Source organism: Bacillus sp. CH_70, assembly GCF_038007045.1.
GTDB lineage: Bacteria > Bacillota > Bacilli > Bacillales > Bacillaceae_G > Bacillus_A > Bacillus_A cereus.
In genome coordinates this window covers 1,439,558-1,497,228 of the sequence record NZ_JBBOWL010000001.1, presented here as the reverse complement: position 1 = coordinate 1,497,228, position 57,671 = coordinate 1,439,558, and the positions used below count along the sequence as shown (strand labels likewise).

Here is a 57,671-nt window from a genome sequence, read left to right as displayed (position 1 = left end):
TAACCAGTCATCGCAAATACAAAATCATTTTGGATTGTAAAATCTTCACCATCAACTGTAAACGTTAATGTATGCTCAGTAATTTCTTTCACATGAGCCCCGAAATGCATTTGAATTGTGTCATTTCGTACTAACGCCTCAAATTCCGGCAAAATCCAAGGCTTTATGCTTGGTGAATACTCACTTCCACGATACAGTACCGTTACACGCGCACCAGCTTTAACAAGTTCTAACGCGGCATCTACACTCGAGTTTTTCCCACCTATAACTACTACATCTCGATCAAAATAAGGATGCCCCTCTTTAAAATAGTGAGCTACTTTCTTCAATTCCTCACCTGGAACATTCATATAATTTGGATTATCATAATATCCAGTTGCTACAACAATATATTTCGCTATATATATTTCTTTACTTCCGTCACGCTTTGTCGTCTCAACCTGAAAAACTTCTCCATCGTTTTGAACTTTCTCCACTCGCTCAAAAGCATTTACACGTACAGATTTACGTTTTACTACTTCACGATAATACGCAAGCGCTTGATTTCGAACTGGCTTACGATTTTCTGTAATAAAAGCTACATCACCAATTTCTAATTTTTCACTAGAAGAGAAAAATGTTTGATGAGTTGGATAATTATAAATGGCATTTACAATGTTTCCTTTTTCAATTACTAACGGATTTATCCCTACCTTTTGCAACGAAATCGCTGCCGCTAATCCGCACGGACCGCCTCCGATTATAATAACTGTTTCTTTCTGCATACTCGTCCACTCCTAGTCTTCTACCAATACACTATTTATAAAAACAAGAAAAAACCTACTTACAGCAGTAGGCACCTATCTTTATTGTATTCATTTTTCATATATTTGTCATCTAAACGAAACGTACATCCGATAGACATCTGCTAAAAACTGCTGAAATTTAATACCTTGTTTCCCTAATACATTCTCAGGATCAATCTTTCTAGCTGGATCAAGCGTTTTATGTGACACGATATCTTTTTTCGGATTTAAGCCAAAATTTTGGCATAAATACGCATGATACCATGTAAAACGATTATATGCTTCCCAAAAGTTAACATCACCGCCATAACAAAGTTCCACTCCAATGGCCGCCTTATTCGCGTCATAGCCGTATAAGTCATTATCCGTCGGCACACCATATCGAACATGATATGCAACTTCATTTATAGGAATAATCTCCAATATTGTTTTATCATCTATAAATGTATGCGCCGAAGCTTTCGGTTGTAATTCATTAAAGTAATCTCGATTTCCTATCGCATTGCTTCCAGGATTCCCCGTATCATGACTTACAATAAATCTCACTTTAGTTAGAGGAATCCCCGGTCGTGAACTTCCATATCCTATATAGTTGCGCTCTATAGGAAACATCGCCATTGCTACCAACTCCCGCTCTAGAAGATTACCTTACTTCCTTATATATGTATTCGGTAGCAATGTCCTTATCGCATATTTCTTACGCGAAGAGAAAATCGAAAATATTTGAAGTGAACACCATAAACAACAAGATACTTACAGCCACTCCATAAAAACCGTAAAACCAAACACAATCTTCTTTCGTATCTAAACCGAAAAATTTGTTTACCGATTGTAATAATGTGCCACGCTTGCTTTGTTTGTTTCGTAATACTTCCACTCGCTCTACAACATCTGCTGGCATCATAAATCTTTGGTCTACTGTCATTTTCATCATTTATCTCTCCTTAAAATCATTTCCGTTTTGTTTATCTAAGGAGAGTATAGCACGTTTGTTCGTGTAGAACAAGCGTTCTTTTTATTTTTATTTTATTTTTCAGCAAGCCAAGTAAAAATTGAGATTACAACGGCAATAATCGGCCCTACTACAACCATACCAAATATCAAAAACAGTAGCCCTTCCCCGAATATCCGAACAGTACTTATTTTTCGAGCTTTCACCGTTCTTGCAAGTTCTCCCTCTAACCTCTTAACCTTTTCTTCTAATTGTTCTACTCGTTCCAGCATTTCATTCTCCATATACAACACCTCATTTAATACTTCAACAAAAAAACGTGATTCCCTCGAAAGGAAATCACGTTTTCTCAAGATATAATATTTTATACCCAACCTCTGAAGCGGCTTGCTTCAGCCATTTTACGAACACCAATCATGTACGCCGCTAAGCGCATGTTCACTTTACGAACTTGTGCTGTTTCATAAATAGAATCAAATGATTTTACCATTACTTTTTCTAAACGTTGTTCTACTTCTTCTTCAGTCCAGTAGTAACCTTGGTTATTTTGTACCCACTCAAAGTAAGATACCGTTACACCACCAGCACTTGCTAATACGTCTGGAACAAGTAAAATTCCGCGATCTGTTAAAATTTTAGTCGCTTCTAATGTTGTTGGACCATTTGCAGCTTCAACAACGATTTTCGCTTTAATATCATTAGCATTTTCTTCTGTAATTTGGTTCTCAATTGCAGCTGGAACTAAAATATCGCAATCAAGCTCTAACAATTCTTTGTTTGAAATTGTATTGTTAAATAGCTTTGTTACTGTACCGAAGCTATCACGACGGTCTAATAAATAATCAATATCTAATCCGTTTGGATCATGTAAAGCGCCGTAAGCATCTGAGATTGCAATAACTTTCGCACCTGCATCATGCATAAATTTAGCTAAGAAGCTACCAGCATTACCGAACCCTTGAACAACAACGCGTGCACCCTTAATATCAATGCCACGTTTTTTCGCAGCTTCGCGAATACAAATTGTTACACCTTTCGCAGTTGCTGTTTCACGTCCATGTGATCCACCTAATACAAGCGGTTTACCTGTAATAAATCCTGGTGAATTAAATTCATCAATACGGCTATACTCATCCATCATCCATGCCATAATTTGAGAGTTTGTGAATACATCTGGAGCCGGAATATCTTTCGTCGGACCTACGATTTGGCTAATTGCTCGTACATAACCGCGGCTTAATCTTTCTAACTCACGGAATGACATTTCACGTGGATCACAGATAATTCCACCCTTACCTCCACCATATGGTAAATCAACAATACCACATTTTAAACTCATCCAGATTGAAAGTGCTTTCACTTCATTTTCTGTTACATTCGGATGGAAGCGAATTCCACCTTTCGTTGGACCAACAGCATCATTATGTTGTGCACGATATCCTGTAAATATTTTAACAGTCCCGTCATCCATACGAACTGGTATTTTCACTGTCATCATACGAATTGGTTCTTTTAATAATTCATATACTTCGTTTGGATAACCCAATTTTTCTAACGCTTCACTAATAACAATTTGTGTTGAATTCAATAGTTCAAAATGTTGTTCCCTTTGTTGTTGTGTTTTTGTTTGAGTTCCCTTTTCGGCTACCATAGTAAGTAAACCCCCTGTAATTTCACTTGTTTAGTAAACCTTCATTGCCTAGTATACACCCTTAAATTTGGAATGCAATAGAAAACGCTAACAAATATATACAAACTATTTTCTGTTGCAAGCGTTTTCACTATTATTATAGTCCTTTTATTACTTTTAGAAAAGTAAAATACTTAAATATTTAAATATTTTTTATTTTCCTCAGCGACGCTCCCATAAAACTGCATATTTTATTTTCAAAAAGTATGTTCGCGTATTTACTATCATCCCTTCCCTTATCCAAATAAAAACAAAACCTCAGCTATGTTGTATTAGCTGAGGTTTTGTTTTTTCACAAAGTAATTGTGTATTTGTTCTATCGCGTTAAAATCCATTAACTCTTTACCGTACTCCATGATGCGATAAATAGTTGCTGTAGACGGATTGCCGTATTCCGCTAAAATAGCTATAAAATCCGCTTTTAACAATTGAATTTGTTCCTCTTCTTCCACCCAAAGATAGAAGCGCTCATCCCACGTATATAGCTTTCCGCCAGTTACACCAAGGTTATATAAGCGATTCGACAGGTTAATTATGTCATCTAGCGTAGCAAACTCATATAATATATGTTCACTTTCATCTAGAGTCACTTGCATTTCAATAAACTCGTCACGGAACTCATCATCCGTATCCATTTCTTGATTTTCTTTCGTTACAATTACAACCATCCCTTGTGCTTGTAGAGAAAACACTTCAACTGCAATCGGACCATCTGCTTCAAATCCTAATTCCTTATTTGCTTCTTGCATCATATCACGAAATAATTGCTGTACTTTCGGCGCATTTCTCCATAAATCTTCTTTCGTTAATCCTCTTTCAGATAAATCATCAAATGTTAGAAAAATTTTTATCTTATTGTAATTTAATCGTTCCAGCCTCATCTCATACCCTCCCTACGTAACCAATGCATCTAATTTTTATTATATGAAATAGAAAATAGATGGTTCTTTTCGAACAACTATTCCGACATTTTTAACCATTCATCCCATTCTTCTTTCGTATCACCAATTAAGATTGTTTCAATGTCCAACTGGTTTAGAACGCCTAGCTTTCCGATAAATCCAACAGAAAGAGATTCCCTTTTTTCTTGTAATACATTTATAAAGTTCATCGTCTTTTTCATTTCTAGTTCGTCAGCAAAAGATACAAATACATATTTCGGCTGTATTTCCTCTACCGCTGACAACATACCATCTTCAGCTAAGCTTGTCCTAATATATATCGCCTCATATCCTTTTAAGCGTAAATAAGTTGAAAAAATAAATCCTTTCAATGCATTCTTTTCTAACACAATAACTTTGTGTAAAGAAGAAAACATTGAGGCATTGTGATACACCATCCCTAGACGCGTTTGTAAAAATGATAGTGCATATTGAAATTGCACCATTGAAATCTCATTATTATTTTTTGACGTTAATAATTTGTCTGTCACTCGAAGAACGATACTGGCAACAACCTTTTCTGTTGAATATATACTAAAAGCTTCGTTTAATAATGCAGCAATTGTAATTTCATCAAATTTTAACAAAGCTTGTAGCAAATCGTCCACTAAAACAACTTCTTTATCGAAATGTATCTCTTTTTGAACTGTACTCTGCAAACGATTCTCTTCTAATAACTGAACTGCTTGTCCAATCATCATACCGGAAGAAACTTTTTCCATTAACCATTTTAAAATTTGAATATGCTCTTCTGTATATAAGCGATGCCCAGCTTGATTCCGCTTTGGGGCAATAATTTGATATCGTCTTTCCCATGCGCGAAGCGTACTCGGCTGAACTCCAATTATATTTGAAACAGCTTTTATATTATATTTCCCACTAAGAGTTGGCATCATTTCCCTCCGCACAATGTAATAATATGTGTTTGAGCAGGCGCTCGGAAACGAAGTGGTATCAATGTTGTTCCGTACCCATTACTAACAAAGAGAATCGTATTCAAATGGTTATATACGCCACCTTTTAAATATTTTTTAGATGGGAATAATCGGATTTGTCCTCCATGCGTATGTCCACTTAATACAAGTGAGATCTGTTCATTTCCAGACATCTTTTTTATTATATCAGGGTTGTGACTAACTAAGATACGAAAACCATCTTCTTTACAATCCGCCAATGCCAAATCTAAACGATCACGGTGCAATCCAACATCATCTATACCGAGCAAACAAATTTTCTCGCCTAATTCAGACTCAAATACCACTCTTGTATTATCTAAAACTTTTACGTTATTTTCTAATAATAAAGCATCTAATTCATGATATTCTATCTCATAATCATTGTTTCCCCACACAAAATATACAGGAGCTATCTCTCTTAACTTTTGAATATTGGCAGAGATTTTTGATAAAGAGACTCCTTTCTCGGCTAAATCTCCTCCGATAATTACGAGATCTACTTTTCCTTTTACTTGTTCAATTAACAAATTCGAAATGACTCTTCTATGAATATCAGAAATAAAAAACACATTTACTTTTTGAAAACTTTTCGGAAATTCTTTAAATACTAAAGTATGTTCCAACACTGTATTACGCATCGCTTCTTTATACATCACAAGAAGTAATAAAATCCCCATTCCTATGAGAGTACTGAATAATATAATCCATATCATATTTTTTACTCCCCTCATCATAAAGATAACCCTAGGCTTTTATAACAAACTGCGTTCGCCTAATTCACTAGCTCTCTTGCTTTGTGGACTTATCTTTTATCGGAATTTTTAATTCTTGACCTGCACTCACTTCATCTTCTTGCAAGTTATTATACTTTTTAATTACTTCAACCCCATTTTCATCTGAAAAATATTGCTTCGCTATACTTTCTAAAGTTTCTCCCTCTTTCACAGTATGCGTTATCGCTTTTTCAGACTGTTTCTGCGACTCAGATTTAGCTGAATCAAAGAAGATTACTTCAAACGCACTTTTCCCGGCATTATTACTATCGCCCTTCACCTGAATATATTTATCCGTATACCACAAAATACTAATCGGCAGCAGAATGAATAGAAATGTTAAAACCCGGACGAAAATATGATTTATTTTAAACTTTTGTTTTTTCTCTTTATTTCTATGAATTTCACTACGCGGCGGTAAACTTTCTTTTTCTTCTACTCGCTCAACTTCTAATTCCTCTTCAAAATCAGGAATTCGTTTCCTCATGTTGTTCACCACCACCTTCCATTTATTTTCTTAATTGAAGTCCCATTATAAAATCAACAAGAAAGTGTGCAAAGATTGTTATAAACAAATTCCCTGTCCATTCAAATACATAACCAAAGACAAAACTAATGAAACAGACGAAACAAAACAAAAATGGCTTTGTTATATAACGAATATGTAACACTGCAAATACGAAACTCGCAATTACAATTCCAAAATGAGTCTGCACTACACCTCTAAATAAAAATTCTTCTGCAAAACCGATTACGAACGTAATAATGAGTAAATGCAGAACCGACATTCCTCGAAACATCTTATCGTTAATACCACCATCATCAAACCAAGACTCTGAAAACACTCGCATTGCAACATAATCTAATAACACAATACCAATCGCTAACAAACCACCTATAATAAGTATAGATACTGGTTCCCATCTCCATAAATTAAACACTTCTTTTACATCTTGAAATAATATATATGCTAGTAAACAGCCAATACCGATAATAATTAACTGTGTTATATATAGATTCAGCCTTATTTCCTGCGGACTCATATCTTCAACATTATGCCTTTGAATGTTCATCATTCCCCCATCTTTTCTAGGCCGAAAAGCTTTTGTAACTCTGTTTCCCAATTATAGTCGAAATCCGATTGTTGCGCTCGTCTTTTTTTATAATCTTCTTTTGTAATACCACAATAATCACAGCAATTATTTAACTCTTTCTCTTTCCTATAACCGAACTGTTGCAGCACATATTCACGTCTACATCCTTTAACTCGTATCCATGACTTCATATTTTCTAGCTCACTATATTTATTACGCAACCTTATTTCTACTTCAGCTATTAATCGGTTCATAATTTCATCTGACAAACTCTCTAATAATAATCTTCGTTGTTGTATAATTCCAACCTGTTCGAGATGATAACGAACGAAACGCCAATATTGCTCATTAAATCTTGCTGCATTATAACAAATTTCTTCTACATCTTCTATTGGTAATTCTTTCGTTTGAAACATTCTTTCTTGTAGTAAAGAAAATAAAAATTGTATTTGCGACTTACTTGGCAATTCATCCTCAATGATTGAAATTGGTAAATCATGATCCAACGGACTACACAATAAAATAGCTATACTCGGTTCGCCATCTCTTCCAGCTCTTCCGATTTCTTGTAAGTAAGAAGCTATATTAGTTGGATAATGAAAATGAATAATATATTGCGTATTCGCCTTATTTACCCCCATACCAAATGCACTTGTACATATTACAAGCTGCAATTGATCGTTCATAAACTGTTGTTGAATTAACATACGCTCTTCATGTTCCATACCACCATGATAAAAAGCTACACCAGTAACACCTTTTCCTCTCAAGTATTCCGTTAACCTTTCTGTCCACGCTCTACTTGAACAATATACAATTCCCGGCCCTTGTAAATACATCACCTGCTCCAAAAGCGCCTCTTTCTTTTCTTCTATCGTCTCTACAAATTGCACCTCCATTGCAATATTAGGACGGTCAATAGAGTATACATGTTCCGCGGCACCCTTTAAATTTAAACTGTCTGCGATATCTTGTAGTACCCCTTTTGTCGCTGTGGCTGTCAATGCTAATACTGTAGGAGAACCAATATTTTCAATAACTACATTTAGTTTCTTATAGTCCGGTCTAAAATCATAACCCCATTGAGAAATACAATGAGCCTCATCAACAACAAATAATGAAATATGAATTTTCTTCAATTCCCTAATTAATAACTCCGACTGTAACATCTCTGGTGAAACAAAAATAAATTTATATGAAGATAATTTTTTCATCGCTTCTCTTTTTTCATTTAATGTCCGAAAACTATTAAATGCTATCACTCGGTTTTTCACAACATACTTTAATTGTGTCACTTGATCTTCCATTAAAGATAATAACGGTGATACAACAAGCACTGTTCCTTCTCGCATAAGCCCCGGAAACTGATAGCACATAGATTTCCCTCTTCCAGTCGGAAGCATTGCTATCACATCTTTTCCTTCTAATAAATCTGTAATAACTCCTTTTTGACCTGGACGAAATTCAGAATATCCAAACCACTTATATAAATATTCTTCAAGTTTCATTTACACCCTCCATCCGCGCTAATACAAGACGAACTTCAAAATAAGAGATATCTTCTCCAACAGCTTGTTTCAAAACACGTAACTTCCGCGTTTGTAATGCTTCAATTACTTTTATTACTTTGTCTATCTTTTCTTTTTCCATAAACATTTCAATAGAAAAATCTTTTTCTCGCAAAGCAATTTCAACAAAATGATCTTCTATCGTTGCAACCTTTAAATTCCGAATCGTCGCTATTTCTTCTAAAGAACGCCCTTGTCTCCAAAAATTATATGTTTTTTTCGTGGATAAACTAAATAATTCAGCTCTCTCATTTGGATAAGATATAATTTCAGCTAATAGTGGAAATTCATTTTCTTTATCACGAACTTCTTGTATAAAGAAATGCATTGTACCCCAAAATAAAAAATACACCCTGAATATATCTTGTTTCGTAATTTCTGCTAATTGTTGCAATGTACAACCAATACGTTCATAGCCCGTTAGTCGATATGTTACAATCGTCGCTTCTATCGCATTACTCTTTTCCAAAAGATTATGTACTTCCGTCCATAGTTTCCTCGCCAACTCACTTCTTTTATATGGCCTTCCTGTTAGAAAACGTTTTACCCACATCATTATTTCTGTATCTTGTTGAATTGGGATAAACTTCGTATTATTCTGTTGTAAATTTGATATGGTTTGAATAATCAATGATAATCTTTTCCAAAATGTTTCACCTAATTCACCATAATGTAAACCATGCAAATGTGCTGGAAAAGCATAAACTTCCTCCCATTTATGTAACTGCATTTTACCCGTAGGTGTTAACACATATGTATTTTCATGTATTTCTTGAATAAAATCCGCTTGCAACAACTTTACAACTTCACCATCATAGTCATTTCTATTTAATGATTTATATATCCCAAATAAAAAAGAAATCCGGAACATATTTCCATCTTGTAAAGTTTGCGAAGAACGTTTGCCCTTTAGTAAATAATAAATAGAAGAAACGGTTCTTTCACCATTCAATTGTTTTAAACAATGCAACAAAGTATATTGTATTTGCATGACCGCTTCCACCTTCCAATCTTAACTTCATTCTTTTCAGTACAATTACACTATCTACTGTCGCTCATTAAACTTATCATATAAGAACTATATACTTGTATATATTCTATTGTATCAAACGAAATCACATTTACGTATTTTGAAAATCTTATGAAATAATTCAAAAATAAGTTGACACTCTAATTGATAAGCATTATCATTATAATTTTATGTTGAAAAGTTTCACAAACCGTTTTACAATAAGGTTATAATTTTTATGGCGAGCTTTTCACATACATATTATCAGGAGGGAAAAAAGATGGCAAAATATACAATCGTTGATAAAGATACTTGTATTGCATGTGGTGCTTGTGGCGCTGCTGCACCAGACATTTATGACTATGATGATGAAGGTATTGCATTTGTAACATTAGACGATAACCAAGGTATCGTTGAAATTCCAGATGTATTAATTGAAGATATGATGGATGCATTCGAAGGCTGTCCAACTGACTCAATTAAAGTTGCTGACGAATCATTCGACGGAGACGCTTTAAAATTCGAATAGTCTTTTATTAACTTCAAAAAACGCCCCTCATATTGATGAGGGGCGTTTTTTGTATCTAAATTTTATTTTCCTTAATAAAAAACCATTAGTAGTTCCACACTACTAATGGTTTTAATATATATTATGCATTTTTCATTTTTGCAAACACCCATACTTTCAGGCGTGAGAATAATGCTACAAATACAATTGTTACAACAATTCCTTTAATTAAATTAAATGGTAAGATTGCCGTTACAACCGTTGTTCTGATAGCTTCGCTAGACATAGCCGGTGAATTTAAAAACCAAGTGTAAGCCGGGAATATGATGATGTAGTTTAATACACTCATAATAAGTGCCATTGTAATTGTCCCTAGCATTAATCCTGTCGTTAAACTCTTCACAGTACGATACTTTCTAAATAAGAAAGCTGCTGGTCCAATAAATAAACATCCTGCAATAAAGTTTGCAATTTCTCCAACTGGTACTCCTGTTAAACTTCCTTGAATCCCGTAATGTAAAATGTTCTTTATCGCCTCTACAATCACTCCTGCTACTGGTCCAAAGATAATTGCTGCAATTAGAGCTGGTACATCACTAAAATCAATTTTCAAAAATGGCGGAAGCCCTGGGAACGGGAAATCCAACATCATTAGTAAATATGCAATACTACTTAGCATCGCTACACTCACCATCTGCACTACACTGTTTTTTTGTTTCATCTTTCTCTCTCCTTTTCCATCGATCATCTCATGGAAAGTGGAAAGGTTCTGCTATGCCTATTTTTTCATAGAACGAAAAAACCCTTTGCGTTTTACACAAAGGGAGAATTTAAGGCACATCAAACAGACGTTCAAATCCATATCTTTTTTGAACGCTTGAACCTCCATCTTCTCCCATCCAGACTATACTGTCGGCTTTGGAATCACACCAAATCCTGCCTTAACGGCTCGCGGGCTTAGAACAAAATCATAAATAGTTCATCACCGCCGGTCGGGATTTTCACCCTGCCCCGAAGATAGACCGATATTCTATTTTCCCCTTCATTATACAACAACCTCATAACATTGTGAACTAAAAAATTGTAACTTATTTAAAATTAGTTATTTATTTTTAGTAACAACAAATGAATTGCGAAATATTTTACAATACAATCCATATTTTTTATTATTCGGCATTTCTCTTTTGAATTACCTAGTCATATATAATTAAAAGTGATAAGATATTGAATTGTTAAGATAAGAACATTTTCTGAGTTATGGAGGAAATGTCATGAAAAAAGAAAAGAGACATTCTATTCGAGAAGCAATGAAAAAAAACTTAAGAAAAGAATACTTTTACTTAAAAAAAGAATTACTTTTCTACTGCCCAATTGATTTAGGCACATTCTCAAACGAGACATACTATGCTACTTTCGATGAAGATGGCATCAGTATTTATCAGTATGATAAGAAAACAGAAAGTAAATTAAAATTGTGTGAGCGTCATCCGTGGAAGAGTTGGAGTAAAGTGAAGATTGATCACTATTTGACAACTTCTCAATTTATTTTTCAGGGTGAGCGAAATTGGATCTTATCTCTTTTTCAAAAAGGAAAAGAAGCTCAAAAAATTATTGAAGAGCATACATCTTTACAAACAGAAGTTGTTTCCCGCTCTTTCTTAAAAAAACTTCCTGGCTTTCGTTCTAATACACCACTGAATAAATACATCGGTAGCATTTGTTACACTGCACTTATTGCATTTTTATTAAAATGGATGATTCCATTTCAAGCACCACAAATCGCCCTGTATTCTATTTCGATTGGTTGTATGCTTCTTGGCCTACTTTGTTTGACAATCGGTTTAATTGAACCGACTATCGTACTGTTTCGAACAAAAGAGAAAACAAGAACAAAAGTTTTTTACTTATATAGCTATTTAGCTATTTCTGGATTTATATGTGTCTTTATTTTTTGGTAAAAGAAAACCGTCCCAAAATAAATTTTGGGACGGTTTTCTTTTAAATATAGATACTCTAATTCACTCAATACTTCTAGGAAAAGCGCCCATATAATTTCATTTACATTGAACCTTATTTAAGAATATTCAAAGTTTAATTTTTGAGACGTTGCCTTCACTTAACATATAATTGTTGATTAGGATAAATTAGCTCTTGCTGCAATCCATTTTTTTCTTTAATTTCCTTAAGTGTCATACTAAATTTCCGTGCAATACTAACTAAAGTATCCCCTTTTTGTACGACATATAATGATGAAGAAACAACTTCATTTCTTTGTTCACTTAAAACAAGCAATGGGTTCATCGCATTCTTTTTCGCCATCGTCCATCTTCCTTGATGAAGTTCTAGATGTAAGTGTGCACCTCGCGATTCTCCCGTGTTCCCTACTTCTCCAATTTTTTCTCCTTTTGAAATATAATCCCCTTGAACTACATATCTCTTATTTAAATGTGCATACACAGCCTCATATTCTCCATGTTTAATAAATATAACGTTTCCATAACTACTTGAATAATAAGACTTTGTTACCTTCCCTTCTTGAATAGCTGACACAGGCGTGCCGATCGGTGCCGCTATATCTATACCGTAGTGTTTTCCGTGTCTTGTCCCAAAATAATCACTTATCTGTCCTTCAACAGGCCATGCCCATTGATTTCCCTCTGCGTACACATGTAATTGAGATAAAAACAGTACTGTCAATAACATAACGCCGTATTTTAAAACTTTCATATACATCCTCCGTTTTCTAATTACCACCATACCTTCTCTATTTTGGTATATTACAGAAAAAAGTATACAAAAAAGAAAGTGAATCACTCCACTTCCTTCTCTTTCTTATCACGAAAAACGATTGCACTGCGATTATACTCTACATCTTTTACTTGTAATCGAGCGTTTATTACTCTAGCTACTGCAAATAAATAGTCAGATAATCTATTTACATACTTTAGAACAACTTCATTTATTTTTCCTTCTTTTTGTAAGGACACGATACATCGTTCTGCTCGCCTTACAACTGTACGTGCAATATGAATAGCAGCTGCCGACTCGCTTCCACCTGGTAAAATAAAGCGCTCTAGCGGCGGTGCTTCTTCTATATACGAATCAATCCTACTTTCTAAGTTTTCGACCATTTCAATTTTTACTTTATAAGGTATCTTCTCGCCTACTATCGCCAAGTCTCCCCCGCAATCAAATAGTTCATGTTGAATCGTTTCAAGTTCATTGTAAATATCTCCGAAAGGCCCGCCTTGTAGTTTAGTCATTGCATATCCGATATGAGAATTCGCCTCGTCTATTGTTCCATACGCTTCCACACGGATATCATCTTTATCAACCCTACCACCTATTACACTTGTCGTTCCTTTATCTCCTGTTTTTGTATATAATTTCATTTCTTCACAGCACCTCTCTTGTTATTCTTTATTCGAGTAACATAGAAAAAAGTTCTACCATTTTTTATTTAATTGAGTTTACAAAAAAATAAAAAACAGCAGAACTTTATTCATTATCAACTTTAAAAACGTATATCTAAATTATACGATTCGGTAAATAGACAGAGAATGTAGTTCCTTCTCCAACAACACTTGATACAGAAATTTTACCATCATGGCCTTGAACAATATTTTTCGCAATCGCAAGCCCGAGTCCTGTTCCACCTTTTTTCCCACGTGTTCTTGCTTTATCAGCTTTATAGAAACGATCAAATAAAAATGGAATATCTTCTTCTGGAATACCAACGCCCGAATCTTGTACTTCAAAAATGAGACCATTATTTTTCGTATCAATTACAAGTGTTACATGTCCGCCTGCGTTCGTATGACGTATTGCGTTATCAATTAAATTCGTCAATACTTGTTCCATACGATCTGCATCAAACGGGTATTGTTCAATTAGATTTTTGAAATCAACTGTTAGTTCAACTTCTTTATCCTTTGCGATCCCTTGGAATTTACGACCAATTTTTTCAACAAACGGATGTATGTCCACTTCACCTATATGTAACTCTACATTACCACTTTCCATGCGTGCTAAATCTAATAATTCATTTACAAGTTTACCTAAACGAACGGATTCATCATAAATGATTTGAACAAACTCATTAATTTCTTCTTTCGTTTGCACAATATCATCTAAAATTGCTTCACTATACCCTTGCAGCATGACCATCGGTGTACGAAGTTCATGCGATACATTCGCAATAAAGTCTTGACGCATCTTTTCAAGACGACGTTCTTCCGTCATATCTCGCAGTACTGCTACAGCCCCGCGAATTTTCGTTTGATTGTAGAGCGGCGTCATAAGAACTACATAGTTCCCTTTTTGTAAATTAATTTCAACAACTTGTTGTTGTTCGCTTTCTACAACGAGATGGAATAGTTCAACAAGTTCAGAAGGCAGTTTTTTACTGAGCTCTATCTCTTTTTCTTCTTGCCAAACTTGTAAGAAATGTTCAGCCGGCGGATTGATTACTACAACTTCACCTTCTTGATTTAATGTAATAACCCCATCTGCCATACTACTCAAAATACTTGCTAACTGTTCTTTCTCTTGCTGCAGGGCATTCATATTAAACTTCAACTGTTTCCCCATTTGATTTAAGGCCGTTGCAAGCTCACCAATCTCGTCCTGAGATACCATAGGAGCTTTCGCATCAAACTTCCCACGCGACACTTCAAAAGCAACCTCACGCATTTTACGAAGTGGTGCTGTAATTCGAGTAGATAAGAAGAATGCAAAGAAAGTTGTTAATATAATCGCAATCCCTGCTGATAAGAATATAAAATCAGTCGTTCTTTCCATACCTTGTATCGGCACTTGTAAAGATTCGTACACAAACACTGCACTTTGATTTTTTGATTGCACTGGTTTTCCGACAATCATAATATCATTTTCAGTATTTTTATTCTTTCTACTATTAGAGGCTTTTCTAATGTTATTCTTAATTTCTTTTTTGTCTGTAAACACAGCCGCTAATTCTTTATCTTCTTTTAAGTCATCCATTGTAAGAGTGACTAAGCCTTCTTGTTTCGGTGAAGAAGAGATTTCTTTACCATCTTCTACAATAATAATCCTTGAAAGTGGATCAGAGAATTTGTAAGCGATATTCTCAATCGTTTTTACATCGGCACCTTCTTCAATTAACTCTGAAACACTTGTTGCGACTTTTTGAAGCCTAGCTTCACTCATATCAACATAATACGTTCTAAAAAACTGTGAAAGTAAAATCGCAACAAATCCAAGAACAAACGAAACGAGAAGTAATATGGTCATCCATAACTTCCCTACTACACTTCTCCAAAGCATCAGTCGTTCACAACCTCAAATTTGTAACCTACACCCCAAACAGTAACAATCATTTTCGCTGCATCTGGTGATTTTTTGCTTAACTTCTCACGTAAACGCTTTACATGTGTATCAACTGTACGTAAATCTCCGAAGAATTCATATTGCCATACTTCTTTTAACAGTTGCTCACGATCGAATACTTTATCAGGAGCTTTCGCTAAAAATAATAGTAACTCATATTCTTTCGGCGTTAAGTTTACTTCATTACCATCTGCAGTAACACGGTGTGCATCGTTGTCAATTGTTAAGTGCGGGAATACAGTAACATCTTTTGTCGTTGTATCTTGTGTAAAGAATGTTGTTGGTACAGCACGACGTAATACCGCTTTCACACGTAGCACGACCTCACGTGGACTAAATGGCTTTACAATATAATCATCTGTTCCAACTTCAAATCCTTGTACTCTATTTACTTCTTCACCTTTTGCTGTCAGCATAATAATTGGTGTCGCTTTCTTCTCACGAACCCCTTTACATACTTCAATGCCATCTTTACCAGGCATCATAAGATCTAATAAGATTAAATCGTAATCATTTTGTAACGCCATTTCTAAAGCTGTATCACCATTATCTGCTTCTTCAATTGTGTATTGTTCTCTTTCTAAGTACATTTTCAATAAACGACGAATACGATCCTCATCATCTACAATTAAAATTCTTGATTCATTTTCCATCTCTACCCGCTGCGTACTCTCACTTCAGCGGTTCACACCTACCCTTCTTTACTATTATGTTGCGCTATTCTCGTTTATTTAAGCAATCTTCTAAATGTTTCACTTCCCATATTATGCTTCACAAGAATAATAAATTTTGTTCAATTTTTTTCCAAAACTATGTATTTTTTTTGAACAGTATATAATGTCCTCGACATCATTTTACAAAATCAACCGCTACTTTGTCATGTTTTTCTCAAAAAAGAAGAAAAGTTGACAAAAATAAAATAGGAAAGTGACATGCACTCTCCTATTTTATTTCTCTATGCATATGAATGTAAACCGGCAATAATTAAGTTTACTACAATAAAGTTAAACATAATAATTGCAAAACCAATTACTGCAAGCCAAGCTGATTTCTCTCCATGCCACCCTTTAGATAATCGTAAATGTAGTACTGCAGCATAAAAGAGCCACGTTATAAGTGCCCAAACCTCTTTCGGATCCCAGCCCCAAAAACGCGTCCACGCTATTTGAGCCCAAATCATTGCAAAAATTAACGCTCCTAATGTGAAAACTGGGAATCCAATTGCAATAGATCGATATCCGATTTCATCTAGTAAATCACTATTCGTATTCTTTACTAACGGCTGAAGTGCTGCCGATACTCGCTTCCGTAAAACAAGTCTTAATACAATATAAAGTAACGTTCCAACTAACACTGACCAAATAACAGTATTTAATTTCTTCGCATTTACAATCGCTGGAACTTCAACTGCCGGTTCTAATTTATTTTCTGTCAGTAACTTCCCTTCATGCGGTCCAACTAAAGCCGGAAGATTGTACTTCATTTCCAGTTGCTGTTCATTTTTATCAACCCATTGAAACTTCGCTTCATATTTCATACTAGAAAATACCGTTGTTACTCCAATAAATCCAACTGTACAAACAAGTGTAAATACTACCGTCTCTAGCCAAAATGTCCGTTTACTTCTCGTTGATTGATCTACATTTTTTAATAAATACATAACGCCCGTAATAAAACTAATCGCTAAAATTGCTTGTCCTGCTGCTGCAGTCGTCACGTGAATATGTAACCAATTACTTTTTAAAGATGGAATAAGCGGAGATATTTCCCTCGGAAACATACTTGCATAGGCAATTAATAAAAGCGCAACTGGTAATGCAAATAGTCCAATTATACTTACACGGTACATAAAATACATTACAATAAATGCTCCTACAAGCATCATGCCGAAAAATGTACCGAATTCAAAAAAGTTACTAACTGGTGCATGCCCTGATGCGATCCACCTTGTAACAAAATATACTGTTTGTGCTATAAACCCTAAAATTGTAATTGTTATTCCTACATTTGCCCATTTATGACCCTTTTCTTTAATGGCTCCACCAAAAAATAGAGTCGCAATTAAATATAAAATAAATGCGGTAAAGAGAAAGTTACTACTTATTTGCACCATATCGTTTCCCCACCTTAACTAATTTTTTTATCGATTACTTTATCATTTGGCTGTGGAATTGCTGTACCTTCTATTACTCTTTCAATATCTTTCTTTAAACCGAACCAATTTTTATTCGTATGCCCTGCAATCCACCATTCATCATTAACACGTTGTATCCAAATACGGCGATGATTCCAATACATACCTTGAATGACACCAACCATAAATATAAACCCTCCAATACCGAGAATCCAAAGCGTTAAATCTTTTCTTACAGTAAGTGCTGTTGCATTTTGCATTTCAACACCTGCAAACGACATTTTATATTTGTTGTTTCCATCAGGTTCTATATTTTGCTGAATACCAACAAAACTCACTTCACCATCTGGTGTTTCAGGTGTAAACATTTTAAATACAAATGCAGGATTGTTCGGTAATTTCGTTTTTGTATTTGGTTTTCCATTCTCATCGAAATAAAAATCAGGAAAATAGCTTAATAGTTCTAGAGAATAACCATTTCCTAAATCATATTTTTCCTTAGGATTCGTTAAATCTACTTTAATCGGTCCCCATTTTTGATTATTTTCTTTATTTTGCAAGTTGAAGGACATACTTTTAAATTCACTTTCTTTATAATCCACTTGATACACTGCAAATTGATCAAATTTCAGTGGTTCATTTACTCGAATTTCCGCTTCTTTTACTTTTTCCAACTTTGGTTTTTGCCCTGCTATATTTTCGCCCACAGCTTTATATAATACAGCATTCGTTTGGAAGTTTTTCGCAATCATTTTATCGCCTACACGATCAATCGCTTCCTCAAAAACTTCCTTGTCCTTACTTTTATCATAAACTTCTTTTATAAATTTCTCATTTTTTAAGTAGTATTGTCCATCCGTCCCTGGTATTTCTTTCGTTTCACCATCACGTAACCAAAGTGCTTCGTCTACGTACATACTCGGTAAAAAACGAAGCATCGCACCGAATAAAAAGATAATAAGACCGATATGATTTACATATGGACCCCAACGCGAGAAGCGTCCCTTTTCTGCTAAAACGTTTCCGTCTTCCACTTTCACGTTATAGTTTCTTTTCTTTAAATTCTTTTGCACTCTTTCCAGGTCACCATCTTTCGGTGTACCAGTCCCATATAATCTCTGTCTCTTTAAAAAGCTAGGATGTCTTTTTACGCCTTGCTTTTTTAAAGCTTTATAAAGTGGAATAACGCGGTCTAAACTACATATCACAAGTGAAATACCGATAGAAGCAATCAAAATCATATACCACCATGAACCGTATAAATTATTAAATCCTAATTGATAGTATAATTGCCCTAAAAATCCGTATTCTTGTTTATAATATTCAGCTGGTGCAATCCCTGGAGTTATGTACATTTCTTGCGGAAAAATAGTTCCTATCGCTGATGCAGCTAAAGTTATTACGATTAGCCATACACCCACTTTTACAGAAGAGAAAAAGCTCCAAATTTTATCGACTATCGTTTTTGTTTGCGTGAGAGATCTCCGTGCACTCCCCTCATAACGCATATCCAATAGTTTTGCATTTTCATTGCTTTCAAATGGTTTCCCGCAAGCTTCACAAAAAACGGTTCCTATCGGATTAACATGTCCACATTCACATTTAATTTCTTTCAACACTCTCACCGCCCCTGTCTCTATATGTACTATTGTATATTCTAACCTCGAGTTACCGCAATACTCAGAATTTTTAAACCAGAGGCACTATAGACACGCACCTCTTATGTAAAGGCTTTCTTTATTACGGAGTAATTTTCTTTAAATACCCTTCTAACTGTTCTTTCGTTTGTTCACCTATAATTTGCTCCACTACTTTTCCATCTTTATCAATCAAAAAGCTTGTCGGTAATGGACCTACTCCATATGTTCCTATAATCTTTTGTCCTTTATCAATAGCAACTGGGAATTTCAAACCATATTGGTTCACAAAGTTCTTTACTGCAATATCCGTTTCATCTGCATCTAACGCTATGATTTCAACGCCTTTTTCTTTATACTTTGGATATAATTCATTCATATAAGGCATTTCTTTTTCACAAGGTTTACACCACGTACCCCAAAAGTTTAAAAATACACCTTTTCCCTTTAAATCTTTTAGTTCAATTTTCTTCCCTTCTAAATCCGTCGCAACAAAGTTAGGTGCTTCTTTTCCGATTTGCATTTTCTCTTTATTAGCAAAGAATCCTTGATAAAGGGTAAATCCTACAGCACCACATAAAATGAGTAGAATAATAACGCGAAATAATAAGCGATTTTTCTTCATATTACCTCTCCTCTCCTCGGTAAATGTTATGTATTATCTTCTGTAAATGTTGTATTGAATAAATCACCAGCAGAGCACTCCACTGGTGAATTTTTAACTCTATAGCTTATCTTGGCTTTGTAGAAGCAAGCGCGCGTAATTGTTTCACCTCATGTGGTGTCAATTCTCTCGCATCACCAGGTCGCAGGCTTCCTACTTCTAAGAAAGCATAACGTTCACGTTTTAATTTCACTACTTTACAGTCTAACGCTTCAAACATACGACGTACTTGACGGTTACGTCCTTCATGAATTGTTAATTGTACAATAGCCATTTCTTTACGCTTGTCCCAAGAAATAATTTTCACATGTGCTGGTGCTGTTTTACCGTCTTCTAGTGCAACACCGCGTTCTAACATGCGAATTTTCTCACCTGTTAATGGGCCTTTTATTTTTGCAACATACGTTTTTTCAACTTTATATTTAGGATGCATTAATATATTTGCGAAGTCCCCGTCGTTTGTCATTAATAATACTCCTGACGTATCATAATCTAGACGTCCGATTGGGAATAAACGTTGTGTAATTTCAGGGAAAAAGTCTGTTACAACACTTCTACCTTTATCATCTGATACACTTGAAATTACACCAGTTGGTTTATATAGTAAAAAATAAACAGGTTCTTCTTTTTCAAGAGGGATGTTATTTACTTCTACTTTATCTTGAGGAGTTACTTTTGTTCCTAACTCTTTCACTATTTTTCCGTTAACTTTCACTTTTCCTTGCTGAATTAATTCCTCAGCCTTTCTTCTCGATGCAATACCTGCTTGCGCAATCACTTTTTGTAATCGTTCCATTTCTTTTTTTCACCTCGAATTTATCTTACCTTACATTAGAAAGACTTGGCAACCGCATACGCTTTACGGTTATTCGCTCCGTCTCACTTAAACAACATAGCGATGATATTAAACATATAAAGGTCAAATCATGTTTTTATCCTTTATTATTGTCCATATTTTTCATATTTCTCACAATAAAAGTTCATCATTTTGTCAAAAATACCACATAAAAAAACCACTATTAAGCTACACCTTAATAGTGGTCGTATACGTATTATACGCGAAATAGCATAAAAAATGAATAGCTTTACTGAAACAATAGGGAAACAAAGACAATCGAGCAAATAATTCCGATTAAATCTGCAAAAAGACCTACTTTTAATGCATCTCCCATTTTTCTAATACCAACAGCTCCGAAGTATACTGTTAAAATATAAAAAGTCGTATCTGTACTCCCTTGCATCGTAGAAGCTAATCTCCCAATGAATGAGTCTGGCCCATATGTGGCAATTAAATCAGTCGTAATACTTAGACCAGCAGAACCTGAAATAGGGCGTATTAGTGCTAATGGAACGATTTCTGCTGGAACATGAATTAAATCTAGCATTGGCTTCATTACTGATATCATTGCATCTAGCGCACCTGAAGATCGGAATATAGAAATAGAAACAAGCATTCCAACCATAAACGGTAAAATGGAAATTGCAATTTGAATCCCTTCTTTTCCTCCCTCAACGAACGATTCATACGTCGGCACTTTCTTTATCGTGCCATATAAAAGGATAAAACCAATTACACAAGGGATTACCCATAAGGAAATTGTATTTACAATACTCATTTTTTCCGCCCCTTTCTACTCCTTCTTCGGTAAAAATAGCGGTCAATCCAAATCGCTCCAATCATAGAAAGTACTTGTGCAATAAATGTTACCCCAACAATTTCAGTAGGATTGGCTGATTCATACGTCATTCGAATTGAAATGACTGTCGTAGGAATTAATGTAATAGCTGATGTATTTAATGCTAGAAACGTCACCATAGAACGGCTCGCCGAATCCTTTCCTCCATTTAACTCTTTTAGTTGTTCCATCGCTTTAATACCAAGAGGGGTTGCTGCATTACCTAGACCAAAAAAGTTTGCCATCATATTTGATAGAATAAATCCCATGGACGGATGATCCTTTGGTATTTCTGGAAACAACCTTTTTACTATCGGCATAAAAAGTGAAACTAATTTTTTTAACAATCCGGCTTCCTCTGCAATTTTCATTAAACCAAGCCAAAATACTAAAACACTAATAAGTCCTATACAAATCGTTACTGCATCTTTTGCTCCGTCAAATACAGCCTTATTCACTTCTTCCATCGTTCCATTTATCATGGCGTATACAATCCCAATGACAGCCATCGCTACCCATACGAGATTAACCATCGTTCCCAACACCTATCATGTAAGAAAAAATTTCTTTCACATTATTCCAGTAAAGTCCCGTTGTAGCTACTAACTTCCGTTTACTATAAAATAAATTCCGTTCTCCAACTTTCTCATTGCCAACATAAACGTCTGTCTTTCCAACCTTTACTCCATCCTCAAGCGTTATACTTTTATCCAGTTCAACTTTTAATAACACGTTCTTTCTTTCCTCTTCAGTTAACGGCACGGAAAAACTATTTTTCGTATAAACATGGTTGGCATACTTCTTTTCATTTATTTCAGCAATTGCTCCTTGTCCTAAAACTTTCGTTTGTTTGAAACGTTCAAAACCTTTATCAAACAAATTCATATGATCATCCCAATCACTAGAAGCACTCAAAGTTACGACAATTAAATCTAGTCCATCTTTTGATGCCGTTGTAACAAGCGTTCTTCCTGCTTTCTTCGTAAAGCCAGTTTTTCCTCCTGTTGCAAATTCATAATAAGACGTTACCAACTTATGTTTATTTTTCCACGGGTAATCCCAAGAATCGGATTTATACGTTTTTGTTCCAAAGATTTTTTTAAATGACTCGTTTCCCATTGCATACTTTGTTAATAACGCCATATCGTAAGCCGACGAATAATGTGATCCATCTCCATCTAAACCATGAGGGTTTGAGAAGTGAGTATCTTTCATTCCAATTTCTTTCGCCTTTTCATTCATTAAATATACGAATCCATCTATACTCCCACCCACACTTTCAGCAATTACTTGCGCTGCGTCATTACCAGATCTAAGCATGAGTCCGTATACTAAATCTTCTAACTTCACTTTTTGTCCAGGCTTTAAATAGATTGCTGATCCTTCCACCCTCACCGCTTCATTGCTAACTGACACCATTTCTTTCATCTTCCCTGATTCAGCAGCTAACAAGGCAGTCATAATTTTTGTTATACTAGCAATTTTTTGAGGTTCATGTTCTGCTTTTCCGTATAATACACGACCAGACTGTTGCTCCATTAATACAGCATTTCGAGCACTGACATTGCTGTTCATCTTTGCATATGTAGGAATTGGCATAACGCTTGCGTACATAATAAGAAGCGTAATGATTACACAAATTCGTCTCATATTTCCCCCCACGTCCTTTTGGCACTTTTTGTACAAGTGTATGCTTGGCCTTTTAAAATATGAACGAAATCTTCCTTCTGCTTCCATTAAAAAAGACGCAGAGAATTTGCGTCTAATATGGTGTCCATTCAATTTGTTTCGCAGTTTCAAACCTTTTTTCTACATCAGGCCAATTTACAACATTCCACCAGTTTTTAATATATTCATCTTTTCGATTTTGATATTGTAAATAATACGCATGTTCCCAGACATCTAGTACAAGGAGTGGTATCGTATCCCATTGTGTAAATAATTGATGAAGTGTACTTTGCAAAATTTCTAACCTTCCAGACCGGGGCACCCAAACGAGAATTGCCCAGCCTGAACCTTCTACTTTAGAGGCCGCTTCTGTAAAATGTTTTTGGAAACGTAAAAAGCTTCCAAAATCTTGTTCGATTTGTTGTGAAAAAGCACCTCTTGGACTTCCACCACCGTCTTTTTTCATGTTATTCCAAAATATCGTGTGTAAGTAATGACCTGACCCATGAAAAGCCGCTTCTCTTTCCCAATGCTTAATTAAATCAAATTGATTTGTTTTTCTCGCTTCTTCCATCATCTTCTCTGCTTTATTTAACCCTTCCACGTAACTCCGATGATGTTTATCATGGTGTAACATCATAATTTCTTTAGAAATATACGGTTCTAACGCATTATACGGATAAGGTAATGGCGGTAGTGTATGTCCTCCAATTGGAACAGCTCGTTCGCTATCCCCTCTTTCATATAATTCATATTCCTCTTCTTCTTGCATAAATACTTCCTGCAAGTGATGCTGAATATGTTCTACATCATCACTTATTTCATACATAAACTCTGCATCTGTTTCATACTCATGCTCTTTCATACGCTCTAACAACGTCTGAATTTTATAAGCAAGCATATGGACATCATACACTTCCATTGCGCGGCTATCTAATACGTGAAGAACACTTTCACACCAATTTTCTACTTCATGAAAGTAATCTGTGAATACACCTTGCTGATTCATGTTGCACCTCCCTAATGCTATCCACTTAACTATATTCAATGAAAATCCCTTATATAACTGTACAAAAGGAAAAGAAGCTAAGTCACCTTAGCTTCTTTTCCGCAATCAATATTTGTGTAACATCTTTGTCTGATAATCCGTCTCATAATATTCTAGTTCTTCACGCATCAATTGAAATTTACCTTCTAAACTCTTCATCACTTGCCCCAAAGATGCAGGTGGTGTTTGTTGAAAAACGATAGAATTTTTTCCTGTATATGCAGACCGACTATTTTCATACCAATAATCACTCTTCGGTGAAAAAAACTCTGCAATTACTTGATGGTAAATCTTATATAAAATTTTTTCAGCTGCTGTTTTTCGAAATGGCTGACTATTCAACAAAACAAAACATGCATCATGTCCTTCTTCGCAAAAAACGAGAAGTCGTCTCATTGATGCTAATAACCCTTTATAATATTGCTCGTTCCCTGCCGGTGTCTCCTCTAATAAAGAAGGCAACGTATGATAATTTACATAATTGGTTATTAAATGAATAGCATCTTCTAAAAATATAGAAACTTGTTCTGTTTGATTTTCAACCATCAAATTAGACATTTTTTCTCTCTCCTTTGCCATTTCACGCTATTTCTACTCTTTTATTTTTATGTAATTCAGCCAATATTTCTTGTACTTTCAACACCGTTCCCTCATCAAAATATTGTTGAAATTCTTCCATATTATTTAAATACAAACGTTTTTGCGCACGAAGCTCCCTATCTTTCACTAAACAACATATCGCTACAATATCGCGCAAATATATGTTTTGTTCTTCTACTTTATACACTGGATTTCCTTCAAAAGGAGTAATTTCTTGTAAAACTTCTTCAAAATATCGAACGTATAAAACCGAAAAAGTTTTCTCTTTATCATTTAATATATATGTCACTTCAGATCTGTTAAAAAAATCCTCTGATGTATTAGGTTTCGCTTTTTCTAACTCATATCCTACATAACCTTTTATAATCATATACTCCCCCCTCCTCCTTCTTTTATCTTATTCTAACTTAATTTTCTGATAAACAAAATATTCTTTTAAATATACCTATATAAAAAATAGCTCCCCTATACAGGAATTTACCTTTTTATTTTTCTTGAAGTTTGTCATAATAATATTATTGTCTCAGTTTTCTTACACAAGGAGAGTTGTATTTATGTCGTTTTCATGGAAACGTTTCTTACAAATCGGGAAAATTATCTTCCCATTTGTTGTATTAACAATTGTATTCTTTCAAGCAAAAAAAGAATTAGCGGGCATTTCTTTTTTAGAAGCGATTGATACAATTAAAAACATTCCAACTGGAGGAGTCTTTTTAGCAATTACACTTGGTGCATTCGCTGTATCAACAATGTTCTTTTATGACTATGTTATGCTTCGTTACTTAAAAGCTGATATTCCTGTCCAAAAGATTTTCCGTATCTCGTGGATTGCTAATACTTTAAATGGATTTATCGGGTTTGGTGGTCTCGTTGGAGCCGGCGTACGCACAATGCTTTATCGTCCATACATAAAAGAAAATGGAAAACTTATTAAAAGTATCGCTTGGATGACAACTGCCTTTATTAATGGATTAGCCATTCTTTCATTTCTTGGTCTTATCGGAATATTAGACACGCGATTTATTTTGCATGAAAAACCATGGCTATGGCCTGTTCTTATCTTCTTTGCACTTTTCGTTCCTATATATATCGGGTTTTCTAAATTAAAAAATAGAAAAGCGACGCAAACAGAGGGACAAGAAGAAGAGGAGAAAAACCCAACCGTTTTATACTCATTAGTTTCATTAGTCGAATGGGTATCTGCTGGTATTGTTATGTACGTCATATTATTATTATTTGGCATTGAAATCGAATTCCAAAAGTTTTTAGGCGTATATGTCATTGCTGCTTTAGCTGGTGTCGTTAGTCTTGTTCCTGGTGGCCTTGGATCATTTGATCTTGTCTTCTTAACTGGGCTTGGGCAATACGGCATCGATACAGGTGTTTTACTCCCTGCTATGTTATTATATCGTCTCGTCTATTACATCTTACCATTCTGCCTTGGTCTCATTTTTGCAGCTTTTGAAATGACAGGAGTAGCCATTAAAAAGTTTGAAGATAAACCTTTTATTGCGCCTGCATTAGAGACAACTGGTGTTATATGGACTTTGCAGCGTGACTTTCTAGGAAAGTTAGGTTCTTGGGCATCTGCTGCTTTAACAGTATTTGCTGGCTTAATGGTTATTTTATCAACCATTCTACCGACAAGTATAAATCGGGCACACGCCTTACATATTCTAGCTCCAAAACACCTTATTCAATTTTCTTTTAGCTTATCGCTAACATTCGGTATTCTCCTACTCATTCTTTCACGGGGGATATATTACGGAACAAAACGTTCTTATTATATGACGATTGTTTCTTTAATTGGAGCGGCTATTTTTAATACACTAAAAGGAATTGATGTTGAAGAAACGTTTATTTTATTAATCGTACTCGCTGTATTGTATATGCTTCGTAAAAGGTTTGTACGTGAGAAAATGGAAGTCTCACTTTCCGATATCGTAAAAGTTTTTATATTCCTACTTGTAACGTTATATTTATATAAAAACTTAGGTATTTTATTTGCAGGTGCAAAGGAAGCTTTCAAACCTGATTTTGTCGTTCGTAATATTACACAAGTGAAACGAAGTGCATTAGCAGCTGCCTTTTTTGTTCCTACTTTTTTACTAATTGGTTCACTCATTGCAAATCGTTATCGAAATGAATTTCCCGGGCAACCAGCTAATGATAAAAGATTACAAAACTTCTTAGATGAACATGGTGGAAACGTACTTAGTCATTTAGGTTTTTTAGGAGATAAGCAGTTCTTTTTCAGTAGTGATGGAAAAGCACTCATTCTCTTCTCAATAACTGGAAAACGACTTATTGCACTAGGTGATCCAATTGGGGACCCTTCCTCCTATCGTACTGTACTGCAAGAGTTTTTAGCTGAGGCTGATCGATTTGGATACATTTGTGTATTCTACCAAATTGAAAGTAAATGGATGAGTTTATATCACGATTTTGGTTATAACTTCTTTAAGCTCGGTGAAGAAGCTGTTGTTGATTTAAATACATTTACAATAACAGGAAAGAAACGCGCTGGCATGCGAGCTACTTTCAACCGTTTTGAAAGAGAAGGCTATACATTCTCTATTCACGAGCCACCTTTCTCAGACGAATTATATGAAGAGTTAAGAAAAGTTTCAGATGCATGGCTTGGTGGAAAAAAAGAGAAAGGTTTTTCACTCGGATACTTCGATCGTGAATATATTAGTCGTGCTCCTATTGCAACATTATCTGATGCAGATGGAAAAATTATTGCATTCACAACATTCATGCCCGTATATCAAAACGGATCATTATCTGTCGATTTAATGCGATATTATCCAGATGCGCCTAGCGGCATTATGGACGCAATTTTCATCCACTTATTCCAGTGGGCAAAAGAAAATGAATACCACTCCTTTAATATTGGTATGGCACCACTTTCAAATGTTGGTTTATCCACACAGTCTTTCTGGTCTGAACGAGTGGCTGCTGCAATCTTTAATAACGTTCGTTATACGTATAGTTTCAGCGGATTACGCCATTTTAAAGAAAAATATAAACCAGCATGGAGCGGTAAATATTTAGCATTTAGGAAGAATCATTCTTTACCAATTACAATGCTCTCTGTAACAAAATTAATAGGAAAAAGAAAAAACAGCTAAATTCTTAGCTGTTTTTTCTTTTTTGAACTTGTACAATAAATTCTTTTTCATACTTCTTACCATTTATATAGAAATTCCCCCACATTTTATACGTGCCCTCGGCAGGAAATGTAATCCGGTATTGTAATTGCTCATCCGTATCTACAGGCATAGCGTATAAAAAGTTCTCCTTCGTTTCATCCACGATATAGAGTGACTCTACTTCTCCTCTCTCTGAATGTAATTTCAATTTTTCACCCTTTTTCGCTTGAAACTGAAATGTTAACGTAACTGGTTCATTCGGATGTAATGCGCCAAATAAAAGAGAAACTTCATACTCTCCTATTTTTTTTGTAAGTACACTGTCGATTGGAAATTTCACTTTTTTCTTATTGTTCTCCTCTTTCGTTCTACCAAAATCTTTCCTAGCGAATGACTCTACGGACTTATTTTTATCTTCGTATAAAAATATTGTATATTCTTCGTCTTTCGCTATTTTGGAAGATAACTTATATGACCCGTTCCCTGCAAATGTAGGTTTAATTTGTTGTATGTGTTTTAACTGTCCATCTACAATCACTGCCCGAATTTGATCATTTACACCACGAATTTCATTATTCTTTTTGTTTAACAACTGAAATACAATATCTACTTTCTCATTTTCCTTTCCATTTGACACATCCCACTTTACTTCCTGAACATCTCCTACAGTCTCTTCGTTTTCTTGATATTTTTTTATGTAAAATCCTCCTGCCACAATAAGTACTAACGCAATAAGTCCAATGACAAGATTTTTCAAAACATCACCTACCATTTTTATTGTCTCTGTTCATACAAAACTTCTTAAGGTATATATTCTAGATTATGATTTATGAAATCCTCCTATTTTGCACATATTACAAATAATAAAAAGATTTTAATTGAAAGGATTCGTAGTGTATAATGCAAATGATATTGATTTCTATCAATACATTATAAGGAGGACTTTTCATGAGTGTACATATCGAAGCAAAACAAGGCGAAATCGCTGAATCTATTCTATTACCTGGTGATCCATTACGTGCAAAATATATCGCTGAAACATTTCTAGAGGATGTTACTTGCTATAATAACGTACGTGGTATGTTAGGTTTCACTGGAACTTATAAAGGAAAACGTGTATCTGTTCAAGGTACAGGTATGGGTGTTCCTTCTATTTCTATTTATGTAAACGAATTAATCCAAAGCTACGGAGTTAAAAATTTAATTCGCGTTGGAACTTGCGGTGCAATTCAAAAAGATGTAAAAGTTCGTGATGTTATTATCGCAATGACGGCTTGTACTGATTCTAATATGAACCGTTTAACATTCCCAGGATTTGATTTTGCACCAGCTGCAAACTTTGATCTTTTAAAGAAAGCTTACGATGCTGGAACTGAAAAAGGATTACACGTTCGTGTCGGTAACGTTTTAACAGCAGATGTGTTTTATCGTGAAAGCATGGACATGGTTAAAAAACTTGGAGATTACGGTGTATTAGCAGTAGAAATGGAAACAACTGCTCTTTACACATTAGCAGCGAAATACGGTGTAAATGCATTATCTGTATTAACAGTTAGCGATCACATCTTCACTGGCGAAGAAACAACATCTGAAGAGCGTCAAACTACATTTAACGAAATGATTGAAATCGCTTTAGATGCAGCAATTCAACAATAATACACTAAAGAACTTGTCATACGTCTGGCGAGTTCTTTTTATGTGACTTTTTATAAATAACTATTTTATAAAGAGACAGATTTCTCCCCTCTACTTTCTTGTAACGTTTGTTATAATAAAGTGAAACTTTAATCAGTGGGGATTTTTCCCATTCTCCATTGATTATTAGTTGAACCAATCAGGATTTTACGGGCAGTTGATCTCCCGCCTAACTCCCTTGTATTTGCCGAATTTTGAAGTAGGAGTCTTATTACCTGTTAAGGCGGGATAAAGAAATCATTTACAGTATTTCTCATAAGAGGTGACGCAGTGAAAAACAGAAGTATCGTCTTTAAACTATTTTTATTAACATCAACTTTATTTACAATAATATTCCTACTTTTTTTCCTAGGACAATCTCTATTTTTAGAGAAATTTTATATTAATAAAAAAGTAAAAACAGTTCAAACTGCTTTTGAAAAATTCGTAGATAATTATGACAAAAGTGATAAAAGTTATGAGAAAGTTAGAAAACTAAAACAAGAATTTCATGATAAAACAAATGCCGATATGCAGTTTTTGGATTCTAACGGTATTATTAAAAGTGATAACAATTACTATATCGATGTATTTAATCCCAACAATAATAAACAGTATTCCATTCCACTCAATAATCTTTTAACACCAGAAGAATATAATAAATTCGAAAATTTAGGTTTAAAAAAAGATGTAATAATTAATGTTGATGGAGTCGTACAAGAGAATAATATAATCACACCACAAAAATTAGGAACGAATTATAATCAATGGCAAAACGAACATTTCTATTCGGATTTTCAGTCAATTAATGGTAATCCTTCCAAAAATAGACTTACAAGCCGATACAAATCTACAACTCGCATCGTCTTTACAGGTGTTATAACTAAGTTACAGCTCCCATCAAAAGCTGAGGTTCGTCTTGCAAATGATATTGAAACATTACAAGCCGTTCAATATTTTGCAGATATTATTAGAGATGGCACTTCTAACTCGAACCAATTAAACACGTTCATATTAGATGGTGGAGAAAATATAAAAAATAGTATCTTTGTAAAACCGATTATAGAAAACGGAAAGATTACAGAATATGCTTTTGCGATAGCATCTTTGCAGCCCGTTAATGAAGCGATGCTCGTTTTAAAAGACTATTATGTTTATGCCTTAATCATCGTGTTTCTCGTTATTATTTTGTTATCCTTCTACTACTCAAAAATCATTGTTAAGCCATTAATTAAAATAAATCGTGTTACAAAAAAAATGGCTAATTTTGATTTCAGCGAGAAATTACCTGTTACAGCTGACGATGAAATTGGTGGGCTTTCTGGCAGTATCAATACATTATCTGTAAATTTAAAAGATCGAATCGATCGATTAAATGTCGCTAATACAAAGTTACAACAAGATATTGAACGTGAACGTCAATTAGAAAAAACAAGAAAAGAATTCATTTCTGGCGTGTCACACGAATTAAAAACACCACTGAGTGTAATTAGAAGTTTTGCAGAAGGAATTAAAGATGGTGTTAGTAAGGATACTTCGTATTATACTGATGTTATTTTAGAAGAAACAGAAAATATGAACAGGCTGATTGTTGAAATGTTAGAATTAGCAAAGTTGGAATCTGGTACTTACAAACTAGATATGACGACGTTCTCAATCGGTGAATTAACGCAACAAGTCTACACAAAATTATTATTTAGCATGGAAGAAAAACATTTACAAGTGAATGTCGATGCAGACCCTTCTATACTTGTTAAAGCAAATCGTAGCCGTATTGAGCAAGTAGTTGTGAACTTACTAAGTAATGCAATCCGTTATACGCCAGATGGAGAAAAAATACAAGTCTCTATTATAGAAGCAGAAGATACCGTAAAAGTCGAAATCGAAAATACAGGAAACCCTATCCCTGAAGAAAGTCTTGAAAAAATTTGGGATCGCTTCTATCGTCTAGATGCATCACGTAGCCGTCACACTGGAGGTACCGGTCTCGGATTATCTATTGTTAAAAACATTTTAGACCTCCATCATGCCGAATACGGTGTGTATAATACGACTAACAGTGTTGTATTCTATTTCAATTTACAAAAAGTAAAAGAAGTCAAATAATTTGTCTTAATTTCACTAGGAGTTCACATGAAATTCACACTCTCCCTTTATAGTAAGAAACAAGTTAATCCTTTCCTTTACACATATAAAAGAGGAGAGTGCGTGAAATGAAACAAGCAGGACAACCTATTCAAAATGAAAAACAATTAGAAACTATCAAAAATATACTTTTACAATCTTCGAAACGTGATGGCTTATTATTCGTATTAGCTGTAAATTCTGGCTTAAAAGTAAGTGAAATCTTACAATTAAAAGTTAGTGATGTAATCGATGAAAATGAAAATGTTCGCCATTCCATTTTATTTTACAATGAAAAAGTGAAGAAACATAAATGGTTTGCTGTAAATGAAGACTTACAGCACGCAATCGAAGACTACATGAAAGAACGTAAAACTTGGAAACGTAATGAACCATTGCTAAAATCTCAAAAAGGAACAAAATCTATTACGAGACAACATGCATGGTACATTTTAAACAAAGCTGCAAAAGAAGTTGGATTAGAAGGGATTAGCTCACATACACTTCGAAAAACTTGGGGTTATTGTGCATACAAATCAGGTGTTGATATTGCATTTTTACAACACTTCTTTGATCACAGTACTCCATCAAAAACTTTAAAGTATATCGGTATTGCTTAATAACTCTTATACATAAAAAAGGTTACCATTTGAAAATTTGGTAACCTTTTTTATATTTCATATTCTCTTTTCTTGTCTCTCCTATACTGTAGTGGTACTCTAATACTAAGGGGGAGAAATTATGAACACACTTACAATTGAATTACCAAAAGAAACGGCTGAAAAACTTGATTTATTAAAACAAGCTTATGAAAAGAAAACAGGTGCTTCTATCTCTGAGAGCACTCTCGTTCAAACACTTATCTCAAAAGAATTTATCCAGGCGATAACTCCTTTTGATTTACAACAATTTGTCAACGGAAAAGAACAGCATTAATGCTGTTCTTTTTTTATCTCTATTTAAAATATACAAAGTTTTTTATATATTTTTAGAAAAACCATTGACAATGATAATGATAACCATTATCATTTATTATGAAGCCAACAATTGATGAATCAACCAAACGCTCAGTAACATTGTTACCCCTCTTTTTCATATAGAAAGGCACTGTACATTCCCCCTGTTTGTACAGTGCCTTTCTTGTTTATTATCATTCAAAAAAATTTAATTGCTCCGGCTTCGGCTCACCATATGTAATGTTCATCATTTTCATAAGCTGTTTCGCATTATCTGCTGCATCCCCACCTGAATTGTTGTTAAACAGTACGTATATATCCTTTGTTTTCTTTTTTAATTGCTCTAGTCGTTCAACCCATTCTTCCAGTTCTTTATTGTTGTAGCGATATAAACAGCGAACCGCTCTCCAATTTTCCCCTTTATCAAGCCAACCATGAACATTTCGACCGTGAAAACGTATTAATGCCATGTCTGAATTCGTAACCTCTAACACGAGTGGCACAGAACCTATCCCAGCCTGTGGTTCATCACAAATTGTATGAACCCATTTCTCCTGTTCTAGAAACTGTAACGTCTTATCTATCATTTCTGGATAAAACCATGTTTGATTTCGAAATTCTATTGCACATGGTAAACCTTCCATTTTTTCTTTCGTATATCGAAGAAAATCTACATTTTTCTTTTTGCAATCAAACCATGGTGGATATTGAAATAAAATTGTTTTTAATTTATCAGCTTCTAATAAAGGAAGAATAGACTGTTTATACACATCAAACATCTCATCGAACGTAGAAAAAGGAATTTCACCTTTCATATGTCCTGTCATTCCTTGATACGCTTTTACGACAAAAGAAAAATCTTTCGGCGTTTCCATTGCCCATTTTATATAATTTCGTGCAGGTTGCATCGCGTAAAATGAACTATCCACTTCCACAATAGGAAAATACTCGCTATATGTTCGTAATTTATTTCTATTTTCATAGGAATCTATGTATAAAGAATTATGATCTCCCCATCCTGTCACTCCAATGAACAGCACATATATCCCTCCCTTTTTAACTTCATCTTCTATTCACTTTCCAAACACTTTGCATCATGTAGCCTTTTCTTTAAGAGTATCCTTATAAAAATATGATATACTATATGGAAGAATTTTTAAAATGAGGGGTTATTTATTTATGCTTCCAAACGATGCTACTGTATCTCATGAAAAACGAATTGAAGAACTAGAAAATAAAGTACGTTTTTATGAAGAACTTGTGAATCAATTACCACATCATTTCACATACAAAAATCCACATATTGGTTTACGAATAAAGAAAACCAGAACAACTCATTCCATTCAAGAAATACCAAAAGAAAATAAAGAAGCTAATTTTCAACTTACTTGTGATTCATTATTTTTATTTGAACAACTTGAAAAACACTTTGTTCATATTTTTGATGCCTTTTCACATCATGTAACCTTTGTCGATAGTAAAGGGAATATTACTTTATGTAATCAAGTTGCCGCAGATGATTTCGGTGTAATACGTAATGATATTATTGGAAAACCAATTCAACAATTACTAAACTTGCCGGAAGAAAAAATTAAAGCAATTGAAACATTAAGAACGGGAACAGAAATATATAATGAAGAAGTTTTAGACAAAAATTACGGTATTATAAATAACCGAATTATTCGTGATTATAACGGTGAGATTTTTAGAGTTATTAGTGTCTTTCATTATTTAAATACAGAACGTGATGCAGAGAAGTTTTCGTTAGCAGGGCGAATCGCAGCTGGAATTGCACACGAAGTACGAAATCCTCTTACAACAGTACGAGGATACTTACAATTTTTACAAGAAAGTGTTTCTACATCAAATCAAGAGTTATTTAAAAACTTGCTTATCCCTGAATTAGATCGTGCAAATAATATTATTACAAAATTTTTAGCTGTTTCAAAAACACGGGAATTTACAAGAGAACCGTTTCCGATCAATACATTTTTACGTGACTATATTCAACAGTTACTAGCTAGTGAAGTCTCCTTGCATAACATTTCAATTGATTATAACTTCTCTAATGAATTAGATGATATTTTAGTCAATATTGATCGACATGAACTTGTTCAAGTGTTTTTAAATCTATTTCAAAATGCCGTCGATGCTCAAGGCGACAAACCTCTTTCTATTCAAATCACTAGTTATCGCCTTGATAACTTCGTTCGGATTACTTTCACAGATAATGGAATTGGTATTCCTCCAGCTATTCAAGAATATATCTTTGATCCATTCTTCTCAACGAAGGATTCGGGAACAGGACTAGGCTTGTCAGTAACAAAAAAAATCATCCAAAATCATAACGGTACGCTCAAAATGACTAGTGCTCCAGACGGTACAACCTTCACTATTTCTATTCCGATTTTACCTAAAGTAAATCGTGAAGCAATTAACTTATAAAATGATAATGCTGTTCTATGAACTCCCTTTAATTGTTAAGCAAACTCTAACAATTAAAGGGAGTTTTTTTATGCTAATTTATTCTCTTTAAAACATATAGATTTTTCTCTACTTTTTTTATTATTCGTGTTAGGTAGGTAAACTTCTTATTTTTTGAGAAATAGTAGTTTGTCCATCACGAATTTAATTTGAATTTCATTTTAATATATAGTAACGACTATTTATTCTATGAAAGAAAGGAATGAAAAGATGAACAATAAAAATAAAGGAAAAGTATTTTATGGTAATGATTGTTGCGAAGTAAGAGCATGTAGCCATATTAACATCTCTAAGTCAGAACTTACAGAATTTGTTAGACTTCTTCAAGCTCTTGGTCAAGCTATTCAAGCTGTCTTCCAAAACCCTTCTCAAAATAATATTGATAATCTGATTAACGTCTTAAATAATCTCCAACGATTCCTCAATTGCTTAAATTTGTCTCCTGCACAAAAACAAATTGCAAATTCTATTATCGCTAATCTGTTAACTATTTTAAGAACAACACCTTTTTCATGTGGGGCATTATACGTTGAACTACAAAGCCTGCTTAATTATTTATTGTATATCGCTAAGTTATTCAAAATTGATTGCTGTGCTATCGATAATCTCGTTAAACTCATTTCAGAAATTCAAGCTATCTTAGTTCAATATGGATCTGGTTGCCTAGGTGGAGGAACTACTGGTGCTACGGGGGCTACTGGTGCTACTGGACCTCAAGGCGCTACTGGACCTCAAGGTCCGGCGGGCGCTCAAGGCGCTACTGGTGCTCAAGGTCCGGCTGGTGCTCAAGGCGCTACTGGCGCTCAAGGACCTCAAGGTGCTCAGGGACCAGCAGGTGCTCAAGGGGCTACTGGACCTCAAGGTGCTCAAGGTATTCAAGGGCCAGCAGGCGCTACTGGTGCTACTGGACCTCAAGGTGCTCAAGGTATTCAAGGGCCAGCGGGCGCTACTGGCGCTCAAGGTATTCAAGGGCCAGCGGGCGCTACTGGTGCTCAAGGTGCTCAAGGCGTTCAAGGGCCAGCAGGCGCTACTGGTGCTACTGGACCTCAAGGTGCTCAAGGTATTCAAGGGCCAGCGGGCGCTACTGGCGCTCAAGGTGCTCAAGGGCCAGCAGGCGCTACTGGTGCTACTGGACCTCAAGGTGCTCAAGGGCCAGCAGGCGCTACTGGTGCTACTGGACCTCAAGGTGCTCAAGGTATTCAAGGGCCAGCGGGCGCTACTGGTGCTCAAGGTGCTCAAGGCGTTCAAGGGCCAGCAGGCGCTACTGGTGCTACTGGCGCTCAAGGTGCTACGGGGGCTACTGGACCAGCGGGTACTCCGATTCCTGTAACTATAGCTGCAATAGGAAACTCCAATGCTCAAACAATATCACCTGGAATGAATATCCAATTCAATCAAGTTTTTGAAATAAATAATATTAATTTTAATGATACTACAGATACTTTAACAGTTTTAGAAACAGGCGTATATGATATTAGTTTCTCGGCATCTACAACTTTCCCAGGCTCTTCACCGTTTGGATTCGGTATTTCATTCAATGGCCAACCACCTACTCGTAATTTTTCAACTAATGTTATCGGTAGTGCTGTTTCTTTCTCTACAATCGTTACTTTACAAGCGGGTACAACGATTTCTGTACAACCTACAGCAAATACTATTTCTATTCCTAATACGGGCGATACAACTGCGACACTATCTGTCTTCCGAATTTACTAACCACAATTTCCGATAATATTTTGGGAGGACTAAGCACATTTATAAGTAATAGGTTTGCTTTGATTGTCTATTAAATCTCTCTTTTAATAAAAAGGAGCACTTATTTGGGAGGATAAGTGCTCCTTCTTTACGTTTCTTTACCTCAAATTTACTCTATCTTAATCCTCATTTTGTATGATAAATAATGAAGTCAAAGATATGAAAGAGGGATGAAAAATGAGAGTTATGTCACTGATACGCATTTGGATTGCTCTTATGGTATGCATTATTTTATGTGTAGGATTTTTTTTAACTCTAAAATACTCCACTATTTCAAAAGCAGAGAGAAAAACAGTTCCATACAAACTTTTGTATACGAAACAAAACGACATCCCTTATTCCAATTCCACAAATAATGAAAAAAAAGTTATAAAAGGAATGCTTATTACGAAAGCTTCTAATTACGAAACTCTACTTCAAATTGCTGAAACGATTAAAGATCAGTATACAAATAAAGGAATTGATGAAATCACGCTGTCTATCCATAATGAAAATAATGGTAGTTATGAAGAAGAATTACCTTACGAACCGATTAGTAAAGGAACAATAATCGTCACATACGATTCTCAATCCTTTGGCAGTACGAACATTACTCTTAATGAATAGTAGCATTTATCTCACTCATTATGAGCTCACTTTATTTTTCACACGAGAAAGAGGCGAATAATGAAATTCGCCTCTTTTTTTACCATAATGATGGAATCCACTCTTTCACTTTATCAAACCACTCTTGCTGTTCTTTTTTCCTTTGTTGCTCTTCTTCTTGCCTTTTCTTTTCTTCTTCTTTTCTTCGCTTTTCTTCTTCAATTGTTTGCAATTGTTTTTTATAGTCCGCCTCAGATATTAACGACAATTGGAACGCTTTTTGGGCTGGGTTTGCATTTGCTTTTTTCATGATATCCCGGAACATCGTCGTTGTAATTTGGCTACCACCCGGAACATAATGCTCGCTATCTGTTTTGTCATATCCTACCCAAATCGCACCTACTAAATCTGGTGTGTATCCTACAAACCACGAGTCCTTTGCCCCTACGCTCGGGCCATTTACAAGTTGAGTCGTCCCTGTCTTTCCTGCTGTATCAACATTATTAACTTTCGCTTTTCCACCTGTTCCCTTTTCTACAACACCTTTTAATAAATACGTCATCTTTTGAGCGATTTTCTCACTCGTCACTCGTGTCTCTTTCTTATACCATTTCCCTATTATTTCCCCTTCAGCATTTTGAACTTCTCTAATTGCATGAGCCTCTACTTGAACCCCATCATTAGCAAATGTACTATATGCTTGGGCCATTACAAATGGTGATGTCCCTACATGCATCCCACCTAAAGCAATTGGATACGTACGGTCTTCTGGTACTAATGGAATACCAAATCGCTCTAAAGATTTCAATCCTTTATCTAATCCTATTTGTTCTAATAGCCACACAGCAGAAACATTATACGATTTTGCTACCGCTTCATACATTGTCACATTACCATGAAAAGCCTGATCACTATTTTTAGGTTCATATTCTTTAATATGAAATGGTTCATCCTTTAATATATCGTATACCTCATACCCTTGTTCTAAAGCGGGTACATATACAGCTAGAGGCTTTAATGTTGAACCTGGCTGTCTTTTTAATTGCGTAGCATGATTAAATTGTAAAAACTGATATGGTCCTCTCCCCCCAACTAAAGCTGGAACACCGCCTGTTTTGGGATTTATAAGGACTACACCCGTTTGCATAAGTTGATCTGAGCCACTATCTTTGAAATAACTATCATTATTCACAACATCTTCTACAGCTTGTTGTTTTTTCGGATCCAGCTCAGTATAAATACGATAACCACCTGCTAAAATTTCATTTTGTGTTAATTCATACTTATCCATCGCTTCCCTAACTATATAATCTACATATTGGGAGTATTTACCTTTATATTTATCATCAACCCCACGTTTTAATACAAGTCCTGACTCTTTTTCTTTATTGTATTGCTCTTCAGAAATATATCCTTGTTCCTTCATTAAACTTAATACGACATTACGTCGTTCAATTGATTTATTAAAGTTTTTATAAGGCGAATACGCAGACGGCGCTTTAATTAAGCCCGCGATCGTTGCAGCTTCTGAAATTGATAAATCTTTTACCTCTTTATCAAAATAAGATTTAGCTGCCCTCTTTATCCCCCAAGCACCTTCCCCAAAATAAATTTGATTCATATACATTTCAATAATTTCATCTTTTGTATAAGTACGTTCTATTTTTTTCGTTAAAAAGTATTCCTTTATTTTACGAGAAAATGTACGATCTTGTGTCAGAAATACATTCTTCGCAAGCTGCTGTGTAATTGTACTTCCTCCTGCTACAACTTCTCCTGCTGTAATATTTTTAAAAACTGCACTTATAATTCCACTATAATAAATACCATGATGGTTAAAAAATTCCTTATCTTCTACTGCAACAATTGCCTGAACCATAATATCAGGAATATCTTTTCTTTTAACGCCTTCTGTTTTCGAAGAAGCTAATTTAGTTGCGACCTCATTATTTGCATCATAAATTAAAGTCGGTTGTGGAACAGCTTGTTTTAATTCAGATATGTCTTGAGTGGAAATTATTATATTTACAGCAATAAATATAGTAACGAGTACACTTCCCAATACAATTAATGAATTACGAAGTTTCTTCCTCTTATTGAACCACTCAAGCATTTTTTTAAAATGAGTGTTCTTCAATTTCATTCGTTCACTTCCTTCATTTATTTACACTCTTCTTTTTAAAAGGAAGAATATACCGCCTTTTAAATTTATTATAATAACGTAGTCATTCCTATAGTGTAAAGCTTTTCTTTTACATTCATACTTTTTGCAAGAAAAGGACATTCTACAAGTAAGATATTCACTATTGGATATTAATATTATTAATAGAACAACGAGAGTTATGTTAAGTTTTTGTAAACTTTTCGATAAAATGTTTTAAAAAACGACAGTTTTTTGTTAGAATTGATTAGCCAATATATTTTACATATATTACTTTTGTGGGGGTAACAATAATGGTCTTTAAATCAAAAAAAGATAAATTTTCTGAAATGTTAATGAATGTTTCCGAAAATTTAAAAGAAGGCGCGCAATTTTTCGTGGAGTATAAAATTAAAAATGCTAGCGATTTAAAAGAGTTTTCTATGCGCATGAAAGAGTATGAGTCAAAAGGTGACTCATTTATTCACGAAATCATTATGGAGCTAAACAAAGCGTTTATTACTCCGATTGAACGTGAGGACATCCTACAACTTGCAATGAGTATGGATGATGTATTAGACGGATTAGATCACAGTGCTGGTCTGTTCGAAATGTATTCTATTACAGAAGCTGATGAATACATGATTAAATTCGTAGAAGCAATTAATCAATGTGCAATTGAAATTGCAAATTCTGTTGAACTACTGTCTAAAAAGAAGTTAGTCGACATTCGTACGAACGCAATCAAGATTAAGGATTACGAATCACAATGCGATGATATTCGTCGTCATGCGATTAAGCACTTATTCTCTCGTGAGAAAGATCCGATTAAGATTATTCAATTTAAAGAGATTTACGAAGAGCTTGAAGAAGTAGCTGATAGCTGTCAAAGCGTTGCAAACGTATTAGAAACAATTATTATGAAGAACGCGTAAGGAGTTTGATCATGGATACACTCTTGATACTGACCGTTTTAGTAGTCATTTGCGCTTTAGCTTTTGACTTTATCAATGGATTTCACGATACAGCAAACGCTATTGCAACGGCTGTTTCAACGAAAGCTCTAAAGCCTAGACATGCAATTATTATGGCAGCTATTATGAACTTTTTAGGTGCAATGACATTTACAGGTGTAGCAAAAACGATTACAAAAGATATCGTTGACCCATTTGCTTTACAAAATGGTTCTCTTGTAATTTTAGCTGCTTTACTTGCGGCGATAGCATGGAACTTAATTACTTGGTACTACGGTATCCCAAGTAGTTCTTCGCATGCAATTATTGGCTCAATCGCAGGTGCAGCCATTGCTGCTGCTGGTATTAGCTCATTAAACCTTAAAGGATTCATTAAAATTCTTGAAGCTTTAATCATTTCACCAATTATCGCTTTCGTTATTGGTTATATCGTATACAGTATTTTTAAAGTGGTCTTTAAAAACTTTAACTTAACGAAAACGAACAAAAACTTCCGTATATTCCAGATTTTCACTGCAGCATTACAAGCCTATACACACGGTACGAATGATGCACAAAAAGCAATGGGAATCATTACGATGGCTCTTATGGCTAATAACTATCATACTTCTAGCGATATTCCGTTCTGGGTACAATTATCTTGTGCTATCGCAATGGGGCTTGGTACTTCTGTCGGTGGATGGAAAATTATTAAAACTGTCGGTGGACAAATTATGAAAATTCGTCCTGTAAATGGTGTAGCTGCCGATTTATCATCATCACTTGTTATTTTCGGTGCAACATTCATTCACTTACCGGTTAGTACGACGCACGTTATCTCTTCTTCTATTTTAGGGGTTGGTGCTTCTCACCGTGTGAAAGGGGTAAAATGGGGAACTGCAAAACGTATGTTAATTACATGGGTTATTACACTTCCTATTTCAGCTTCTTTAGCTGCTCTATTTTACTACCTATTACATTTTGTTTTCTAATCAAAAGTCGTCTTCCTTATTTTTCTAGGAAGACGACTTTTTTGTGAACAAGCCTATTTCTCATTAAAAAGCGTGTATAATAATTGGTGGATAAGTTATTTAGAGGAGTTGGCAATTTTGGAATACATCATGTTACTTTTCATCGGACTAATCGCCGGGACAGTCGGCAGCCTAGTTGGGCTTGGAGGCGGAATTATTATTGTTCCGTTATTAATTGGATTACACAGTTTATCACCACAACTTGCAGTAGGGACTTCTATGGTAACAGTCGTTTTTACAGGGCTATCTTCCACCCTTACTTATATGAAGCATAAACGAGTAGATTATAAAAGTGGACTTATTTTATTTATCGGAAGCGGCCCTGGTGGTATTATCGGATCATGGGCAAATAAATTTTTAAACCAAGACACATTTTCTTTATACTTTGGGGTTTTCCTTATATTCGTCTCAATTCTACTTATGCTTCGAGACAAATTAAAACCTCTTTCCCTCTCAAATACGTCTGTAATTAAGCGTTCTTTTACAGATAATGATGGAAATACTGTACACTACCAATTCCCACCGTTTCTTGCTATCTTTATTGCCTTTATAGTTGGGTTTATATCTGGGTTATTTGGAATTGGTGGCGGTGCCTTACTTGTTCCAGCAATGATGCTTCTTTTTGCATTCCCAGCACATATTGCAGTAGCAACTTCAATGTTCATCGTATTTCTATCAGCAATTGTAAGTTCTGCAACTCACATCTCACTTGGAAATGTCAGCTGGATTTATGCATTAATCCTTATTCCTGGTGCATGGATCGGCGGAAAAATCGGGGCTTACATTAATACAAAACTAAGTGGTAACGCCGTAATTAATTTATTACGTATTACGTTAATTATTCTTGGAACTAGATTAATCATTATTTCCCTTTTATAACGTATTCTTTTTAGAATGCGTTTTTCTTATACACATGAATATAAAAATCCTCCGAGGAGAACAAATAAAATTAAACAAACACATAATAACATATAATTTGAAATATGTACTTTCTTCAAGTTGACCACTCCTATAACTGCGACTGTTATCTTTATGATAGCGAAAAAATAGTTCACTTGCAGTTACAGAGTGCTAACAATGCAAAATCAATTATTACAAATTTTATCCTTATATTTCATTTCTTTGTATATTCTATCGATTTAATAAAAAAAGATGTCATATTGACATCTTTTTTAGTGAAGAAGTGACCATCCCATAAAGTCTTCATGTACTTGGCACGCCCTCTTATCATTTCGATCATATAATTCAGCATAACTATCTGTTTCTTCATCATAAGCCATCGTATAAATAATTTGGCCGTCTACTTCAACGGATAAAACGACTCCACCTTTCATCTCTTCTACATGAATGATAGCATTCGCCGGAATTCTCATATCCGTCATTCTCATCGCATCTAACAATATACTAAACCCCCTACAGCGTATTCATTGCTAGTACTATTACACACTAAATAGTATACTACTGTAATAGCATACATTTCGTCAATGAAATTGCTGTTGAAATAGCATATTGTCTATATACATATACGCTAAAATAGAAGAAATAGAAACATATTAATGGGGGGCTAACATTGATTCTACACAAAGGAGATGTACTATTCCGTCAAGGCGAGGACGGTCCTTTATACTTTATAAAAACAGGCTTATTAAAAGTAGTTCGGCTAGAGGAAGACGGAACACCATTTTTATTCAACATTATCGTTCCAGGTGAAACGATACCTCATCATTCTTTGATTTCACCGAAAGAATATCACGGTACAGCTATCGCTTTAATAAAAACAGAAGTTGAACCGATCACTAGTAGTGAATGGTATGAGAGACTTCAAGCAAATCCCGAATCATATGCCAACATCGCTATGCAATTGCAATCTAAATTAAGAATGATGCAACAACGAATTGATCAATTGACAACCGTCTCTCCGAAAGAACGTCTTCATCGTTTACAAGAATGGTTCACATTATATTTAGGTGACATTCCTATATATGAAATATTAACACAAACTGAAATTGGTCAACTGATAGGCATACGCCGTGAAACAGTTAACCGTTTATTACGAGAACAAATAAAAAACGAGGTAAAATAAATACCTCGTTTTTTTGTTTATTCTCATTCGTCTTATTGTAAGCTTGTTGCTGGGCCGAAAAATTCATAATGAATATGCTCTTGTTTCACACCTAAATCAGTTAGTGCAGCATTTATATGCTTCATAAATGCTACTGGACCACAAAAATAAAATTCTGCTTCAGTTGTCGGAATAATAGTTTTTAACCATTCGCTTTCAACGAAACCTTCTTTATCAAAGTTCTTCATTTCTATATCTTTTTCAGTCGGTGCAGAATAACAAGTATATGCTTTAACTTGTTCATATTCATTTTCTACTGCCTTAACGTGTTCTTTCATTGCATGTGTATTACTATTTATTGCTGCATGAACAAAATATACATTACGTTTTGAATCTTGTTCAATTAACGTATTTAACATACTCATCATCGGTGTAATCCCTACTCCACCACTAATTAGTACAACTGGTAATGTTGAATCCATATTTAACACGAAATCTCCCGCTGGTGCACTTACTGGTAAAACATCTCCTTCTTTTACATGTTCATGTAAGTAATTAGACACTTTACCGTCTGGTGTATCTACACCTTTTTCTTTCTTTACACTAATACGATAATATTCTTTCCCAGGTGCATCGGATAAACTGTATTGACGATTATGTGTATATGTCTCACCTTCAATATTGATTTGAACCGTTACATATTGACCTGGGATGAATGAAGAAACTTTCCCTCCATCTTCAGGTTTCAAATAAAATGACGTAATAACATCGCTTTCCTTCACTTTTTTAACAATCACAAAGTTGCGGAAGTCTTTCCATCCACCTTCTTTATGTGCAGCTTCTTCATACATCTCTGCTTCAATGCTAATAAATGCATCAGCAATGACACCATATGCTTCTCCCCATGCATTTAAAACTTCATCAGGTGCACCTGCGACTTCTTTAATGGCACGTAGTAAACATGTACCTACAATCGGATAATGCTCAGCTTTAATACCTAAACTTCTATGCTTATGACCAATTTGTTTTACAACTGGAATAATTGCTTCTAAATTATCAATGTACGTTGCAGCTGCATAAACAGCATTCGCTAACGCTTGTTGTTGTCTTCCCTTTTTCTGATTCGTATGGTTAAAAATATTCAATAACTCCGGATGTTCTGAAAATAAAATTTGATAAAATCTCGTTGTAATTTCAACGCCTTTTTCTTGTAATAATGGTACTGTTGACTTTACGATTTCAATTGTTTTTGCACTTAACATTGTATCCCACTCCTCTATTTCCTTAACTGTTTTTAGTTTAACTGAATCTTATAATGCAGATTGTGATTTTAATCACTATTAACACGTTGTTTTTGTGAATAATATATGAACATTGCATTTACAAAAGAAAATAAGCTAACTAGAATTCTAGCTAGCTTATTATTTTGTTTGTATAGCTTGTTCAATTACCTTTCTATCTTTCCCATCACCAAACTCCGTATACCCCCAGATATTCGTTTCACCTCTATATTTATTTACAATAATATCCAAATCATGATATACACGGTGGGCATACACTACATACTCAATATTTTGAAGTTCCACACCTTTTTTTACAATTTCATAACTTCTATTTACATCGCGTTTTATTTTTTCATTCTTTATTTCCGTATGTATATTTTTTAAAGATGGTTCTTGTTGTTGAAACCATTGCTTAAATTGCTTCCAATCCCCGTCTGTATAATTCTCTGCTTTACCGTAATTTAAGAAATTATTATAGCTTTCATGTGTCATTCGAATAAAATCTAGCACTTTTGTCTCTTCTTGCACATCTTCTACTTGAGCTATTGTATTTACCTCAGCAGGCTTATTCGCATAATGTAACAGCACTTTCATAAGACTATAACTCGCAATGATCATTACGATAATAATCCCGAATACACTTAACAATTTCTTCATATACAGAACTCCTTCTCTACTAAAGATATTACAATGTATGACTATACTTGTAACATTCTCTCGTAGAAATATAATTCCTGTATTAATTCTTCCTATCATTTCGACAATATTTTTCTACACATTTCGTCTTGGCAAATGCTCCTGTAAAACAATATAACCTTCATAAGCTGTATAACCAAGTATAGCTATTAATCCGATATAACAAGCAAATACTGTCCATTTCGTTTTCGTATCCACTTTATAATAGTTTTCTTGTTGTTCCTTTTCTGTTTTCCATTCATTTAATTTTCTTTCTGACGCTTCAAATGCTTCTCTTATGTGAATAGTATACTCATCTATTTCATCTTCATATGGAACATAATCTAACGGTTCAAACTTTGGTAAAAGATACTCTAACACTTCCATTTTTTGAAGTTCACCTATTTGTAACTCTTTTTCCCGTTCACTTTGTCTTAATGCATTCATCTCATGATGCATCATGTATATAGTCCGATGTGCAGCTCCAGTTTCTTTTAATTCCTCTTCAAGCCTAGCAACATATTCTTTCATTCCATCAATTTTATGCCCTAATTCCTTAATCGGCTCATCTCTCTTTATCACTCTGTATAATTCCATACAACCGATAATAACAATAAATCCTCCCAAAATACTTTTAAAGTAAATTGAATAGCCAAGTAATAAAATAAGGCCTGCTCCCCAAATTTTAGTACTGACAACTGAAATAATTCGCCCACCATCTAGCGGCGAAACAGGAATTAAATTAAAGAAATTAATCATACTTCCAAGCAAAATAACAAGCGCCCAAAACGGCTCTTGCGTCATTATATAAAGTGGGATCGCTGGTAAAAATGAAAGAAGTCCGAAAAGCGGTCCCATATAGGCGATGTAAGCTTCATCTTTCGCATTTTTCGGCATCTCTTTCATTCCAATAAGGGCCCCCATAAACGGAATAAAGATTGCTGGCGATGTTGGGATCCCCTTTCTTTTCGCAGCCCATAAATGGCCCATTTCATGAACAAACAACAAATAAATGAGCGCCACTCCAAATTTCCAACCATATAGAACTGCGTATGCGCCAAGCGATAGAAACATACTAAATACCGTTGAAAACTTTGCTAATTTAAAAATTGCAAATACCCACTTTAACTTAGACAGTAAAAATAGACCTATCGCAACAATAATTCCCCATAATCCTTTTTTATTATTTTTCATATTCCTCTCCTTTATCTCTCATTAATGAATCATATTCATTCATCAAAGCTTGTTCTTTTCTCTATTATGACATATTTTTTTCTATTGTTAGAAATAATGTTTATTTAATCCATTTTTAGCCAAAAATATAAATAAAGGAGGTATATACGAATGAATTTACAATCTCTCATAATAAGTGTTTTATCATTTTTAGCTTCAACTCTTATTTTTTATACAGTGAGCTATGTATTATTATTAGATTGGTTGCCAAATCACTTACTTATCACTCTTATCATTCTTTCCGCTCTTATGATTTCATTTCTTATTACACGAAAATCAATGAATGAGCCATCTGCAAAAGCAAAATAATAGAGAGGGTGTTCTTCCCCCCTCTCTATTATCATTTCCTAGGAAAGGCTACATACAATTTCAATTCAGCTACAGCCAATAAGGATCTTATCTCAAAATTCAGTTGGAACAAAGAAGTTAAGCGGGAATCAACGCCGAATTGGCAAAGACTATTAATCAACGAAAAATGAGCATCCTCTGCCGATTAAAGTCTCACTTTATCTTTGAAAATTCATTTTTTCACCATACTCTTTAACGATTTGAATTATATTTTGAAACACGCCTATTTTTTCTTTTTCACTGTTTAATATTTTCAAATCATACTTTTCGTAATATGTTTCTAATGATTTTAATTGTGATTCTGAAGCACCTTTTATCGGAACAGTAGCATGCAATTCATATTGCTTATACCCTTCCTTTACTTTTTCACCTAAAATCATTTCACTCTCTTTTGCTCCAATTAATTTTTGAACTTTTTCTGGGAAAGTGAGTTGCAAATAATACTCTCGTTCCTTCACTAACTTGTTATATAGTGATTGTGAAATCGTATACCGTACCATATAATTCACGTTTTGATCGCCCGCTTTAATATGAAACGCAGTAATCTGCAAATCTTTTTTTGTTACTTCCGTTAAAGGACCTACCTGCATCTCATCTTCTTTTTGTTCTGAAACATTTGGAAATATAGCCAAAAGCTTTTCCGTATCTTTTTCATTCAACATATACATAGCTTTCTTATATTGCACCCATCCTCGTCTATCTTCTCCCCTTAACCATGCATAATAAGTTTCTTTTTTCCCATCTCTACTAATTTGTATTTCATATTCAGGTTCACCGAAGCTTCCGGTTATTTCTTGTTTCTCAGCTTTATCCAAAATGTCTATTACTAACTTCGCTTCTGATTCCTGCAACTTTTTCTCTTTATGTTTTTTTTGTATAACGGTTACCCCAATTGTTTCTTTCACTTCATTCACCGTCTCTTCTACTTTTTTTGTTTCTTTTTTTTGCTCAGCTTGACCACAAGCTGCTAGTAACATAACAAATAACAACAATACATATTTCCCTTTCAAATTAATCCTCCTTTTACGATAAGAAATTCTTATAATCTTCATACATAAAACAAAAACGTGACATCCTATTAAATAAGTTATACTAATCATTGAAAGGAGGTCTTTATCATGTCCATTAATTTTCATGATCCAAATAATAAATACACATACGCAACAAGAAACGCTCATATTTCTTGGGCTGAAATGGTAAAAAACATTACAGACATACAAAACAAGCAAATAATTGATATTGGCTGCGGTGGCGGGATTTATACGAAAGAACTTGCTCTTATGGGAGCCAAAAATGTTGTGGGACTTGATTTTTCAAAAGAAATATTACAAGCTGCAAAAGAAAATTGCGGCAACATTCCAAATATTTCTTTCATCCACGGTGATGCACATAATATCCCATACCCTAATGAAACATTCGACATAGTTATTTCTCGTGCAGTTATTCATCATTTACAAGACATTCCTACATTTTTATGTGAAGCTTCTCGTATATTAAATAAAAACGGTGTACTTATTTTACAAGATCGAACGATTGAAGATTGTACAGTTCCAGGAAGTCCCGAACACATTCGTGGATATTTTTTCTCTATATTTCCAAAACTCATTGAAATAGAGTCAAAAAGACGTCCAAAAACCAACACGATACAGAAAGAATTACAAAAACATTCTCTTCACGTGCTTCCCACACAAACACAATGGGAAGTACGAAAAATACATGATTCTGTAGAAGCATTACTACAAGATTTATCTCCTCGAACAGGTCGATCCATTCTATATGAGTTAACAGATGATGAACTTTCTCAACTTCTACAACATATACAGACCGCATTACAAAACGTCTCTCCTATTATTGAAAGAGATCGATGGACAATTTGGAGCGCCATGAAGTTGTAAGGAAGGAAGCCTCACAAAATAATGTGAGGCTTCCTTTCTTTCATAATCTAATTTTGCAACACTCTTGATATCCTCCACTTCTGGCCTGTGCACTTCCACACTTCGGACATACTAAATATCTAGACTGATTTGTCAACAAACTACCTTTTTGAAAGAGTAAAACTTCTGCTTGTTTAAACGAACGCGAATAATATAACCACATAAAACCAATTATAGCAATAATGCCAAATAATACTCCCATCGCAAGCATTTCAGTCACCTCTTTTGGTTTGTTCTTTCCAACAAGTGGATTGTTGTAATATTCTCTGTAAATTCAAATAATCCCTTCTTTACTCCTATAAATATCAACTTTCTCTATAAATTTTACAATTCTCCACAAATTTTTACTCCCATTTTACAATTCATTATTCCTTTTGCAACAACGAATATTACTTTCGATATTTCCGTATATAAATATATCTTTCAAAAAACATATTGACTTTCTAAAAAAAACATGCAACAATACTGTCAGAATACTTGAATAAAAATTCATTGACGAGAACGAGTACGTTATAGAACTGTTCCCCAGAGAGTTGGCGATTTGCTGAAAGCCAACGTTCAGTGCGTAACCGAAAATCATCTCCGAGAAGTAGAACCGAATGTTACAGTAAGTTCTTACCGGCCGTCCCCCGTTACAAGGAACACGTATCATGTTGTACGTTGCAAAGCCGTATACATATAGATTTATTTCTACATGTGTAAATTAGGGTGGTATCGCGGGTAAATATAACTCGTCCCTTTCTTTAGGGACGAGTTTTTTGTGTTCTTACAAATGAATTTAAAAAAGGAGGAAAAACAATGAACACTGTATCAAAAAAACATATTTTTTTCACGGGTCTTATGCTATTTTCTTTATTTTTTGGGGCAGGTAATTTAATTTTCCCTCCCATGCTTGGACAAAACGCAGGTGAAAATTTTTGGCCAGCAATGATTGGATTTTTACTAACAGGAGTTGGCTTACCACTACTAACTGTTATCGCAATTTCTCTATCAGGAAATGGGATGCAGCAACTTGCAAGTCATGTCCATCCATTATTCGGAATTTTCTTTACAGTAGTTGTATACATTGCCATCGGTCCATCCATGGGCATCCCACGTGTTGCAAATGTTGCTTATGAAATGGGTGTTAGTTCTTTCTTACCAGAAACAATCCGCTCTAGCAGCCTAGTGCTATTTGTATATACAATCATATTCTTTACTTTCGTATTTTGGCTGAGCTTAAATCCATCTAAACTTGTCGATCGTATTGGAAATATATTAACACCTATTTTATTAATCTCAATTTTCTTATTGTTTGTTAAAAGTGTCTTTACACCACTTGGGCAATCAGGACCAGCTATGCAAGAGTATCAAACTTCTCCAATCTTCAAAGGCTTTATGGAAGGGTACTTAACAATGGACACCATTTCAGCACTTGCATTTGGAATTATCGTTGTAAATGCAATTCGCTCTAAAGGTGTGAATGATCGTAAGTCCATTGCCATCGCCACAGCAAAAGCAGGGCTTATTGCCGCTACAGGACTCGTACTTGTATATGGTGCACTCGGCTGGCTGGGGGCAACTAGTGTCTCTCTCGGATATGCAAAAAATGGTGGACAGCTACTTACTGTTATCGTACAACAATTATTCGGTCCGTATGGTTTGCTCCTATTATCTCTTATCGTTACACTCGCTTGTTTAACGACATGCGTTGGACTCGTATCTGCGTGCAGCCAATATTTTTCAACATTATTGACTACATTTTCATACAAAACATTCGCGAGTATCATTTGCGCATTAGGATTATTAGTTGCCAACTTAGGTTTAACGAAAATTATCGCAATCTCTGTTCCAATTCTACTTGTTGTGTATCCAATTGCGATTGTACTCGTACTACTATCGTTACTTCATAAATACTTCGGTGGATATCGCTCTGTTTATGTATGTGCTTTAATCGGATCAGCTGTAGTGAGCGTATTTGATGGATTAAAACAAGGTGGTATTTCAGTTTCATTCATCACACCATATTTTGAATTTATCCCTTTATATAATGAAGGAATCGGTTGGCTAATACCAGCATTAGCAGGAGCTCTTCTTGGCCTTACAATCGCTAAGTTAAGCGGTACGAAAAAAGTTCCATTACTAATCGAATCTAACGAAGTAAAAGCCTCCTAAAAAAACTCCCAAAAGGGAGTTTTTTTACATTTGATAAGCAGTATGATTAAAACTGCTTATTTTATAAGCTTTCGTATAATATTCAATATTTGTATCAACTGTTTCTACCTTGACAACATCATAGCGCTCTTCTTGCTTTACTAAAAATAAATAGTATTCCTCTGTTGCCTCAATAATCGCAATTTTATCTGTTTCAACATTATATTGTTCACAAAGTGCTTGTAATGCGTTCACATACTCCCCTAATTTTTTAGACTTATCCATTCCGAATATAGTTTGAACTAACATATACATTCTCCCCTTTATATGTACTGTTAACACCTTGATGATAACGCTTACATTATTTATCGTCAATAAAAACATTCGATGGTTTTAACGCCAAATCTATATTGTAGCGAGCCAATAATCAGCGAGGAATTCCCCGCCAATTAAAGCTTCACTTTATCACTTCGTTAATTGATGCCTAAATGCATAAATAACTGCCTGAGTACGATCACTTACATTCAATTTATTTAATATGTTACTCACATGTGTCTTTACCGTTTTCAGTGCAATAAATAACTCGTCCGCAATCTCTTGATTACTTTTTCCCTCTGCAATTAATAACAAAATCTCAAACTCTCTTTCCGTTAAGTCATCATGCAAAGGTTGCTCTTTCTTTTGACGCATACGGGACATCATTTTCCCGGTAACTTTCGGCTCTAATACTGTTTCTCCATCATAAGTAGCTCGTACAGCATCGGCAATATCACTTGCTCTTGATGTTTTTAATAAGTAACTGGTCGCACCAGCCTCAATAACAGGGTACAATTTTTCGTCATCTAAAAAGCTTGTTACAACTACAATTTTTGCTTCTGGCCATTCTTGAATAATAGCACGTGTTGCTTCGACGCCATCCATCTCATCCATAACAAGGTCCATTAAAATAATATCCGGTCTTAATTGCAATGCTAATTCTGATCCTTTTCGTCCATTCTCAGCTTCCCCTACTACTTCAATATCTGGCTGTGTAGATAAATATGCCGATACACCCATACGAACCATTTCATGATCATCGACAAGCAATACTTTTATCATACTTCTCCCCCTCTCTCAATCATAATCGGTACTTTTACTTCTATTTGTGTACCTTTGGCCGGGAAACTAAGCACCTTGAGTGTCCCACCAATTTCATGAACACGCTCTTGCATCGATCTTAGGCCATATGAACCTGCCTTATTAACGCCTACTTCAAACCCAACGCCGTCATCAATAATTTTTAAAATCGCATATTGATCAATTTTTCGAAGGCGCACTTCTGTTTTCTTTGCCTTCGCGTGTCGCAACGTGTTTGATAACGCTTCTTGCACAATACGGAATAAATGATCTTCTACACCTTTTTTTAATTCTATTGGCTCAATAAGCCATTCAATTTTCATATGTTGTTTTCGCGATAATTCCGTTAATAATTCCTCTATACCTTCTGTCAGTTTCTTACCTTCCAATTGTACAGGACGTAAATGAAGGAGCAATGCTCTCATTTCTGATTGAGCATTTACAACCATATTTTCAACAAGTTGTAATTGTTTTTTTGTCACATCTGGAAATTCAGTTATTTGTTCATTAATCGCTGACATCATCATCGACATTGCGAAAAGCTGCTGACTTACTGAATCATGCAACTCCCTTGCTAAACGATGCCTTTCTTGAGAAATCGCTTCTTGTCTCATCTCTTCATTCCAATGAGCTCGTTCATTCGTTACTTTTTGAAAGAGTCCAGCTTGCTCCTCTAATCGACGAGCCAAAACGATTACTTTTCGTTCCACTTCATGAAATTCATCATCTGCAGTAAACGAAACATCGCTCGGAAAATTCCCTCGCTCTACTTCAAATAGAAACGTATTTAATCCTTGTATACGCTGCTCTATATAGTAACCGATTGCATATCCTACAATTCCCCCGATAAGTAAACTTGTAGTCATAATAAACAAGCCAATTGGAACAGAAGCGATGGATTCCTTCCATAATAAATCATACACTTGTTGCTCGCTTTTCCATACATATACAATTGTACAAATGAGTGCGATACTAACTGAGGACAACATAGAATAACGAATATACATCCACGAAATATTTTTTTGTTTCTTCATTATACTTTCCTCACTTCCGTGTCGCCTACGACAAGCGAAGAAATAATTTTAATACGACGAGGAGCCTCTTTATACTGCTCTGTTCTAAATGTAACATTGCGGTTAAACCCTGTCTCTTCATGACCTGGCAAGAGCACACGTCCGACAATAACAGAATGATTTAAAGAAAGTTCAATATCATATGGCACATATAAACGAATATTACCAACGACACCCCGAATAACAATTACCGTTTCCCCTTCTGGAATCATAGCAGTAGTTAAATCTATTTCCACATCACAAGCACCGTATTGAACATTAATATCCTCAAGTTCATAAATATGATCCATCATTCGTACATTGCCTACAAACATATTTTTCAAATATGGTTCTGTACGATATATTTGCTTCTCTTCGTCTATAATCCCTTTTTCTTTAATTTCAACCTTCATCGCTTTTTGCTGATGCCCTTGTTGAATCAATTGATAACCAATTAAAGCTAAACAAGCAAATACGACAAGAACAAATGCTGCTGATGAAAATAAGAAGAATAAAAATACGATACCACCAACAAATAAAAATACATTTCCCCGTACATAACGATTCTTTTTACGATAATGCCTTCCAAACATAAGCATAATAAATGCAAAAATGAGACCACCTGGTTCAAAATGTCCAAGTATCATATCAAGAAAAAGACCGAATCCAAATATGATGAGGAGCATCCCCATTAATTGTGTCTTTGAAAAATGTTTCTTCATTTCAGCTCCCCCCTTCTTGTCACATATACATAGAAGAAAAGGCATTGCTTTCCAACACCTTTTCTCCTATCACTATATCATAAGCCTGTTTTATAATATACTACTATTATTTTGTTAACTCTTTCGTTAACGATACATCATTCTTTTCTTTCATTTCACGCTCAAGTTTTGCAATTTTCATATCAAATGTGTCACGCTCATGTTCTTCATTCATACGAGTTTCTAAGTCACGAATGTGATCTTCAATTTCTTCAAATCGTAAGAACGGATTATTTTCATCCATTTTATGCATCGCAGTATTCATACGACGATTTGCATGTGCCATATTTTCACGTGCCATTAGTTCCATACGCTTTGCGTGCATTTCTTTTAATTTATTTTTCATTTCAGAAAGACGACGCTCTAACTCATCAATTTGCTCTACAACACCTGCATACATTTCTTCTAATCGAGTTACTTGCCCTTCATAATAAGCTACCTCTTCTAACGCACGTTCGTGCAATTGTAATTCGCCTGCTTCTTGAGCAATGATAGCTTGCTTTGATCTTTTGTTAACGAAATAACGTGCTTGCTCAAGCTCACGAGCAAAGTTAGATTTTAATGTTTTATGACGTTCAATTAACTTCTCAATTTTTGTTATTTCACGCTCACTATCACGTAAATATTGGTTTAACATCGCAATTGGATTTTTTCTTTCCTTCTCATCTAACACGTTATGAAAATCAGCTAAAATTGCATCGCGTACACGTCCGAATAAAGATTGTTTCATTATAAATCTTCCTCTCTTCTACTTTATTTATAATTTGATTTATTGTTTTAGTTTTTCATTAATTTGTTCCACTCATCTTCAAAGTTGCTATATGGTTTAGAACTTTCTGGAGCAGATTCAACAACTACATCTTTTTCTTTTTTCCACTCACGGTATCCGTAGTATAAAACCACTAAAGCAGCGATACCGATTAATGCTGGTGAATGAGAAAGCGCAATGGATAAACCGATTAAACCAACAATACCCCAAGCTAACTTTCCAAAAAATGACTTAGCTCGCACAAATGATTTATAGCTCCAATATACAACTCCTGCTCCGATTGCGAATCCTACAATACCAGCAAGACTACCAAGAGCAATTAAAGCCAAAATACCGGCTGCGATAAACGCTAGAAATTGTTTCATCTTGTGCTTGCCTCCCTTCGATTTGATACTCTTATCTTAACTATTTTTTCATCTTTCCATAACGAGCTTAAGAACCGTTTTTAACTCAGACTTAAGACCGAGTCATATTCAGCCCTTTACGCAAAAAAACGTGCAGAGTTTATTCTCTGCACGTTTTTTTAATTACTAACATTCATATTAAATTAAGCTGTTTTATGATACTCTTTTTTCTCAGCTACTTTCGAAAATCTTGGAAATCCAATTAAAATAGAAACAATCCCACATACTCCAACTAAGATTGGATAAAATGCATATGGCAACAATTCAACCGGAGATAACGCTGCAAATCCTGCTGCCGTTAACATTTGGGCACCGTACGGAATTAATCCTTGTACACAACATGAGAAAAGATCTAATACACTCGCTGATTTACGAGGGTCTATTTCATATTGATCTGCAATATTTTTTGCAAGCGGGCCTGTAAAGATAATCGAAATCGTATTATTCGCTGTACACATATTCGTCATACTTACTAAACCAGCAATACCAAATTCTGCACCTTTTTTCGAACGAATATTACGTGTTAATACATTCATTAAATATTGAATACCACCATTATATTGGATTAATTCAACCATACCGCCAATTAATATAGCAAGTAATACTAACTCCATCATACCGCCCATTCCAGTCGTTACACTTTTAAAGAAACTTTCTAACGTGTAACTTCCATCTATAAGACCGATAACACCAGATAATACAGTTCCACCAGTTAATACAATAAGTACATTCCAGCCAAGTAGCGCTGTAATAAGTACTCCTGCGTACGGTAAAATCTTTATCCAATCAAAGCTATGTGCTTTAATTTGCGTGTCACTTCCTGAAGTAACTATTACTAATAGTACAATTGTAATAATAGCCGCTGGTAACACAATTAAAAAATTCGTTTTAAACTTATCTTTCATTTCTGTTCCTTGTGAACGAACAGCTGCGATTGTTGTATCTGAAATAAATGATAAATTATCACCAAACATCGCTCCCCCAACAACAGTAGCCATTGCAAGCGCAATTGAGATATCAGTTTGACCACTAATACCTACAGCAATCGGCGCTAATGCTGCAATTGTTCCCATTGAAGTTCCCATTGCTAATGAAATAAATGCACCAATAACAAAGATTCCAGCTACGATAAATCCTGGCGGTAAAATAGTTAACGCTAAATTAACAGTTGAGTCTACTCCGCCCATTCCTTTAGCCGTTTCAGAAAATGCACCTGCAAGCACAAAAATTAATACCATAATCATAATATCCGGATTTCCTGCACCTTTAGCGAACCGCTCGACTTTCACATTAAAACTTTCTTTACGATTCATCACTAAAGCGACTCCTACAGCAATTGAAATTGCTACAAGTATCGGCAATTTATAGAAATCACCTGTAATAATTCCAGAACCAATAAATAGCGCCAAAAATATCCCAAGTGGTAATAAAGCTAAAGCATTTCCTCTCGTTTCTTTCAAAGTACCATCTCTCCCTAGTTTCAACCTTTTTCTAATGAATAACAAAAGACCTCTTCCGATGAGAAGAGGTCTTATACATCTATAAGAAACGCTCTTCTCATCTTTCAAGCACATGCTTGCTGGATTTGGCACAGCACTCTGAAATCGAGTCCGCTGCCGAGGCATCGTAGGGCCAGTCCCTCCGCCTCTCTTTATAAGAAGGTTTCATATTTATTTTTTAATAATAATTTCTTCTCTAACTTTACTCGCTTACAAAACAAAAGTCAATTATTTTTTGTATAGATTTTTTTGGTAATTATACAAAAATTTGAATACAATAATCATTTTAACTTTTCGATTTCTTCTTCCAATATTGAAATCCAATAAAATTCACTATTTTTTATTGCTGCTAATATCCATTTCGTAGTGTACCAAGCTAACTCATACTCTTCCTTCGTGACATCGCCACTTTTATAAGCATCCTCTAGCTCCTCTTCATCTAATACATACACCTTACCGCTAGGTAATAATACTA

61 protein-coding genes, 2 riboswitches and 1 other annotated feature (2 of these 64 running past the window's edge) are annotated in these 57,671 nt (G+C 34.8%); of the genes, 17 read left to right on the top strand and 44 right to left on the bottom strand.

Annotated elements, in window-relative coordinates; all coding sequences use genetic code 11:
* From N2V79_RS07720 to N2V79_RS07665, 12 genes are all read right to left on the bottom strand, one after another.
* Positions 1-764, bottom strand: partial view of a YpdA family putative bacillithiol disulfide reductase gene (locus N2V79_RS07720; RefSeq protein WP_001168518.1) — the 5' portion only. It extends 217 nt beyond the left edge of the window; 764 of the gene's 981 nt are visible here — the first part of the coding sequence; the start codon lies at positions 762-764; its stop codon lies beyond the left edge, outside the window.
* Positions 765-872: 108 nt separating this feature from the next.
* A complete protein-coding gene (locus N2V79_RS07715) occupies positions 873-1,403 on the bottom strand; it encodes a peptidoglycan recognition protein family protein (protein WP_001240655.1) in 531 nt (176 codons plus the stop codon).
* A 79-nt stretch (positions 1,404-1,482) separates the two neighbouring features.
* Complete coding sequence (locus N2V79_RS07710) at positions 1,483-1,719, bottom strand: DUF3961 domain-containing protein (protein ID WP_001983018.1); 237 nt, start codon at positions 1,717-1,719, stop codon at positions 1,483-1,485.
* 92 nt (positions 1,720-1,811) lie between these two features.
* Positions 1,812-2,021, bottom strand: a complete 210-nt coding sequence (locus N2V79_RS07705; RefSeq protein ID WP_000426766.1) for a hypothetical protein — start codon at positions 2,019-2,021, stop codon at positions 1,812-1,814.
* Between the two features lie 80 nt (positions 2,022-2,101).
* Entirely contained in the window at positions 2,102-3,388 is a 1,287-nt protein-coding gene (gudB, locus tag N2V79_RS07700) for an NAD-specific glutamate dehydrogenase (protein ID WP_000225172.1), read from the bottom strand.
* Between the two features lie 311 nt (positions 3,389-3,699).
* Entirely contained in the window at positions 3,700-4,308 is a 609-nt protein-coding gene (locus N2V79_RS07695; RefSeq protein ID WP_001235398.1) for a genetic competence negative regulator, read from the bottom strand.
* A 77-nt stretch (positions 4,309-4,385) separates the two neighbouring features.
* The gene (locus N2V79_RS07690) at positions 4,386-5,261 is read right to left on the bottom strand and encodes a MerR family transcriptional regulator (RefSeq protein WP_065228528.1); all 876 of its coding nucleotides are present in this window, start codon (positions 5,259-5,261) and stop codon (positions 4,386-4,388) included.
* Positions 5,261-6,037 (bottom strand): metallophosphoesterase, encoded by a 777-nt coding sequence (locus N2V79_RS07685; protein WP_000637796.1) that lies wholly within the window; start codon positions 6,035-6,037, stop codon positions 5,261-5,263. The genes N2V79_RS07690 and N2V79_RS07685 overlap by 1 nt, the downstream gene beginning before the upstream one ends.
* A gap of 67 nt (positions 6,038-6,104) precedes the next feature.
* Positions 6,105-6,584 (bottom strand): LysM peptidoglycan-binding domain-containing protein, encoded by a 480-nt coding sequence (locus tag N2V79_RS07680; RefSeq protein ID WP_001231555.1) that lies wholly within the window; start codon positions 6,582-6,584, stop codon positions 6,105-6,107.
* A 22-nt stretch (positions 6,585-6,606) separates the two neighbouring features.
* Positions 6,607-7,170, bottom strand: a complete 564-nt coding sequence (locus tag N2V79_RS07675; RefSeq protein WP_340719756.1) for a CPBP family intramembrane glutamic endopeptidase — start codon at positions 7,168-7,170, stop codon at positions 6,607-6,609.
* Positions 7,170-8,699 (bottom strand): ATP-dependent DNA helicase RecQ, encoded by a 1,530-nt coding sequence (gene recQ, locus N2V79_RS07670; RefSeq protein WP_000762977.1) that lies wholly within the window; start codon positions 8,697-8,699, stop codon positions 7,170-7,172. The genes N2V79_RS07675 and recQ overlap by 1 nt, the downstream gene beginning before the upstream one ends.
* Positions 8,689-9,750: a helix-turn-helix domain-containing protein gene (locus tag N2V79_RS07665; protein ID WP_001167017.1), complete on the bottom strand. Its 1,062-nt coding sequence runs from the start codon at positions 9,748-9,750 to the stop codon at positions 8,689-8,691. The genes recQ and N2V79_RS07665 overlap by 11 nt, the downstream gene beginning before the upstream one ends.
* Positions 9,751-10,048: 298 nt before the next feature.
* Between N2V79_RS07665 and N2V79_RS07660 the strand changes: the two genes are divergently transcribed.
* Positions 10,049-10,297: a ferredoxin gene (locus tag N2V79_RS07660; protein ID WP_001151993.1), complete on the top strand. Its 249-nt coding sequence runs from the start codon at positions 10,049-10,051 to the stop codon at positions 10,295-10,297.
* 121 nt (positions 10,298-10,418) lie between these two features.
* Here the strand turns inward: N2V79_RS07660 and N2V79_RS07655 are convergent, their stop codons facing one another.
* Complete coding sequence (locus N2V79_RS07655) at positions 10,419-10,997, bottom strand: ECF transporter S component (RefSeq protein WP_000810856.1); 579 nt, start codon at positions 10,995-10,997, stop codon at positions 10,419-10,421.
* Positions 10,998-11,159: 162 nt separating this feature from the next.
* Positions 11,160-11,299: riboswitch (FMN riboswitch) on the bottom strand.
* Between the two features lie 248 nt (positions 11,300-11,547).
* Here N2V79_RS07655 and N2V79_RS07650 point away from each other — a divergent pair.
* Positions 11,548-12,234 (top strand): hypothetical protein, encoded by a 687-nt coding sequence (locus tag N2V79_RS07650; protein WP_000711798.1) that lies wholly within the window; start codon positions 11,548-11,550, stop codon positions 12,232-12,234.
* A 154-nt stretch (positions 12,235-12,388) separates the two neighbouring features.
* On the opposite strand, the gene N2V79_RS07645 is transcribed toward N2V79_RS07650, so the two are convergent.
* The 14 genes from N2V79_RS07645 to N2V79_RS07580 all read right to left on the bottom strand — a co-directional run bounded on the left by N2V79_RS07645 (position 12,389) and on the right by N2V79_RS07580 (position 25,440).
* Positions 12,389-13,003: a peptidoglycan DD-metalloendopeptidase family protein gene (locus N2V79_RS07645; RefSeq protein ID WP_000866228.1), complete on the bottom strand. Its 615-nt coding sequence runs from the start codon at positions 13,001-13,003 to the stop codon at positions 12,389-12,391.
* 83 nt (positions 13,004-13,086) lie between these two features.
* The gene (locus tag N2V79_RS07640; RefSeq protein WP_000781271.1) at positions 13,087-13,668 is read right to left on the bottom strand and encodes a cob(I)yrinic acid a,c-diamide adenosyltransferase; all 582 of its coding nucleotides are present in this window, start codon (positions 13,666-13,668) and stop codon (positions 13,087-13,089) included.
* A gap of 136 nt (positions 13,669-13,804) precedes the next feature.
* Positions 13,805-15,580: a sensor histidine kinase ResE gene (resE, locus tag N2V79_RS07635; RefSeq protein WP_084746037.1), complete on the bottom strand. Its 1,776-nt coding sequence runs from the start codon at positions 15,578-15,580 to the stop codon at positions 13,805-13,807.
* Positions 15,580-16,296: a DNA-binding response regulator ResD gene (gene resD, locus N2V79_RS07630; RefSeq protein WP_000426861.1), complete on the bottom strand. Its 717-nt coding sequence runs from the start codon at positions 16,294-16,296 to the stop codon at positions 15,580-15,582. Before resD ends, resE begins: the two co-directional genes overlap by 1 nt.
* A gap of 302 nt (positions 16,297-16,598) precedes the next feature.
* On the bottom strand, positions 16,599-17,756 hold the full coding sequence (resC, locus tag N2V79_RS07625) for a cytochrome c biogenesis protein ResC (RefSeq protein ID WP_000250087.1): 1,158 nt from the start codon (positions 17,754-17,756) through the stop codon (positions 16,599-16,601).
* Positions 17,757-17,770: 14 nt separating this feature from the next.
* Complete coding sequence (gene resB, locus N2V79_RS07620; protein ID WP_000910517.1) at positions 17,771-19,396, bottom strand: cytochrome c biogenesis protein ResB; 1,626 nt, start codon at positions 19,394-19,396, stop codon at positions 17,771-17,773.
* Between the two features lie 121 nt (positions 19,397-19,517).
* Entirely contained in the window at positions 19,518-20,039 is a 522-nt protein-coding gene (gene resA, locus N2V79_RS07615; RefSeq protein WP_069355311.1) for a thiol-disulfide oxidoreductase ResA, read from the bottom strand.
* 106 nt (positions 20,040-20,145) lie between these two features.
* On the bottom strand, positions 20,146-20,874 hold the full coding sequence (gene rluB, locus N2V79_RS07610; RefSeq protein WP_000440553.1) for a 23S rRNA pseudouridine(2605) synthase RluB: 729 nt from the start codon (positions 20,872-20,874) through the stop codon (positions 20,146-20,148).
* Positions 20,875-21,163: 289 nt separating this feature from the next.
* Complete coding sequence (gene spmB, locus N2V79_RS07605; protein ID WP_000029514.1) at positions 21,164-21,694, bottom strand: spore maturation protein SpmB; 531 nt, start codon at positions 21,692-21,694, stop codon at positions 21,164-21,166.
* Complete coding sequence (gene spmA / locus N2V79_RS07600; protein WP_000247810.1) at positions 21,691-22,287, bottom strand: spore maturation protein SpmA; 597 nt, start codon at positions 22,285-22,287, stop codon at positions 21,691-21,693. Before spmA ends, spmB begins: the two co-directional genes overlap by 4 nt.
* The gene (locus N2V79_RS07595; RefSeq protein ID WP_001252626.1) at positions 22,280-23,404 is read right to left on the bottom strand and encodes a D-alanyl-D-alanine carboxypeptidase family protein; all 1,125 of its coding nucleotides are present in this window, start codon (positions 23,402-23,404) and stop codon (positions 22,280-22,282) included. Before N2V79_RS07595 ends, spmA begins: the two co-directional genes overlap by 8 nt.
* A gap of 112 nt (positions 23,405-23,516) precedes the next feature.
* Positions 23,517-24,431 (bottom strand): superoxide dismutase, encoded by a 915-nt coding sequence (locus tag N2V79_RS07590; RefSeq protein WP_001075742.1) that lies wholly within the window; start codon positions 24,429-24,431, stop codon positions 23,517-23,519.
* A 105-nt stretch (positions 24,432-24,536) separates the two neighbouring features.
* A complete protein-coding gene (locus N2V79_RS07585) occupies positions 24,537-25,028 on the bottom strand; it encodes a YpuI family protein (protein WP_000067551.1) in 492 nt (163 codons plus the stop codon).
* 22 nt (positions 25,029-25,050) lie between these two features.
* Complete coding sequence (locus tag N2V79_RS07580; protein ID WP_053564895.1) at positions 25,051-25,440, bottom strand: hypothetical protein; 390 nt, start codon at positions 25,438-25,440, stop codon at positions 25,051-25,053.
* 184 nt (positions 25,441-25,624) lie between these two features.
* Between N2V79_RS07580 and mprF the strand changes: the two genes are divergently transcribed.
* Entirely contained in the window at positions 25,625-28,204 is a 2,580-nt protein-coding gene (gene mprF, locus N2V79_RS07575) for a bifunctional lysylphosphatidylglycerol flippase/synthetase MprF (RefSeq protein ID WP_340719755.1), read from the top strand.
* Between the two features lie 4 nt (positions 28,205-28,208).
* Here mprF and N2V79_RS07570 read toward each other — a convergent pair whose 3' ends face one another.
* On the bottom strand, positions 28,209-28,997 hold the full coding sequence (locus tag N2V79_RS07570; RefSeq protein ID WP_069355309.1) for a hypothetical protein: 789 nt from the start codon (positions 28,995-28,997) through the stop codon (positions 28,209-28,211).
* A gap of 176 nt (positions 28,998-29,173) precedes the next feature.
* On the opposite strand from N2V79_RS07570, the gene deoD reads away from it, so the two are divergent.
* From deoD to N2V79_RS07550, 4 genes are all read left to right on the top strand, one after another.
* Positions 29,174-29,881, top strand: coding sequence for a purine-nucleoside phosphorylase (gene deoD, locus N2V79_RS07565; protein ID WP_000110707.1), 708 nt, complete (start codon positions 29,174-29,176; stop codon positions 29,879-29,881).
* A gap of 309 nt (positions 29,882-30,190) precedes the next feature.
* The gene (locus N2V79_RS07560) at positions 30,191-32,005 is read left to right on the top strand and encodes a sensor histidine kinase (RefSeq protein ID WP_069355308.1); all 1,815 of its coding nucleotides are present in this window, start codon (positions 30,191-30,193) and stop codon (positions 32,003-32,005) included.
* A gap of 107 nt (positions 32,006-32,112) precedes the next feature.
* Positions 32,113-32,643 carry a tyrosine-type recombinase/integrase gene (locus N2V79_RS07555; protein WP_000806236.1) on the top strand — a complete coding sequence of 177 codons (531 nt, stop codon included), beginning with the start codon at positions 32,113-32,115 and terminating at the stop codon, positions 32,641-32,643.
* 121 nt (positions 32,644-32,764) lie between these two features.
* The gene (locus N2V79_RS07550; RefSeq protein ID WP_001094860.1) at positions 32,765-32,959 is read left to right on the top strand and encodes a DUF3924 domain-containing protein; all 195 of its coding nucleotides are present in this window, start codon (positions 32,765-32,767) and stop codon (positions 32,957-32,959) included.
* Positions 32,960-33,173: 214 nt separating this feature from the next.
* Here the strand turns inward: N2V79_RS07550 and N2V79_RS07545 are convergent, their stop codons facing one another.
* A complete protein-coding gene (locus tag N2V79_RS07545) occupies positions 33,174-34,019 on the bottom strand; it encodes a DUF72 domain-containing protein (protein WP_053564898.1) in 846 nt (281 codons plus the stop codon).
* Positions 34,020-34,158: 139 nt separating this feature from the next.
* Between N2V79_RS07545 and N2V79_RS07540 the strand changes: the two genes are divergently transcribed.
* The 3 genes from N2V79_RS07540 (at position 34,159) to N2V79_RS07530 (ending at position 37,824) form a co-directional block, all read left to right on the top strand.
* Positions 34,159-35,424 carry an ATP-binding protein gene (locus N2V79_RS07540; protein ID WP_053564899.1) on the top strand — a complete coding sequence of 422 codons (1,266 nt, stop codon included), beginning with the start codon at positions 34,159-34,161 and terminating at the stop codon, positions 35,422-35,424.
* Between the two features lie 249 nt (positions 35,425-35,673).
* Positions 35,674-37,179: a Gly-Xaa-Xaa repeat protein gene (locus tag N2V79_RS07535; protein WP_340719754.1), complete on the top strand. Its 1,506-nt coding sequence runs from the start codon at positions 35,674-35,676 to the stop codon at positions 37,177-37,179.
* A 216-nt stretch (positions 37,180-37,395) separates the two neighbouring features.
* Complete coding sequence (locus tag N2V79_RS07530; protein WP_053564900.1) at positions 37,396-37,824, top strand: hypothetical protein; 429 nt, start codon at positions 37,396-37,398, stop codon at positions 37,822-37,824.
* A 79-nt stretch (positions 37,825-37,903) separates the two neighbouring features.
* Here N2V79_RS07530 and N2V79_RS07525 read toward each other — a convergent pair whose 3' ends face one another.
* The gene (locus N2V79_RS07525) at positions 37,904-39,946 is read right to left on the bottom strand and encodes a transglycosylase domain-containing protein (RefSeq protein WP_069355306.1); all 2,043 of its coding nucleotides are present in this window, start codon (positions 39,944-39,946) and stop codon (positions 37,904-37,906) included.
* A 311-nt stretch (positions 39,947-40,257) separates the two neighbouring features.
* On the opposite strand from N2V79_RS07525, the gene N2V79_RS07520 reads away from it, so the two are divergent.
* The 3 genes from N2V79_RS07520 to N2V79_RS07510 all read left to right on the top strand — a co-directional run bounded on the left by N2V79_RS07520 (position 40,258) and on the right by N2V79_RS07510 (position 42,806).
* Positions 40,258-40,878: a DUF47 domain-containing protein gene (locus N2V79_RS07520; protein ID WP_000231445.1), complete on the top strand. Its 621-nt coding sequence runs from the start codon at positions 40,258-40,260 to the stop codon at positions 40,876-40,878.
* Positions 40,879-40,889: 11 nt separating this feature from the next.
* A complete protein-coding gene (locus tag N2V79_RS07515; RefSeq protein ID WP_000380276.1) occupies positions 40,890-41,888 on the top strand; it encodes an inorganic phosphate transporter in 999 nt (332 codons plus the stop codon).
* 117 nt (positions 41,889-42,005) lie between these two features.
* Complete coding sequence (locus N2V79_RS07510) at positions 42,006-42,806, top strand: sulfite exporter TauE/SafE family protein (protein WP_053564902.1); 801 nt, start codon at positions 42,006-42,008, stop codon at positions 42,804-42,806.
* A 293-nt stretch (positions 42,807-43,099) separates the two neighbouring features.
* On the opposite strand, the gene N2V79_RS07505 is transcribed toward N2V79_RS07510, so the two are convergent.
* Positions 43,100-43,327 (bottom strand): hypothetical protein, encoded by a 228-nt coding sequence (locus tag N2V79_RS07505; protein ID WP_000883009.1) that lies wholly within the window; start codon positions 43,325-43,327, stop codon positions 43,100-43,102.
* Positions 43,328-43,497: 170 nt separating this feature from the next.
* Between N2V79_RS07505 and N2V79_RS07500 the strand changes: the two genes are divergently transcribed.
* A complete protein-coding gene (locus tag N2V79_RS07500) occupies positions 43,498-44,010 on the top strand; it encodes a Crp/Fnr family transcriptional regulator (protein ID WP_000600585.1) in 513 nt (170 codons plus the stop codon).
* Between the two features lie 32 nt (positions 44,011-44,042).
* Here N2V79_RS07500 and hmpA read toward each other — a convergent pair whose 3' ends face one another.
* The 3 genes from hmpA to N2V79_RS07485 form a co-directional block, all read right to left on the bottom strand.
* Complete coding sequence (gene hmpA / locus N2V79_RS07495; protein ID WP_069355305.1) at positions 44,043-45,251, bottom strand: NO-inducible flavohemoprotein; 1,209 nt, start codon at positions 45,249-45,251, stop codon at positions 44,043-44,045.
* 159 nt (positions 45,252-45,410) lie between these two features.
* Positions 45,411-45,929: a hypothetical protein gene (locus N2V79_RS07490; RefSeq protein WP_053564903.1), complete on the bottom strand. Its 519-nt coding sequence runs from the start codon at positions 45,927-45,929 to the stop codon at positions 45,411-45,413.
* A gap of 114 nt (positions 45,930-46,043) precedes the next feature.
* Positions 46,044-47,141 (bottom strand): site-2 protease family protein, encoded by a 1,098-nt coding sequence (locus N2V79_RS07485; protein ID WP_265938391.1) that lies wholly within the window; start codon positions 47,139-47,141, stop codon positions 46,044-46,046.
* 150 nt (positions 47,142-47,291) lie between these two features.
* Here N2V79_RS07485 and N2V79_RS07480 point away from each other — a divergent pair, with 150 nt between their 5' ends.
* Entirely contained in the window at positions 47,292-47,489 is a 198-nt protein-coding gene (locus tag N2V79_RS07480) for a hypothetical protein (RefSeq protein WP_001053359.1), read from the top strand.
* Positions 47,490-47,686: 197 nt separating this feature from the next.
* Here N2V79_RS07480 and N2V79_RS07475 read toward each other — a convergent pair whose 3' ends face one another.
* Positions 47,687-48,538: a hypothetical protein gene (locus N2V79_RS07475; RefSeq protein WP_053564905.1), complete on the bottom strand. Its 852-nt coding sequence runs from the start codon at positions 48,536-48,538 to the stop codon at positions 47,687-47,689.
* A gap of 108 nt (positions 48,539-48,646) precedes the next feature.
* Between N2V79_RS07475 and N2V79_RS07470 the strand changes: the two genes are divergently transcribed.
* Positions 48,647-49,423, top strand: a complete 777-nt coding sequence (locus N2V79_RS07470; RefSeq protein WP_000026288.1) for a class I SAM-dependent methyltransferase — start codon at positions 48,647-48,649, stop codon at positions 49,421-49,423.
* Positions 49,424-49,463: 40 nt separating this feature from the next.
* On the opposite strand, the gene N2V79_RS07465 is transcribed toward N2V79_RS07470, so the two are convergent.
* Positions 49,464-49,673 (bottom strand): hypothetical protein, encoded by a 210-nt coding sequence (locus tag N2V79_RS07465; protein WP_000880630.1) that lies wholly within the window; start codon positions 49,671-49,673, stop codon positions 49,464-49,466.
* 272 nt (positions 49,674-49,945) lie between these two features.
* Positions 49,946-50,204: a binding site (T-box leader), on the top strand.
* A 56-nt stretch (positions 50,205-50,260) separates the two neighbouring features.
* Here N2V79_RS07465 and brnQ3 point away from each other — a divergent pair.
* The gene (gene brnQ3, locus N2V79_RS07460; protein WP_053564907.1) at positions 50,261-51,616 is read left to right on the top strand and encodes a branched-chain amino acid transport system II carrier protein BrnQ3; all 1,356 of its coding nucleotides are present in this window, start codon (positions 50,261-50,263) and stop codon (positions 51,614-51,616) included.
* A gap of 24 nt (positions 51,617-51,640) precedes the next feature.
* On the opposite strand, the gene N2V79_RS07455 is transcribed toward brnQ3, so the two are convergent.
* The 8 genes from N2V79_RS07455 to N2V79_RS07420 form a co-directional block, all read right to left on the bottom strand.
* A complete protein-coding gene (locus tag N2V79_RS07455) occupies positions 51,641-51,979 on the bottom strand; it encodes a DUF3922 domain-containing protein (protein WP_072939635.1) in 339 nt (112 codons plus the stop codon).
* Between the two features lie 81 nt (positions 51,980-52,060).
* On the bottom strand, positions 52,061-52,693 hold the full coding sequence (locus tag N2V79_RS07450; protein ID WP_000598707.1) for a response regulator: 633 nt from the start codon (positions 52,691-52,693) through the stop codon (positions 52,061-52,063).
* The gene (locus tag N2V79_RS07445; RefSeq protein ID WP_000744326.1) at positions 52,690-53,745 is read right to left on the bottom strand and encodes a sensor histidine kinase; all 1,056 of its coding nucleotides are present in this window, start codon (positions 53,743-53,745) and stop codon (positions 52,690-52,692) included. The genes N2V79_RS07450 and N2V79_RS07445 overlap by 4 nt, the downstream gene beginning before the upstream one ends.
* A complete protein-coding gene (gene liaF, locus N2V79_RS07440) occupies positions 53,745-54,485 on the bottom strand; it encodes a cell wall-active antibiotics response protein LiaF (protein WP_000716094.1) in 741 nt (246 codons plus the stop codon). Before liaF ends, N2V79_RS07445 begins: the two co-directional genes overlap by 1 nt.
* A gap of 106 nt (positions 54,486-54,591) precedes the next feature.
* Positions 54,592-55,254, bottom strand: a complete 663-nt coding sequence (locus tag N2V79_RS07435; RefSeq protein ID WP_000814127.1) for a PspA/IM30 family protein — start codon at positions 55,252-55,254, stop codon at positions 54,592-54,594.
* 47 nt (positions 55,255-55,301) lie between these two features.
* A complete protein-coding gene (locus N2V79_RS07430; protein WP_000808640.1) occupies positions 55,302-55,658 on the bottom strand; it encodes a lmo0954 family membrane protein in 357 nt (118 codons plus the stop codon).
* Positions 55,659-55,840: 182 nt separating this feature from the next.
* Entirely contained in the window at positions 55,841-57,157 is a 1,317-nt protein-coding gene (locus N2V79_RS07425) for a Na+/H+ antiporter NhaC family protein (protein WP_064531925.1), read from the bottom strand.
* A 94-nt stretch (positions 57,158-57,251) separates the two neighbouring features.
* Positions 57,252-57,357: riboswitch (SAM riboswitch) on the bottom strand.
* 120 nt (positions 57,358-57,477) lie between these two features.
* Positions 57,478-57,671 carry the 3' end of a DUF402 domain-containing protein gene (locus tag N2V79_RS07420; protein WP_000824654.1) on the bottom strand. Its footprint extends 325 nt past the window's final position, so the window shows 194 of its 519 coding nt (coding positions 326-519); its start codon lies off the right edge, out of view; it ends in the stop codon at positions 57,478-57,480.

Coding starts and splice junctions, on each gene's coding strand:
- N2V79_RS07715 (WP_001240655.1), bottom strand. CDS start 1,403: ATGGCGATGTTTCCTATAGAGCGCAACTATATAGGATATGGAAGTTCA.
- N2V79_RS07490 (WP_053564903.1), bottom strand. CDS start 45,929: ATGAAGAAATTGTTAAGTGTATTCGGGATTATTATCGTAATGATCATT.
- N2V79_RS07710 (WP_001983018.1), bottom strand. CDS start 1,719: ATGATGAAAATGACAGTAGACCAAAGATTTATGATGCCAGCAGATGTT.
- N2V79_RS07675 (WP_340719756.1), bottom strand. CDS start 7,170: ATGAACATTCAAAGGCATAATGTTGAAGATATGAGTCCGCAGGAAATA.
- N2V79_RS07570 (WP_069355309.1), bottom strand. CDS start 28,997: ATGGTAGGTGATGTTTTGAAAAATCTTGTCATTGGACTTATTGCGTTA.
- rluB (WP_000440553.1), bottom strand. CDS start 20,874: ATGGAACGATTACAAAAAGTGATTGCGCAAGCAGGTATTGCATCGAGA.
- spmB (WP_000029514.1), bottom strand. CDS start 21,694: ATGAGTATTGTAAATACAATTTCCTTATGGGTAATCCCTTGTGTAATT.
- liaF (WP_000716094.1), bottom strand. CDS start 54,485: ATGAAGAAACATTTTTCAAAGACACAATTAATGGGGATGCTCCTCATC.
- N2V79_RS07455 (WP_072939635.1), bottom strand. CDS start 51,979: ATGTTTTTATTGACGATAAATAATGTAAGCGTTATCATCAAGGTGTTA.
- N2V79_RS07580 (WP_053564895.1), bottom strand. CDS start 25,440: ATGATTATAAAAGGTTATGTAGGATATGAGTTAGAAAAAGCGAAACCT.
- N2V79_RS07485 (WP_265938391.1), bottom strand. CDS start 47,141: ATGAAAAATAATAAAAAAGGATTATGGGGAATTATTGTTGCGATAGGT.
- N2V79_RS07680 (WP_001231555.1), bottom strand. CDS start 6,584: ATGAGGAAACGAATTCCTGATTTTGAAGAGGAATTAGAAGTTGAGCGA.
- N2V79_RS07520 (WP_000231445.1), top strand. CDS start 40,258: ATGGTCTTTAAATCAAAAAAAGATAAATTTTCTGAAATGTTAATGAAT.
- spmA (WP_000247810.1), bottom strand. CDS start 22,287: ATGGTTAATCTCGTATGGGTAGCGATGGCTGTCATTGGGATTGTATAC.
- N2V79_RS07470 (WP_000026288.1), top strand. CDS start 48,647: ATGTCCATTAATTTTCATGATCCAAATAATAAATACACATACGCAACA.
- N2V79_RS07450 (WP_000598707.1), bottom strand. CDS start 52,693: ATGATAAAAGTATTGCTTGTCGATGATCATGAAATGGTTCGTATGGGT.
- N2V79_RS07530 (WP_053564900.1), top strand. CDS start 37,396: ATGAGAGTTATGTCACTGATACGCATTTGGATTGCTCTTATGGTATGC.
- N2V79_RS07685 (WP_000637796.1), bottom strand. CDS start 6,037: ATGATATGGATTATATTATTCAGTACTCTCATAGGAATGGGGATTTTA.
- N2V79_RS07465 (WP_000880630.1), bottom strand. CDS start 49,673: ATGCTTGCGATGGGAGTATTATTTGGCATTATTGCTATAATTGGTTTT.
- N2V79_RS07445 (WP_000744326.1), bottom strand. CDS start 53,745: ATGAAGAAACAAAAAAATATTTCGTGGATGTATATTCGTTATTCTATG.
- brnQ3 (WP_053564907.1), top strand. CDS start 50,261: ATGAACACTGTATCAAAAAAACATATTTTTTTCACGGGTCTTATGCTA.
- N2V79_RS07525 (WP_069355306.1), bottom strand. CDS start 39,946: ATGAAATTGAAGAACACTCATTTTAAAAAAATGCTTGAGTGGTTCAAT.
- N2V79_RS07690 (WP_065228528.1), bottom strand. CDS start 5,261: ATGCCAACTCTTAGTGGGAAATATAATATAAAAGCTGTTTCAAATATA.
- N2V79_RS07540 (WP_053564899.1), top strand. CDS start 34,159: ATGCTTCCAAACGATGCTACTGTATCTCATGAAAAACGAATTGAAGAA.
- N2V79_RS07480 (WP_001053359.1), top strand. CDS start 47,292: ATGAATTTACAATCTCTCATAATAAGTGTTTTATCATTTTTAGCTTCA.
- N2V79_RS07695 (WP_001235398.1), bottom strand. CDS start 4,308: ATGAGGCTGGAACGATTAAATTACAATAAGATAAAAATTTTTCTAACA.
- recQ (WP_000762977.1), bottom strand. CDS start 8,699: ATGAAACTTGAAGAATATTTATATAAGTGGTTTGGATATTCTGAATTT.
- N2V79_RS07435 (WP_000814127.1), bottom strand. CDS start 55,254: ATGAAACAATCTTTATTCGGACGTGTACGCGATGCAATTTTAGCTGAT.
- N2V79_RS07650 (WP_000711798.1), top strand. CDS start 11,548: ATGAAAAAAGAAAAGAGACATTCTATTCGAGAAGCAATGAAAAAAAAC.
- N2V79_RS07660 (WP_001151993.1), top strand. CDS start 10,049: ATGGCAAAATATACAATCGTTGATAAAGATACTTGTATTGCATGTGGT.
- N2V79_RS07655 (WP_000810856.1), bottom strand. CDS start 10,997: ATGAAACAAAAAAACAGTGTAGTGCAGATGGTGAGTGTAGCGATGCTA.
- N2V79_RS07550 (WP_001094860.1), top strand. CDS start 32,765: ATGAACACACTTACAATTGAATTACCAAAAGAAACGGCTGAAAAACTT.
- resE (WP_084746037.1), bottom strand. CDS start 15,580: ATGCTTTGGAGAAGTGTAGTAGGGAAGTTATGGATGACCATATTACTT.
- N2V79_RS07665 (WP_001167017.1), bottom strand. CDS start 9,750: ATGCAAATACAATATACTTTGTTGCATTGTTTAAAACAATTGAATGGT.
- deoD (WP_000110707.1), top strand. CDS start 29,174: ATGAGTGTACATATCGAAGCAAAACAAGGCGAAATCGCTGAATCTATT.
- N2V79_RS07430 (WP_000808640.1), bottom strand. CDS start 55,658: ATGAAACAATTTCTAGCGTTTATCGCAGCCGGTATTTTGGCTTTAATT.
- resC (WP_000250087.1), bottom strand. CDS start 17,756: ATGGTGCAAATAAGTAGTAACTTTCTCTTTACCGCATTTATTTTATAT.
- N2V79_RS07555 (WP_000806236.1), top strand. CDS start 32,113: ATGAAACAAGCAGGACAACCTATTCAAAATGAAAAACAATTAGAAACT.
- N2V79_RS07585 (WP_000067551.1), bottom strand. CDS start 25,028: ATGTCTAATTTGATGGTTGAAAATCAAACAGAACAAGTTTCTATATTT.
- N2V79_RS07535 (WP_340719754.1), top strand. CDS start 35,674: ATGAACAATAAAAATAAAGGAAAAGTATTTTATGGTAATGATTGTTGC.
- N2V79_RS07590 (WP_001075742.1), bottom strand. CDS start 24,431: ATGAATCAGCAAGGTGTATTCACAGATTACTTTCATGAAGTAGAAAAT.
- hmpA (WP_069355305.1), bottom strand. CDS start 45,251: ATGTTAAGTGCAAAAACAATTGAAATCGTAAAGTCAACAGTACCATTA.
- mprF (WP_340719755.1), top strand. CDS start 25,625: ATGTCGTTTTCATGGAAACGTTTCTTACAAATCGGGAAAATTATCTTC.
- N2V79_RS07645 (WP_000866228.1), bottom strand. CDS start 13,003: ATGAAAGTTTTAAAATACGGCGTTATGTTATTGACAGTACTGTTTTTA.
- gudB (WP_000225172.1), bottom strand. CDS start 3,388: ATGGTAGCCGAAAAGGGAACTCAAACAAAAACACAACAACAAAGGGAA.
- resD (WP_000426861.1), bottom strand. CDS start 16,296: ATGGAAAATGAATCAAGAATTTTAATTGTAGATGATGAGGATCGTATT.
- resA (WP_069355311.1), bottom strand. CDS start 20,039: ATGAAGAAAAATCGCTTATTATTTCGCGTTATTATTCTACTCATTTTA.
- N2V79_RS07640 (WP_000781271.1), bottom strand. CDS start 13,668: ATGAAATTATATACAAAAACAGGAGATAAAGGAACGACAAGTGTAATA.
- N2V79_RS07515 (WP_000380276.1), top strand. CDS start 40,890: ATGGATACACTCTTGATACTGACCGTTTTAGTAGTCATTTGCGCTTTA.
- N2V79_RS07705 (WP_000426766.1), bottom strand. CDS start 2,021: ATGGAGAATGAAATGCTGGAACGAGTAGAACAATTAGAAGAAAAGGTT.
- N2V79_RS07595 (WP_001252626.1), bottom strand. CDS start 23,404: ATGAGACGAATTTGTGTAATCATTACGCTTCTTATTATGTACGCAAGC.